Origin of the sequence: Vibrio marinisediminis (assembly GCF_014050145.1) — a bacterium.
Classification (GTDB): domain Bacteria; phylum Pseudomonadota; class Gammaproteobacteria; order Enterobacterales; family Vibrionaceae; genus Vibrio; species Vibrio marinisediminis.
The window spans coordinates 1-52412 of record NZ_JACFYF010000018.1 but is presented as its reverse complement, the minus strand read 5'-3'; the positions used below and the strand labels follow the sequence as shown (position 1 = coordinate 52412).

Annotated in this window: 49 protein-coding genes, 4 tRNA genes and 1 pseudogene; 34 read left to right on the top strand and 20 right to left on the bottom strand. The window is 45.0% G+C overall.

All coding sequences use genetic code 11. The annotated features are described in order from the left end of the window. From H2O73_RS18495 to H2O73_RS18475, 5 genes are all read right to left on the bottom strand, one after another. The coding region (locus tag H2O73_RS18495; protein ID WP_246335966.1) for a GTP-binding protein at positions 1-197 on the bottom strand (197 nt) is incomplete at its 3' end. Positions 198-299: 102 nt separating this feature from the next. Beyond that, a tRNA-Thr gene (locus H2O73_RS18490) sits at positions 300-375 on the bottom strand. 13 nt (positions 376-388) lie between these two features. Continuing rightward, positions 389-463: transfer RNA gene (locus H2O73_RS18485), tRNA-Gly, on the bottom strand. A gap of 34 nt (positions 464-497) precedes the next feature. Next, positions 498-582 (bottom strand) — tRNA-Tyr (locus tag H2O73_RS18480). A gap of 52 nt (positions 583-634) precedes the next feature. Further along, positions 635-710 (bottom strand) — tRNA-Thr (locus H2O73_RS18475). A 209-nt stretch (positions 711-919) separates the two neighbouring features. Here H2O73_RS18475 and coaA point away from each other — a divergent pair. Next, complete coding sequence (gene coaA / locus H2O73_RS18470) at positions 920-1843, top strand: type I pantothenate kinase (RefSeq protein ID WP_182110400.1); 924 nt, start codon at positions 920-922, stop codon at positions 1841-1843. Positions 1844-1916: 73 nt separating this feature from the next. Here the strand turns inward: coaA and H2O73_RS18465 are convergent, their stop codons facing one another. Next, on the bottom strand, positions 1917-2342 hold the full coding sequence (locus H2O73_RS18465; RefSeq protein WP_182110399.1) for a DUF805 domain-containing protein: 426 nt from the start codon (positions 2340-2342) through the stop codon (positions 1917-1919). Between the two features lie 26 nt (positions 2343-2368). Continuing rightward, positions 2369-2716, bottom strand: a complete 348-nt coding sequence (locus H2O73_RS18460) for a 5-carboxymethyl-2-hydroxymuconate Delta-isomerase (RefSeq protein ID WP_182110398.1) — start codon at positions 2714-2716, stop codon at positions 2369-2371. 256 nt (positions 2717-2972) lie between these two features. Between H2O73_RS18460 and tpiA the strand changes: the two genes are divergently transcribed. Continuing rightward, positions 2973-3743, top strand: a complete 771-nt coding sequence (gene tpiA / locus H2O73_RS18455) for a triose-phosphate isomerase (RefSeq protein ID WP_182110397.1) — start codon at positions 2973-2975, stop codon at positions 3741-3743. A gap of 245 nt (positions 3744-3988) precedes the next feature. Then, entirely contained in the window at positions 3989-5338 is a 1350-nt protein-coding gene (locus tag H2O73_RS18450; protein ID WP_182110396.1) for an MATE family efflux transporter, read from the top strand. A 62-nt stretch (positions 5339-5400) separates the two neighbouring features. Here H2O73_RS18450 and rraA read toward each other — a convergent pair whose 3' ends face one another. The 3 genes from rraA to efp all read right to left on the bottom strand — a co-directional run bounded on the left by rraA (position 5401) and on the right by efp (position 7592). Further along, positions 5401-5925, bottom strand: coding sequence for a ribonuclease E activity regulator RraA (gene rraA / locus H2O73_RS18445; protein ID WP_182110403.1), 525 nt, complete (start codon positions 5923-5925; stop codon positions 5401-5403). Between the two features lie 76 nt (positions 5926-6001). Continuing rightward, positions 6002-6919 carry a 1,4-dihydroxy-2-naphthoate polyprenyltransferase gene (locus H2O73_RS18440; protein WP_182110402.1) on the bottom strand — a complete coding sequence of 306 codons (918 nt, stop codon included), beginning with the start codon at positions 6917-6919 and terminating at the stop codon, positions 6002-6004. Positions 6920-7025: 106 nt separating this feature from the next. Continuing rightward, entirely contained in the window at positions 7026-7592 is a 567-nt protein-coding gene (gene efp / locus H2O73_RS18435; RefSeq protein ID WP_182110395.1) for an elongation factor P, read from the bottom strand. Positions 7593-7625: 33 nt separating this feature from the next. On the opposite strand from efp, the gene epmB reads away from it, so the two are divergent. The 4 genes and pseudogenes from epmB to H2O73_RS18415 all read left to right on the top strand — a co-directional run bounded on the left by epmB (position 7626) and on the right by H2O73_RS18415 (position 9859). Continuing rightward, the gene (gene epmB, locus H2O73_RS18430; protein WP_182110394.1) at positions 7626-8648 is read left to right on the top strand and encodes an EF-P beta-lysylation protein EpmB; all 1023 of its coding nucleotides are present in this window, start codon (positions 7626-7628) and stop codon (positions 8646-8648) included. A gap of 81 nt (positions 8649-8729) precedes the next feature. Further along, a pseudogene (locus H2O73_RS23430) lies at positions 8730-8883 on the top strand (type IV pilin protein); the annotation flags it as partial. A gap of 87 nt (positions 8884-8970) precedes the next feature. Next, positions 8971-9234, top strand: coding sequence for a hypothetical protein (locus tag H2O73_RS23425; protein WP_182110392.1), 264 nt, complete (start codon positions 8971-8973; stop codon positions 9232-9234). Positions 9235-9325: 91 nt separating this feature from the next. Beyond that, the gene (locus H2O73_RS18415; protein ID WP_182110391.1) at positions 9326-9859 is read left to right on the top strand and encodes an MgtC/SapB family protein; all 534 of its coding nucleotides are present in this window, start codon (positions 9326-9328) and stop codon (positions 9857-9859) included. 30 nt (positions 9860-9889) lie between these two features. Here the strand turns inward: H2O73_RS18415 and pfkA are convergent, their stop codons facing one another. From pfkA to H2O73_RS18400, 3 genes are all read right to left on the bottom strand, one after another. Continuing rightward, the gene (pfkA, locus tag H2O73_RS18410; protein WP_182110390.1) at positions 9890-10852 is read right to left on the bottom strand and encodes a 6-phosphofructokinase; all 963 of its coding nucleotides are present in this window, start codon (positions 10850-10852) and stop codon (positions 9890-9892) included. A gap of 273 nt (positions 10853-11125) precedes the next feature. After that, the gene (gene fieF / locus H2O73_RS18405; RefSeq protein ID WP_182110389.1) at positions 11126-12034 is read right to left on the bottom strand and encodes a CDF family cation-efflux transporter FieF; all 909 of its coding nucleotides are present in this window, start codon (positions 12032-12034) and stop codon (positions 11126-11128) included. A gap of 95 nt (positions 12035-12129) precedes the next feature. After that, positions 12130-12618, bottom strand: coding sequence for a CpxP family protein (locus H2O73_RS18400; RefSeq protein ID WP_182110388.1), 489 nt, complete (start codon positions 12616-12618; stop codon positions 12130-12132). A 182-nt stretch (positions 12619-12800) separates the two neighbouring features. Here H2O73_RS18400 and H2O73_RS18395 point away from each other — a divergent pair, with 182 nt between their 5' ends. From H2O73_RS18395 to trmL, 3 genes are all read left to right on the top strand, one after another. Next, a complete protein-coding gene (locus H2O73_RS18395) occupies positions 12801-13487 on the top strand; it encodes a response regulator (protein WP_182110401.1) in 687 nt (228 codons plus the stop codon). Next, positions 13487-14863, top strand: a complete 1377-nt coding sequence (gene cpxA, locus H2O73_RS18390; RefSeq protein ID WP_182110387.1) for an envelope stress sensor histidine kinase CpxA — start codon at positions 13487-13489, stop codon at positions 14861-14863. The genes H2O73_RS18395 and cpxA overlap by 1 nt, the downstream gene beginning before the upstream one ends. A gap of 126 nt (positions 14864-14989) precedes the next feature. Continuing rightward, a complete protein-coding gene (gene trmL / locus H2O73_RS18385) occupies positions 14990-15469 on the top strand; it encodes a tRNA (uridine(34)/cytosine(34)/5-carboxymethylaminomethyluridine(34)-2'-O)-methyltransferase TrmL (RefSeq protein WP_182110386.1) in 480 nt (159 codons plus the stop codon). A 56-nt stretch (positions 15470-15525) separates the two neighbouring features. On the opposite strand, the gene H2O73_RS18380 is transcribed toward trmL, so the two are convergent. Continuing rightward, complete coding sequence (locus H2O73_RS18380; protein ID WP_182110385.1) at positions 15526-16047, bottom strand: FxsA family protein; 522 nt, start codon at positions 16045-16047, stop codon at positions 15526-15528. A 144-nt stretch (positions 16048-16191) separates the two neighbouring features. On the opposite strand from H2O73_RS18380, the gene H2O73_RS18375 reads away from it, so the two are divergent. The 9 genes from H2O73_RS18375 (at position 16192) to H2O73_RS18335 (ending at position 27778) form a co-directional block, all read left to right on the top strand. Next, entirely contained in the window at positions 16192-18111 is a 1920-nt protein-coding gene (locus H2O73_RS18375) for a GGDEF domain-containing protein (RefSeq protein WP_182110384.1), read from the top strand. Positions 18112-18338: 227 nt separating this feature from the next. Continuing rightward, positions 18339-19787 carry an aspartate ammonia-lyase gene (gene aspA, locus H2O73_RS18370; RefSeq protein ID WP_182110383.1) on the top strand — a complete coding sequence of 483 codons (1449 nt, stop codon included), beginning with the start codon at positions 18339-18341 and terminating at the stop codon, positions 19785-19787. A 152-nt stretch (positions 19788-19939) separates the two neighbouring features. Then, a complete protein-coding gene (locus tag H2O73_RS18365; protein ID WP_182110382.1) occupies positions 19940-21247 on the top strand; it encodes an anaerobic C4-dicarboxylate transporter in 1308 nt (435 codons plus the stop codon). Positions 21248-21495: 248 nt separating this feature from the next. Then, positions 21496-23268 (top strand): protein-disulfide reductase DsbD, encoded by a 1773-nt coding sequence (locus H2O73_RS18360; RefSeq protein ID WP_182110381.1) that lies wholly within the window; start codon positions 21496-21498, stop codon positions 23266-23268. A 160-nt stretch (positions 23269-23428) separates the two neighbouring features. Beyond that, on the top strand, positions 23429-24064 hold the full coding sequence (locus tag H2O73_RS18355) for a response regulator (protein WP_182110380.1): 636 nt from the start codon (positions 23429-23431) through the stop codon (positions 24062-24064). Positions 24065-24265: 201 nt separating this feature from the next. Then, positions 24266-24892, top strand: a complete 627-nt coding sequence (locus tag H2O73_RS18350; protein ID WP_182110379.1) for a MarC family protein — start codon at positions 24266-24268, stop codon at positions 24890-24892. 217 nt (positions 24893-25109) lie between these two features. Then, positions 25110-25373, top strand: a complete 264-nt coding sequence (locus H2O73_RS18345; protein WP_182110378.1) for a DUF4212 domain-containing protein — start codon at positions 25110-25112, stop codon at positions 25371-25373. Between the two features lie 12 nt (positions 25374-25385). Next, entirely contained in the window at positions 25386-27113 is a 1728-nt protein-coding gene (locus H2O73_RS18340; protein ID WP_182110377.1) for a sodium:solute symporter family protein, read from the top strand. A 182-nt stretch (positions 27114-27295) separates the two neighbouring features. After that, positions 27296-27778, top strand: coding sequence for a hypothetical protein (locus H2O73_RS18335; RefSeq protein WP_182110376.1), 483 nt, complete (start codon positions 27296-27298; stop codon positions 27776-27778). 13 nt (positions 27779-27791) lie between these two features. On the opposite strand, the gene H2O73_RS18330 is transcribed toward H2O73_RS18335, so the two are convergent. After that, positions 27792-31223, bottom strand: coding sequence for a hybrid sensor histidine kinase/response regulator (locus H2O73_RS18330; protein ID WP_182110375.1), 3432 nt, complete (start codon positions 31221-31223; stop codon positions 27792-27794). 108 nt (positions 31224-31331) lie between these two features. Further along, entirely contained in the window at positions 31332-32519 is a 1188-nt protein-coding gene (locus tag H2O73_RS18325; protein WP_182110374.1) for a 3-phenylpropionate MFS transporter, read from the bottom strand. A gap of 190 nt (positions 32520-32709) precedes the next feature. Between H2O73_RS18325 and H2O73_RS18320 the strand changes: the two genes are divergently transcribed. The 10 genes from H2O73_RS18320 to H2O73_RS18275 all read left to right on the top strand — a co-directional run bounded on the left by H2O73_RS18320 (position 32710) and on the right by H2O73_RS18275 (position 43680). Further along, positions 32710-34536, top strand: a complete 1827-nt coding sequence (locus tag H2O73_RS18320; protein ID WP_182110373.1) for a DUF294 nucleotidyltransferase-like domain-containing protein — start codon at positions 32710-32712, stop codon at positions 34534-34536. A 12-nt stretch (positions 34537-34548) separates the two neighbouring features. Then, on the top strand, positions 34549-35181 hold the full coding sequence (locus tag H2O73_RS18315; RefSeq protein ID WP_182110372.1) for a 3'-5' exonuclease: 633 nt from the start codon (positions 34549-34551) through the stop codon (positions 35179-35181). A gap of 235 nt (positions 35182-35416) precedes the next feature. Beyond that, positions 35417-37369, top strand: a complete 1953-nt coding sequence (acs, locus tag H2O73_RS18310; RefSeq protein ID WP_182110371.1) for an acetate--CoA ligase — start codon at positions 35417-35419, stop codon at positions 37367-37369. Positions 37370-37661: 292 nt separating this feature from the next. Continuing rightward, positions 37662-38111 carry a type II 3-dehydroquinate dehydratase gene (gene aroQ, locus H2O73_RS18305; protein WP_182110370.1) on the top strand — a complete coding sequence of 150 codons (450 nt, stop codon included), beginning with the start codon at positions 37662-37664 and terminating at the stop codon, positions 38109-38111. A 59-nt stretch (positions 38112-38170) separates the two neighbouring features. Further along, the gene (gene accB / locus H2O73_RS18300) at positions 38171-38635 is read left to right on the top strand and encodes an acetyl-CoA carboxylase biotin carboxyl carrier protein (protein WP_182110369.1); all 465 of its coding nucleotides are present in this window, start codon (positions 38171-38173) and stop codon (positions 38633-38635) included. Between the two features lie 14 nt (positions 38636-38649). Further along, positions 38650-39993 (top strand): acetyl-CoA carboxylase biotin carboxylase subunit, encoded by a 1344-nt coding sequence (gene accC, locus H2O73_RS18295; protein WP_182110368.1) that lies wholly within the window; start codon positions 38650-38652, stop codon positions 39991-39993. Between the two features lie 108 nt (positions 39994-40101). Further along, positions 40102-40989, top strand: a complete 888-nt coding sequence (gene prmA, locus H2O73_RS18290) for a 50S ribosomal protein L11 methyltransferase (RefSeq protein WP_182110367.1) — start codon at positions 40102-40104, stop codon at positions 40987-40989. Between the two features lie 139 nt (positions 40990-41128). Beyond that, a complete protein-coding gene (gene dusB, locus H2O73_RS18285; protein ID WP_182110366.1) occupies positions 41129-42097 on the top strand; it encodes a tRNA dihydrouridine synthase DusB in 969 nt (322 codons plus the stop codon). A 23-nt stretch (positions 42098-42120) separates the two neighbouring features. Then, positions 42121-42417, top strand: a complete 297-nt coding sequence (gene fis / locus H2O73_RS18280; protein ID WP_000462885.1) for a DNA-binding transcriptional regulator Fis — start codon at positions 42121-42123, stop codon at positions 42415-42417. 276 nt (positions 42418-42693) lie between these two features. Beyond that, on the top strand, positions 42694-43680 hold the full coding sequence (locus tag H2O73_RS18275; RefSeq protein WP_182110365.1) for a GGDEF domain-containing protein: 987 nt from the start codon (positions 42694-42696) through the stop codon (positions 43678-43680). Positions 43681-43696: 16 nt separating this feature from the next. Here the strand turns inward: H2O73_RS18275 and zntR are convergent, their stop codons facing one another. After that, positions 43697-44134: a Zn(2+)-responsive transcriptional regulator gene (gene zntR / locus H2O73_RS18270; RefSeq protein ID WP_182110364.1), complete on the bottom strand. Its 438-nt coding sequence runs from the start codon at positions 44132-44134 to the stop codon at positions 43697-43699. Between the two features lie 261 nt (positions 44135-44395). Here zntR and purH point away from each other — a divergent pair, with 261 nt between their 5' ends. After that, on the top strand, positions 44396-45988 hold the full coding sequence (gene purH, locus H2O73_RS18265; RefSeq protein WP_182110363.1) for a bifunctional phosphoribosylaminoimidazolecarboxamide formyltransferase/IMP cyclohydrolase: 1593 nt from the start codon (positions 44396-44398) through the stop codon (positions 45986-45988). Between the two features lie 255 nt (positions 45989-46243). Beyond that, on the top strand, positions 46244-47533 hold the full coding sequence (purD, locus tag H2O73_RS18260) for a phosphoribosylamine--glycine ligase (RefSeq protein ID WP_182110362.1): 1290 nt from the start codon (positions 46244-46246) through the stop codon (positions 47531-47533). A 40-nt stretch (positions 47534-47573) separates the two neighbouring features. On the opposite strand, the gene H2O73_RS18255 is transcribed toward purD, so the two are convergent. Both H2O73_RS18255 and hupA read right to left on the bottom strand, forming a co-directional pair. Then, positions 47574-48269: a DUF1481 domain-containing protein gene (locus H2O73_RS18255; RefSeq protein ID WP_182110361.1), complete on the bottom strand. Its 696-nt coding sequence runs from the start codon at positions 48267-48269 to the stop codon at positions 47574-47576. A gap of 48 nt (positions 48270-48317) precedes the next feature. Beyond that, positions 48318-48590 (bottom strand): nucleoid-associated protein HU-alpha, encoded by a 273-nt coding sequence (gene hupA / locus H2O73_RS18250; RefSeq protein WP_040989200.1) that lies wholly within the window; start codon positions 48588-48590, stop codon positions 48318-48320. Positions 48591-48942: 352 nt separating this feature from the next. On the opposite strand from hupA, the gene H2O73_RS18245 reads away from it, so the two are divergent. Then, a complete protein-coding gene (locus H2O73_RS18245) occupies positions 48943-50043 on the top strand; it encodes a CNNM domain-containing protein (protein WP_182110360.1) in 1101 nt (366 codons plus the stop codon). A 39-nt stretch (positions 50044-50082) separates the two neighbouring features. Here H2O73_RS18245 and H2O73_RS18240 read toward each other — a convergent pair whose 3' ends face one another. Continuing rightward, positions 50083-50670 (bottom strand): YjaG family protein, encoded by a 588-nt coding sequence (locus H2O73_RS18240; RefSeq protein WP_182110359.1) that lies wholly within the window; start codon positions 50668-50670, stop codon positions 50083-50085. Positions 50671-50742: 72 nt separating this feature from the next. On the opposite strand from H2O73_RS18240, the gene H2O73_RS18235 reads away from it, so the two are divergent. Further along, a complete protein-coding gene (locus H2O73_RS18235) occupies positions 50743-51669 on the top strand; it encodes a D-2-hydroxyacid dehydrogenase (protein WP_182110358.1) in 927 nt (308 codons plus the stop codon). Beyond that, positions 51669-52244 carry a uracil-DNA glycosylase family protein gene (locus H2O73_RS18230; protein ID WP_182110357.1) on the top strand — a complete coding sequence of 192 codons (576 nt, stop codon included), beginning with the start codon at positions 51669-51671 and terminating at the stop codon, positions 52242-52244. The genes H2O73_RS18235 and H2O73_RS18230 overlap by 1 nt, the downstream gene beginning before the upstream one ends. Positions 52245-52412: the final 168 nt, after the last annotated feature.

Here is a 52412-nt window from a genome sequence, read left to right as displayed (position 1 = left end):
GAAGTAGAGATAGTGATACCGCGCTCACGCTCTTCTGGAGCGTTATCGATTGATGCGAAGTCACGAGCAGAACCGCCGTATACTTTAGAAAGTACAGTACAGATAGCAGCTGTTAGAGTTGTTTTACCGTGGTCAACGTGGCCGATAGTACCAACGTTTACGTGCGGTTTTACACGTTCAAATTTTTCTTTAGACATGAGTAGTCCCTCTAGGTACGGATTTAAGTGGCGCAAATGACCACGTAACCAAACTTATTGGTGATAAAGTATATATCAAAAGGAAAATTTTGCTTTGAGAGCTGGTGCTGATACCCAGAGTCGAACTGGGGACCTCATCCTTACCAAGGATGCGCTCTACCGCCTGAGCTATATCAGCAACAAAATGTGATTGGAGCGGGCAGCGGGAATCGAACCCGCATCATCAGCTTGGAAGGCTGAGGTAATAGCCATTATACGATGCCCGCACACGTAACTCTTCGAGCTATTTCCTAAAGAATATGGTGGAGGGGGACGGATTCGAACCATCGAAGGCAGTGCCGGCAGATTTACAGTCTGCTCCCTTTGGCCACTCGGGAACCCCTCCAAATTTTAAATCCACTCTCACTACGGCTTTTTCAAAAAAAAGCGGGAGAGAATGGTGCCGACTACCGGAATCGAACTGGTGACCTACTGATTACAAGTCAGTTGCTCTACCTACTGAGCTAAGTCGGCATAAGTGGAGCGCATTCTATTGAATGATTTTCTCGCTTGCAATAGCAAATTTGAAAAAAGTAAATATTTTACCGAGATTCCACTCGTTTGATGGATTTTCGCACAGTTTTGTAGGTAAAAAATGATTCTTTCTCGCTAGTGATTTGATTTCTTGTACTCTTGATGTATGTTCGCAGTTTTCGTGCGATAAAAACCTAGTTAGGAAAACTATGACGCCATACCTCTCTTTTAATCGGCAACGATGGGCTGAGTTACGTAACTCGGTTCCAATGACTTTATCCGAAGAGGATTTAAAAGAGCTGCAAGGCGTAAACGAAAGCCTAACAATGGAAGAATCGGTAGAAATATATCTTCCGCTGGCGCGACTATTAAACCTTTACATTGCCGCTCGTCAAAGTCGCAACTCGGTATTGCACAACTTTCTTGGCGCCACCAACAGTTCACCACCGTTTATTATCGGCATAGCAGGCAGTGTCGCCGTTGGTAAAAGCACGACCGCACGTTTATTGCAAGCCTTGCTCTCTCGCTGGGAGAACCACCCAAAGGTCGAACTGGTCACAACCGATGGTTTTCTCTACCCAAAGCACGTTCTAAACGAACGAGGAATAATGCACCGGAAAGGCTTTCCTGAGTCTTACGACATCAAGCGTTTGGTTGAATTCGTTTCGGATATCAAGGCGGGCAAACCCCACTTACAAGTACCAGTTTATTCTCACATCACCTATGACATAACTGATGAAGTAAAAATCATCGATCGTCCTGACGTATTGATCATTGAAGGTCTAAATGTTTTGCAAAGTGGCATGGATTACCCTCATGCACCGCACCGAGTATTTGTTTCTGATTTTCTTGATTTCACTCTATATGTCGATGCTGAGACGGAAGTGATCGAAAGTTGGTATGTAGAACGCTTTTTAAAATTTCGTCAGGGTGCATTTACTAAACCAGGCTCCTACTTCAGTCATTACACTCAATTAACTGAGCAGCAAGCGGTCACTAAAGCGAAAGAGATTTGGCGCAGTATCAACGGTATTAACTTGGAAGATAATATTTTGCCTACCAAAGGGCGAGCTCAATTGGTGCTAAAAAAAGGGGCTAATCACCTAGTTGAAGAAATATTACTGCGGAAATAAATGAATCGATGGAAAAGAGCAAGCGGGTCGCTTGCTCTTTTTTTTGAATTTAACGAATTAACCTAAATCACGATCATTTAGGTTCAGGACCATATTGGTTATCACCAGGCTGACCTTTCAAAAAACCACATTCAATCAAAATCCATGCACCACAAGCTAACGCCGCTAGTGACGTCACCATTTGTAAAGTGGTGGTATCGGTTGGAATGCCAGGATCAGCTGCCGGTACTGTCATTCGCCCAATGATCAATGGGATATTAAGTAACAACAACCAATTTGATTTACCTCGATCATGCCAACGCTTCGCGGTGATCGCCAAATCCGGTACCAATACAAAAATAAGAAACACAGGGAAGATCAGGTACCCATAAGCTGGGAATAAGGTATTAATCCCAATACCGAAACCAATGATCATCAAGTAATAAAACAGATTCCAAGTCCAATAGACTTTACGCCCAATTCGCCCTTGAAAGGAAAACAGTAACTCTTTCATCGACATTATTCTTACCTAAAATTACAAAAGATCTAATTAACCACTTTTTGACAACACTCTCGATCCATATCTCGTATGTTGATGGTTAAGCTACGAACATGATTCGCTTGTTGTTGCAAAACCGACATCAATTGACGAGATAATTCTCGCTTTTGTTCCGCCGATCGCCCATCAAGTAACTCAAATGTCACATGGATAAAATCTACACTATCAGCTTCTTCACCGACGAGCCAATCATGATAACGAAGTGATCGGGACTTTAGCGATGGCGCATCAAACAAGCCCGATTGTATCGCGGCGTGGTGTAAATCTTCCAACAATCGTTGTGTATTTACTCGTTCATCGACCGAGTTCGAATACTCCATGATCAAATGTGGCATATCTTTCCCTGCTTGTTAAATCATCAACAAGGCACTAATACCAATTTACCTACCACATTCCGAGTCAGTTGCTATCATTCTGTCGAGGAGATCACTGATACAACTTTGCATGACTTACAAGGCAGCGATTTGTTTTGAGCATCAGTCGAGATTCTATGAAGAAATGATTCGGGTCATGATCTGCGAGATATATTCTGTTATATTCTTACGTAGATTTTTTACATTAATGCTTTAATTTTGATATGGAGATATTCCTATGCGTCGTCCTGTAGTGATGGGTAACTGGAAACTTAACGGTAGCAAAGCAATGGTAACTGAGCTGCTAACTGGTCTTAACGCTGAGCTTGAAGGTATTGAAGGTGTGGACGTAGCAGTAGCTCCACCAGCACTTTACGTTGACCTAGCTGAACGTTTGATCGCTGAAGGCGGCAACAAGATCATCCTAGGTGCACAAAACACTGATCTTAACAACAGCGGTGCTTTCACAGGCGACATGTCTCCAGCAATGCTAAAAGATTTCGGTGCATCTCACATCATCATCGGTCACTCAGAGCGTCGTGAATACCACCACGAATCTGACGAGTTTGTTGCTAAGAAATTCGCTTTCCTAAAAGAAAATGGTCTAACGCCTGTTTTCTGTATCGGTGAATCTGAAGCTCAAAATGAAGCTGGTGAAACTGAAGCCGTTTGTGCACGTCAAATCAACGCAGTAATCGACGCATACGGTGTTGAAGCACTTAACGATGCAATCATCGCTTACGAACCAATTTGGGCAATCGGCACTGGTAAAGCAGCAACAGCTGAAGACGCACAACGCATCCACGCTTCTATCCGTGCTCTAATCGCGGCAAAAGACGCAGCAGTTGCTGAGCAAGTAATCATCCAGTACGGCGGTTCTGTTAAACCAGAAAACGCAGAAGCTTACTTCTCACAACCAGACATCGATGGCGCTCTAGTTGGCGGCGCAGCTCTAGACGCTAAAGGTTTTGCAGCAATCGCGCGCGCAGCAGCGGCAGCAAAAGCATAATTTTCAGTTTAGTTGTCATTGTGGCGCTAGTAATGGTTTAGCCCTCGTTCATTCGATTGCTGGCTAATCGCCACTTCAACTCATTGAAAAACAATTTGATCCAAAGGTCAGCCTAGGCTGACCTTTTTTATTGCTGTCATCTGGATAGAAAAGACCAACAAGCTTTCCTACAAATTGCTCATGAATCCCTGTCACACTGCGTTTTAATCAAGTATTCTACTCTTTTCCTTAAGTTCGACTGTTTTATGCACGATAAACACGGCCTGCTAACAGGCTCCATACCTAAAGTGCTACGGCAAATGACCATTCCCATGACCGTGGGCATGATTGCTATCTTAATGTTTAACCTAGTCGATACTTTCTTTATTTCTTTGCTTGGTACCGAAGCGCTCGCCGCCGTCAGTTATACCTTTCCTGTCACTTTTACCGTCAATTGCATCACCATGGGCATTGGCATGGGGCTTTCGACCAACATTGGTCGGCTACTGGGTCAGCGTCAAGCGCAAGATGCCGCAAGGTTTACCACTCATGGCGTATTGCTTGCCGTTATTTTGGTGACCCTTGCTTCAACCCTTGGCTTGTTTACCATTGAACCGCTATTTCTTGCCCTAGGTGCGGAAGAAAAGCTCATTCCACTGATTGAGCAATATATGGCGATTTGGTATTTCTCCATTCCGCTACTGGTGATCCCCATGGCGGGGAACAGCGCTATTCGTGCTACAGGCGATACAAAAACACCGGCCAAAATAATGATGCTGGCAGGGCTCATTAATGGCATCCTCGATCCACTACTGATCTTTGGCTATGGTCCGTTTCCTGAACTCGGTATTCAAGGCGCTGCTATCGCGAGTGCATTCAGTTGGGCTGGCGCACTGGTTGGTTCGCTATACGTACTGATCAAACGAGAGAAACTACTCGCTTGGCCACACCTGCGCTTTATCATTGACGATTGGAAGATGATCTTAAAAATTGGTACGCCTGCGGCACTGTCAAATGCCATGTCACCACTTTCTGGCGCCCTATTTATGATGATCCTTTCAACACATGGTACGTCAGTCGTGGCGGCATATGGCGCAGCGCAACGCATTGAGTCGATTTTGATCTTAGTTTTAATGTCGCTCACCTCCGCCCTCACCCCATTTATGGCGCAAAATTTTGGTGCAGATAACCCTGAGCGGAGTTTTGCTGGATTGTTCATTAGCATGCGATTCGCCATCGTTTTTCAGTTGGCGGTATTCATCATGATGGTCCCATTAAGCATTCCACTCTCTGCGGTTTTCTCTCAAGAGCAAGCCGTGCAAAACCAGCTTTGGCATTATTTAATCGTGGTGCCATTTAGCTATGGTTTTCAGGGCATAATGATGATGTTGGTATCAGGCTTAAATGCGCTACATCAACCGATGAAAGCATTTCAGTGGAGTGCGATGCGTCTGTTTTTATTCACCCTACCCTTAGCTTGGTTAGGTGGCATCGTCTTTGGTGTTGAAGGGGTATTCTTTGGTATTGCCGCGGGTAATATCTTAGGTGGCATACTCAGCTATCTGTTTGCCATCCGATTGAGACAGCAATATCGGCACACGGCAAACAGTCACTGATGATCCCTATTGGCGAGAAGAACGGTAGCCAATAAAAAAGCCAGCAATCGCTGGCTTTTTTATTATTCGACTTCGTTATCTTCCACGTCGTCCTCTAACTCAAGATCGATGTTGAGAGGCTCTTGAGAAAGAATAACGCCGGTATTATCCGCATAGAGATAATCTTCAGGAATAAAGGTCACACCACCGAAGTTAACAGGAATATCGGTTTCGCCCTCGCCCTTACTGGTTGCGCCAACAGGAATTGAAGCAAGCGCTTGAATGCCAATGCTCATATCTTCCAGCTCATCAACCTCGCGTACGCTACCGTAGACAACAATGCCTTCCCACTCATTTTCTTCAGCGAGCGTGGCGATTTCAGCATCGACTAATGCGCGACGCAATGAACCACCGCCATCAATTAATAACACTCGACCAACGCCATCTTGCTCCAAAATATCGCGGATGATGCCATTGTCCTCAAAACATTTAACTGTCGTGATTTGGCCAGCAAACGATGCACTACCACCAAAATTACTAAACATTGGCTCCACAACATCAACTTGTTCCAAGTAGATATCGCATAATGCTGAAGTATTGTATTCCATAGCATTTTTTCTCATAGCGTTGATCATATCAATCGAGTATATCCGGTCACTTTATCATTGCAATGACAAGCTGTATTTAACTCACCAGAGTTTGAGCTATAACCACTCCAGCAAACAATAAGTTCGTTACCAGTGAACACTTCACGATCACAGGCATCATTGGCGCAATTTGCGCTGGTCTTTCTGCCAGCCAAACCGCCTTACCATGTTTAAAAGTAACCAATAAACTCAGTAAAAATGGCAGCATTACCCACAACGGCGACGGTTGTAGTAGTAAGTATGCAATAAAAGCGAGCACAGCCCCTGCCAATAAAGCAAAGTGGTATTGTTTGGCTCGCTTCTGACCAAGTCGAACCGCAACGGTTCGTTTGCCGCACTGTTCATCATTTTCAATATCACGCATATTGTTGATGTTCAGTACCGCCACGGCCAATAAACCACAACCAATTGCAGGAAGAATCAAGGAGAGATCAACAATACTGGTATGAAGGAAATAGGTTCCAGCTACACCTAGCAAGCCAAAAAAGATAAATACCGAGATATCTCCAAGCCCAGCATAACCGTACGGCTTATTACCCACGGTGTAAGCGATAGCAGCAACAATTGCCAACAAACCAAGCCCAACAAAGGCAAGGATACTCTCCCAGCTGTTTAAAGCGTGCAGAACCAAGGTTAATCCGGCAATCATGGTCAAAATGACGTTGATCACGATGGCTTGCTTCATGGTTTTTTGAGTGACAGCACCCGATTGAATAGCTCTCGTCGGTCCTAAACGTGCTTCGTTATCCGTTCCTTTAACTGCATCGCCATAGTCATTCGCCAGATTCGATAAGATCTGTAATAAGGTTGCCGTGATAAAGGCCAGTACGGAAACCGTAAAGGAAAAGTGGTGACTCGAAAATGCCAAAACACTTCCCGTCAAAATCGAGACGAGTGCCAAAGGCAACGTTTTTGGTCGAGCGGCATCAAGCCATATTTGCAGCGTCTGTTTCATACTCATCAGTGTAGTGAGATATCCAATAATAGGAATTGTGTCATATCAAAGTTAGCAGAAAAATAAAAAAGGCCACCTAAGTGACCTTTTTTATTTTTAGCTCAGATTATTTAACGCGGCTTACGTATTCAGCGGAACGAGTATCTACTCGAATCACTTCACCGATTGCGATGAACAATGGAACACGTACTACTGCACCTGTTGAAAGCGTTGCAGGTTTGCCACCAGTACCTTGAGTATCACCTTTTAGACCTGGATCCGTTTCAATCACTTCTAGTTCAACGAAGTTTGGTGGTGTTACTACGATAGGGTTACCGTTCCAAAGCGTTAACATACAAGTGTTGTTTTCAACTAGCCACTTTGCACTTTCACCAACCGCTTTCTTATCTGCAGCGATTTGATCAAATGTTTCATTGTTCATGAAGTGGTAGAATTCACCGTCGTTGTATAGGTAATCTAGATCGATATCCATTACGTCTGCCACTTCAACAGTGTCACCAGACTTAAATGTTTTCTCTAGAACTTTACCGGAAAGTAGCTTACGGATTCTAACGCGGTTAAATGCCTGACCTTTGCCTGGTTTTACAAACTCGTTTTCGAGAATGACACAAGGCTCGTTATCAAGCATAATTTTAAGACCGCCTTTGAATTCATTCGTGCTAACAGTAGCCATTTTTTCCTCTTACCATTCTTCGAGTTAAATTTAATGCCGCACATCATAACCCGAAATGCCGATTCTGTTGAGCAAAACTGGCTCAAACAGCTAGCGAATGGGATCTCTGACCCAGCTAAACTGCTAGAATTATTGGAGATTGATCCTTCACCATGGCAACACGGATTTGAAGCAAGAACGCTTTTTGCGCAGCGTGTGCCGCAAAGTTTTGTCGATAGAATGGAAAAAGGCAATCCTTTTGATCCGCTTTTACGCCAAGTCTTACCCTTATTCGACGAATTTGCGGTACATGAAGGTTACTCTACGGATCCTTTAGCAGAGCAAGACAACCAAACACCCGGTCTGCTACACAAATACCATAATCGCGCCTTAATGATCGTCAAAGGTGGTTGTGCGGTGAATTGTCGTTATTGCTTTCGTCGTCATTTTCCTTACCAAGACAACAAAGGCAGTAAAAGCGTTTGGCAAACGAGTTTAGAGTATATTCAGGCTCACCCTGAACTGAATGAAGTGATCTTGTCCGGTGGTGATCCGTTGATGGCAAAAGACGATGAGCTAGAGTGGCTGATCGATCATATTGCAGATATCCCTCACATTAAACGTCTGCGTATTCACTCTCGGTTACCTGTGGTGATACCGGCTCGAGTTACCAAGCAACTTTTGTCGATCTTAAGCGGTACTCGCTTGCAAGTCATACTCGTTACGCATATCAACCATGCCAATGAAATCAACGCCGAATTACGCGAAAAAACTCAGCAACTTAAGCAGGCCAACGTCACTCTATTAAATCAAGGTGTATTACTGAAAGGTGTTAACGACAATGCCGAAGCTTTAGTCGCGCTAAGTGAAGCCTTGTTTGATGCCAATATATTACCCTACTACCTCCACGTATTAGACAAAGTACAAGGCGCAGCACACTTCTTTGTCAGTGATGACGATGCCAAAGCATTACTCGCTAGAGTCATCGAACAAGTCTCTGGCTACCTCGTTCCAAAGCTCACCAGAGAGATCGGCGGTCGATTAAGTAAAACACCTCTCGACTTGTATTTGGAGTGAAATTAACACAATACGCACAGTACGCCTCCTCTATATTTGTTACGCTATTTCAAACCCTTAAGCCACTTAATAAGATTGCCAATGAACAACAAACCCTCCGGTTTTACCCTGATTGAATTAGTCATTGTTATCGTTGTACTTGGCATCCTTGCGGTCACGGCAATGCCGCGCTTGATCAATTTACAATCTGATGCCCGCATCGCCGCTCTTAACGGATTGAAGGGCGGTATGCAAAGCGCAGCCGATATGGTTTACCCCATTGCGATAAAAAGAAGGGCTAACCTCGGTCAGCAGTACCACCATCTCTATCGAAGGAGATCCGGTGAGTATTGCTTATGGCTACCCTGCAGCCTTCTCTCGTCAAACGTGGAGCAAACTCATTGAAGCAACATTCGCTGATGCCATTCATAATAGTAACGACCCTGCTGATTGGTACTTTCATAATCCAGGTGGTGGGGACGAAGACAACTCAATTCGTTTCATGCCGAAATCTCGAATAAAACCTAGTGATAACTGCTACTTAATCTACTCAGAGGCAACAGAAACCGACGTGCCTCACTTTGAGTTTGTGACTGGCGGTTGCTGATAATAACGACTAAATTTAACCTAAGAAGACGAATCTTTTTGCTCGCTTGAACGGTCAACTGTAATAGTACTCCTAGATGTTGGAGGTCGACATGCAGGCAACATTCGAACATTTCCTCGACTTAACGCCTTTTAGCTGGGCAGCTCTACTGTGTTGCGCCTTGAACGGACTTTTCATCGGTGTAGAGCGACAAACACGTGGTAAGCCCGTCGGGATCCGTACCTCCATTTTAGTGATTTCCGGTACCTATTTTTTTATGTCGATGGCGATATCACTTTCGTCAGATACTCTTGAGCAAGCTCGAGTTCTTGGGCAAATAATTACCGGGGTAGGCTTCTTGGGCGCAGGCGTGATGATGACGCTAGATGGCAAAATTCATGGTGTCACTTCGGCTGCGATTATCTGGATGTTAGCCGCGCTAGGAATGATGATAGGTCTTGGCTACTTGCAACAATCGGTCATCATCACTCTATTGATGCTATCGGTATTGCTTGGCGTTGACAAAGCTGAACACAGGATCAAAGCACTACGCCGTGGTGTACACAAAAACTTTCATCCCCGAACCACACCTCTACCACCCAGAACGGTTGATGATCCCAAGTCAAAAAAAAACCACCTCAGTTGAGGTGGCTTTATTACATTTGTAACTCGTAGCTTAGAATAGCTCTTCCGCTACTTTGTATAGATCATTGCGAACTGGGCGTTTCATGTTCTCGATAGCGTCGATGATATCGTGGTGAACAAGCTGCTCTTTTTGGATACCAACACAACGGCCACCATGACCTTCCAACAATAGGTGAACGGAGTAGTTACCCATGCGAGAAGCTAGAACACGGTCAAATGCCGTAGGGCGACCACCGCGTTGAATGTGACCAAGAACCGTTGCACGAGTTTCACGACCCGTTGCTGATTCAATCTCTTTCGCTAGTTCGTTTGCATCCATCATTAGCTCAGTCAGCGCGATGATTGCGTGTTTTTTGCCCTTCTCGATACCATCTTGAATGTTACCGATCAGTTTTTCTTTGTCTAGACCCGTTTCAGGCGTAATGATGTACTCACAACCACCCGCGATTGCAGACATAAGCGTTAGGTCACCACAGTGACGACCCATGATTTCAACAATCGAGATACGTTGGTGAGAAGATGATGTGTCACGTAGACGGTCAATTGCATCGATTACAGTATTGAGAGCAGTTAAGTAACCAATGGTGTAATCCGTACCAGCGATATCGTTATCGATTGTGCCTGGTAGACCAATACATGGGTAGCCCATTTCAGTTAGCTTTTTCGCACCCATGTAAGAACCATCACCACCGATAACAACCAGTGCATCAATGTCGTGTTTCTTCAGGTTTTCGATCGCTTGTTCGCGAACTTCTACTTCTCTAAATTCAGGGAAACGTGCAGAGCCTAGGAAAGTACCGCCTTTATTGATCACATCAGACACGCTAGAGCGGTCCAATTTCTCGATGCGACCTTCATAAAGACCAAGGTACCCGTCGTGTACGCCGTACACTTCTAAACCTTCAGATAACGCGGTACGTACTACGCCACGAATGGCTGCGTTCATACCCGGCGCGTCACCACCACTCGTTAAAACACCGATCTTCTTAATCATGCTCACCCTCGATTTTTGGGAATCTTATTTCAAATTTTACGTTAGAGGCTTACAGAAAAAGCCCCCGACAAAATTCTTTTTTCTGTGCAATATGTTACCTTTCCTTGTAAGGAATACTACTTTTATTTGCACGAAATTACGTAAGTTTTCTACTTATGTAAGAGTATTACAGGTTTGTCCGTTAACTTTGTTGATACATATCAGTATCACCTTTATTTGTCGTATCGTTGAAAAGATAGTCAATTAACGCCATCTGTCCAATCTCAATCTTAGCTACCAATCTGCTGACTTTTGTACTCGCTCTGAAGTATGGACGACAGAAAATGGATCTTGGTGGATAAGAATATCGGCATGGGGAAAAGCCGCCAACAAACTTATTTCTACTTGGTCAGAAATTCGATGCGCTTCTATTAATGGCAAATGATCTTCAAGTTCTAAGTGGAGTTGAATAAAACGTACTGGACCAGACATACGGGTTCTTAACTGGTGCACACCCAATACACCTTCCACTTGCAAACAAACCTGTTTAATTTCGACCAGTTCATCTTCTGGTAACTGACGATCAAGCAGAGTTTGCACCGCTTCGTTAACCATCTTAAATGCACTGTAAAGAATATAGATACCAATGCCGATAGCGAATACCGCATCCGCTTGACCAATGCCAACCCAGCTTAAACCTAGCGCCAACATAATTGCTGCATTCATATATAAGTCAGTTTGGTAATGAAGTGAGTCTGCTGCGATAGCTTGACTGCCGGTTTTTCGTACCACGCTTTTTTGAAACTGCACCAAGGCAAACGTCACCACAATAGCGAAGAAGCTGACGTAAACCCCTAACTCTGGTGATTGCAGTTCGTGTGGTCGAAAGAAGCGTTCAATACCGTTGAGGATCAAAAAGACGGCAGAACCAGATATAAACATCGCTTGCGCTAATGCCGCAAGGGATTCGGCCTTACCATGTCCAAAGCGATGTTCTTTATCAGCAGGTTGTAGAGAGAAGCGGATCACTACGAGGTTAACCACGGATGCCGCAATATCGAGTAGCGAGTCAATTAACGACGCCAATAAACTGACTGAACCTGTGATCCACCAAGCCACCAGCTTAACAATCAATAAAAACGTAGCAACGAGTGTTGCTGCCCAAGCTGCGAGTGTCACGAGCTTTCCATAATCTTGTTTCATTGCACTTTATTCATCGTCTATGATGCGGCAATTATAACCAGTGAATACAAAAAGCAACAAGGCAGCGAGTTGCTGCCTTGGGTAAACAAATATTTTTAGTAACGATCTTTGCGCTTCTCAGCACATTTATTCATACGCTCTTTACTTAATTCAACAAACTTCGTTTTCTGCTCTGGCGTTAAAATACTGAGCATTTGATGACGTTTTTCCATCATTTTAACTTTGCGTTCTGTTTGCTGCTCTACCATTTGCTTAGCAAGATTAGTCGCTTCTGCTTGGTCAAAATTATCGGCTAACAGCATCTGCTGTACTTTTTCATGCTGCGCTTGGCGTTTTGCTTGGCGAGCTTCAAAATTCTCTTCGAAGTTCGCTTTCATCTGTTTTTTATTCGCTTCACGCATCTCTTTGAATTGTGTTTTTTGAGCATCTGTCAGCTCTAGCTGTTTCATGATGCCACGGTCCATTCCGCCTTGGCAGTGACCACCACGATGTTCGCCTTTTCCACCAAATGCAAACGCACTCGCTGAAGCAAATGCCATTGGTACAATCGCCGCAGCCAAAACAAGTTTCTTAACAGTTTTCATAATCTTTACCTTTTAAGTATGTTAGTTAGGCTGCGTTTTGCAGCGCTTAAGCATAGATTAGTGACTGGGACGTAAATTGGCGTCTAGAGAGCGTAAAGATACGTAAAGAGCAAAATTTACGCTAATGCTTACTAGGAATTACCAGTAATATAATGAGTGTACGAGTACAACAAGGGCGTAGCATGGCACATATCTTATTGATTGATGACGACATCGAATTAACCAGTTTACTTAAAGAAGTTCTCACCTTTGAGGGGTTCACCGTGTCGGAAGCCAACGATGGTGAAGCGGGACTCGCCGTATTAAACAAAGATATCGATTTGATCTTACTGGATGTGATGATGCCAAAACTCAATGGCATGGAGACACTGAAGCGAATTCGCGACAAGTGGGAAACTCCGGTGCTAATGCTAACCGCAAAGGGGGAAGAGATAGACCGTGTCATTGGCTTAGAGTTAGGTGCTGATGACTATCTACCAAAGCCATTTAGCGATCGGGAACTGCTTGCGCGAATTCGAGCGATTTTACGTCGAACTCAATTCTCTGGTCATAGCAAACCGAGTGACCGCTTGGATTACCAAGATGTGACCGTTTATCCCGGCAAACAAGAAGCATACTGCCAAGGGCAGTTAATTGATCTTACCACCACTGAATTTGCATTGTTGAGCCACTTTATCGCCAACCCAGGGGCAACTATCACCAAAGAAGAACTGAGCCTTGATGTACTGGGCAAGCGCTTAGCCGCTTTTGATCGTGCTATTGATATGCACGTCTCTAATCTACGTAAAAAATTACCTGAACGTGTTGATGGTAAGCCTCGCATTAAAACGTTACGTGGACGTGGCTATCTGCTGGTGGAGGAAGACTAATGCGCTTGCCGCGTTTTACTAGCCTATATGGGCGTATCTTTGCCATTTTTTGGCTCACCATGATGTTGGTGCTGGTTGCGGTACTCGCCCTACCCCACCTTGACCCAAGAAAACCTCATGCCATTCCTGCCGACAATTTAAAAAAAATGCAGAGCTTTGCTCTCCATATTGAACAGCGCTACCAAGGCGAAACTAATTTTAGCCGCCTGTTGCGTCGTATAGAAGCGGATCGTCCTTCATCAAGAGAGCGTAAGCCCCGTTTTTTCCTCACTGATTTAGAAGGCAATATTGTCAGTTTAAAAAAGCAGCGTGATTTTAAAGTACGAGCACTACAAAACCTGATTTCGACTATTGAGTCAGATAACAAACCAAAGCAACGCCTCTATGGGCACTTTATGGTTGCAGGTCCAGTGCCGGTCACATTGGCTGATCAGCCTTTGCATATGTACGTTGCCTTTAAGTGGGATCAACCCTCTGCATTCTTATTGCGAATGTTTGATCGCCCATTCCAACTTTTACTCGCGGTTATGTTAGTTAGCACACCGCTATTGCTCTGGCTAGCTTGGGCATTAAGCCAACCAGCGCGTCGACTTGAACGGGCAGCAAAGCGAGTCGCTAAAGGTGAGTTCATTGTCGATCCTAGCCTTGAAAAAGGCACCGCCGAATTCCGTCAAGCTGGCAGCGCATTCAACCAAATGGTGCAGGACGTCAATCAAATGATCTCCGGTCAACAGCGGCTACTGTCTGACATTTCTCATGAGCTACGTTCGCCACTCACCCGTTTACGCATGGCAACCGCACTGGCAACACGCAAGCAAGGGGAAAGCGCTGAATTGAGTCGAATCGATACCGAAGCGCAGCGCCTAGAGCAAATGATCGCCGAGTTATTAGAGCTGTCTCGCATGCAACTTGATAGCCACACCGATCGCGAACAGCAGCCTTTATCTAGTTTATGGGAAGCGATCTTGATTGATGCTCAGTTTGAAGCAGAGCAAATGGGCAAAGCGCTGCACTATTCTGACATACCTGAACGAAGCATCTCAGGCAAACCTAAACTGCTGATGAGTGCGCTCGACAACATCGTGCGTAATGCCATTCACTACGGAAAAGATCACATTCAAGTCACCATTGAAGCTGAGCATGACCAAGTGGTCATCCACGTCGATGACAACGGCGATGGCGTTCCACAAGAAGAGCTCGAAGCCATTTTTAGACCTTTCTATCGTGTGTCGACAGCAAGGGATCGTGTAAGCGGAGGAACAGGCTTAGGGTTGGCGATTACCCAAAGTGCGGTACGACAACATAGCGGTACCATTGAAGCAACACGTAGCCATTTAGGTGGGTTAAGAGTGACCATCTGTTTGCCATTGATCTAAACATGGGATAGTGGCGGAGTCTGTAGCGCAGTGCTCCTTCGCCGCTAAATCACCTTTAGTAATGCCGTAGAATAAATCATCCTGTTATACTCCAAAGCTATTTTCTCATTGATACAGTTAGATTCCATGTTTGATATCGCTTTATACGAACCGGAAATTGCGCCAAATACTGGCAACATTATTCGACTATGTGCCAACTGCGGCGCAAACTTACACCTAATTGAACCGCTAGGTTTTGATTTAGAAGAGAAAAAAGTACGACGTGCTGGGTTAGATTATCACGATCTAGCGCGCGTAAAACGCCACAAAGATCTGCAAGCATTCTTAGATTACTTACGTGATGAACGTGAAGGCGAACATCGCATCTTTGCCTGCACAACCAAGACCACGGGGCATCATGTTGATGCGAACTTCCAACAGGGCGATGTATTGCTTTTCGGACCTGAGACACGTGGCTTACCCGCTGAATTGATTGAAAGCCTACCGATGGAGCAACGAATTAGAATTCCTATGATGCCCGATGCTCGCAGCTTAAACCTTTCTAATGCAGTTGCGATTATTGCTTATGAAGCATGGCGACAAATGGGATTTGAAGGTGCTTTGTAGCCGAACTTCAATCTGATTTTCTACGAATAGAAAAAGGGGCGCTGCTGCGCCCCTTATTAATTTAGTTTGTTACGATCATTGTCATCGTCATCTTTGCGTTCAAACTCACCTTCAAAGGTATCGCCGTTATCACCTCGTTGATCAAACGGGTTACGCTGAAATGGGTCTTGACCAAAACCGCTTTGATTATGAAAGCTACCGTGGAAACCACCACCGACAGATTGTACAACCATTTTACTCATCAGGTATTTTGCAATCGCAGCACGAGGCGCTGGAAGAAGCACTAACATACCCAGTGCATCGGTCATAAAACCAGGGGTAAGCAGCAACACACCAGCAACAGCAAGCATCACACCTTCAAAAATCTGCTGAGCAGGTAACTCACCTTGTTGTAAGCGATTTTGCACATTCATTAAGGTTTGCAAACCTTGGCTACGCACCAGTGATGCACCGACAAACGCAGTAACCAAAACCAACGCGATGGTTGGCCATAATCCTAGAAACCCGCCCACTTGAATGAATAGGCCAATTTCAATAATCGGAACGAAAATAAACAGTAATAATAAGATAGGAAACACACACCCTCCTTTGTTAAACACACATTAGCGCTAACCATGCTTTGCCACAACTGTTTCCGACAACGAAATGTTAGAATTCGTGACTAGTAAATTGCTTCAGAATGATCTACGGTATATCAGTGTTTAGACGTGTGACACAACAACATGAGAAGACTACTGCGTATTGGTAAAAACATGCTGGTCTTGTGGTTGGGTTTATCACTGATCCCTATACTCTACTATTGGTATGTGAATTCAAAAACACAAGCCGAGATATCTACTCAACTGCAAGCGCAAGGTCTGCAGTTTTTGTCGTATGTGGATGAAAGAGCCAGTACGATATACTCTGAAATAGAACAAACCAGTTATGAGATCGGTCACTCTTCTCTACTGTATGATTTTGCGCGAAAACAAGACCCTCAACTAAAACGCTACTTAGAAAAGCAGTGGTACATCTCTTCACTCAACTCCTCTCGCTTTGACCAACTCCGATTTCTCGATCAGCAAGGCGACGAAGTGATTCGTGTTGATTTTCCTCATGGTAGTGAAAAGCCAGCCGTTGTTTCTAAAGATCAACTGCAAAACAAAACCCATCGAGACTATTTTTTACTGAGTCAAAAACTGACGCCAAACCAAGTTGGTTATGTCGGTATCGATTTGGAGTTCGAGCATACCAAGCCGGTACTGCCTTACAAGCCTGGATTTCGGATTATTTATCCCATAGATAAAACAGAGAACAATGACAAAACACGCCTGGGCTACTTCATCGCCAACTTAGACGTCTTGCAACTTATCCAAGACATCACACAGAATAATCAGCAATTGCCTGTGCATTTTATCAACCAGCAAAGCTATTACGTATTGAGTAATGATCAGTACAAGTTATTTGGCAATCTAATTCATGAACGGCGTCGCTTTCAGCTCGCGCAGCAACACCCTGATTTATGGCAACATATCCAACAACAACCCAGCGCGGGCTCCTACTTAACCGATGATGGGCTGTATATCTATCAACGTGCGAAGTCTCCATTATTTGGTACTATTAAAGACCTAACCATCATCACGCTTTATCCTCAAATCCTACTGGTGCAAAACGCAACGGCTTCAATGAGTTTGATTCTGCTTGAGGTAAGCATTATCTGGCTTGCTTTAGGGATGTTCGCTTGTTTGAGTGCAGTAATGTTCGACACTTACCGGCGCAACGTCATTGAGCATGCCTTTACCAACTTATTGTTAGAAAGTAGCAACGCCATTGTGCTCACCGACAGCCAGTTCCATGTCCTTAGAGTCAATTGCCGTTACATCGAACTTACTGGATACAAACATGAACAACTTTTAGGTGAATCGCTCCATCATTTACAGCAATTGCCTGTCTCATTCGAGAAACTAAACCAGACATTACGCAAACAACACTATTGGAAAGGCAGTCTTGATGTTTGCACTTCAACTCAACAACGAGTGAACTGTGAGGTTGAAATTCGCCCTCTCGCCACCTTACAACCTAGCCCTGTCTACTATGTTCACTCTTTTACTGACATCACCACACACCATCAACGTATCGCTGAACTGCAAACGATGAGTGAGTGTGATAGCGCGACCAAACTATGGAACAAAAGTAAGTTTGAAACTCTGCTAGAAAATCAAGCTCAACTGATTGCTCGCTATCCACAACATCCCCCTTGTTGTCTCGCGATTATTGATATTGATGACTTTAAATCGATCAACGACAGCAGAGGGCATGCTTTTGGCGACAAAGCCATTTTGTATGTGGCAAGTAAGCTTCAGCAAGTGATGCGCGACAGTGATGAGATAGGCAGAATTGGTGGCGATGAGTTCGCGATGATCATTCAACATATCACCCCGGAACTCGCCGTTGAATTAATGATACGCGTGAAGCAGTTAATCTCCAGTTGGTCAGAATACCCGATCACCATTAGCGTTGGGGTCGCTGAACTAGGCAGCAACTGGAAAGTGAGTTTTGAGCAAGCTGATAACGCACTTTATCACGCGAAACACGCGGGAAGAAACTGCGTTATTGCTCATGGTATTAACAATCTCACCTCGATTGAGCATCACTCAATTTAACAACTTCTCAGCGCTTGAATGAACCACATCAAAGGAATGAAATATTTTTCATTTCTTTGGTGAAAATAGTGATCCAGTTACTATTTTTATGAACTAGGTCCAGTATTATGTGCTACATAAAGTCAGGACGGATTTTCGGCCAAGCTTTCTGGCGAATGGATTCTTTAATTACAGAATTGGCAATGACACTAAGCTTAATTTGATAATAATTCTTTAAGGATCCACCTATGGCTACCCTATCAGAAGTTACAACAGCTAACTCAGCCACGCGTATCGAAGAAGATCTACTGGGTCAACGTCACGTTCCGGCAGACGCGTACTACGGCATTCACACGCTACGCGCTATCGAGAACTTCAATATTTCTAACGCAACCATTTCTGACGTACCTGAATTTGTACACGGCATGGTTATGACGAAGAAAGCTGCCGCTTTAGCAAACAAAGAGCTCGGCGCAATTCCAAAAGACGTTGCTGATGTCATCATTCAAGCTTGTAATTTGATCCTTGAAACAGGTAAGTGCATGGATCAATTCCCGTCAGATGTATACCAAGGCGGCGCTGGCACTTCTGTTAACATGAACACCAACGAAGTTATTGCCAACGTTGCTCTAGAACTGATGGGCAAGGAAAAAGGTCAATACCAATTCGTTAACCCTAACGACCATGTAAACAAGAGCCAGTCAACGAACTGTGCTTACCCAACCGGTTTCCGTATCGCGGTTTACAACAGCGTACACAAACTGATGGATGCGATTGAGTACCTAAAAGGCGCATTTGAACTGAAAGCTCAAGAGTTCAAAGGCGTTCTAAAAATGGGTCGCACTCAGCTACAAGACGCGGTTCCTATGACGGTAGGTCAAGAGTTCCACGCTTGGGCGGTAACACTAAACGAAGAGATTCGTGTACTGGATTACACTTCAAAGCTACTGCTTGAAATCAACCTAGGCGCAACCGCAATCGGTACTGGTCTTAACGCCCCTACGGGTTACCAAGCGCTAGCAGTAAAACACCTAGCCGAAGTCACCGGTCTAGAGGTTGTTCCTGCAGAGGATTTGATCGAAGCAACTTCAGACTGTGGTGCTTACGTGATGACACACGGTGCGCTTAAACGTCTAGCGGTGAAACTGTCTAAGATCTGTAATGACTTACGTCTACTTTCTTCTGGTCCTCGTTCTGGTCTGAACGAGCTGAACCTACCTGAGCTTCAAGCGGGTTCTTCTATCATGCCTGCGAAAGTAAACCCGGTAATCCCTGAAGTGGTAAACCAAGTTTGTTTCAAAGTTCTGGGTAACGACACCACTATCTCATTTGCAGCAGAAGGCGGTCAGCTACAGCTTAACGTAATGGAACCTGTCATCGCACAATGTATGTTCGAGTCTATCTCGCTACTGCACAATGCGTGTGTCAATCTGCGCGACAAGTGTATCGATGGCATTACGGTGAACAAAGAGACGTGTGAAAACTACGTATACAACTCAATCGGTATCGTGACTTACCTAAACCCATACATTGGTCACCACGAGGGCGACATTGTCGGTAAAATCTGTGCCGAAACCGGAAAGAGTGTTCGAGAAGTGGTTCTTGACCGCGGATTGTTAACCGCAGAGGAGCTCGATGAAATCCTTTGCGTTGAAAACTTCATGCATCCAACGTATAAAGCCAAGCGTTACGAATAACAAATACAAGAGGGTCCCTAGAGGACCCTTTTTTGACGCCATTATTTGGCATCAAATCTAAAGTAATGGTGGTATCTATGCTTTTCTTGCGTATTTTTTCGCGCAGGTCGCTATCACCATGAAATAAAACCAAAATAAACGAGGGTCTTTTTATGGTAGCAGTCGAACTGTTCGTTGTTCTGCTCTTTATATTTCTAGGAGCTAGAATCGGGGGTATCGGAATTGGGTTTGCTGGTGGTGCTGGGGTTATCGCCCTATCACTGGGTTTAGGCGTACCCACTAGCCAAGCTTATATTCCGGTCGATGTTATTTTAATTATTATGTCAGTGATTACCGCGATTGCCGCAATGCAAGTGGCGGGTGGTATGGACTGGTTAGTACAAGTGGCGGAAAACTTCTTACGCAAAAATCCTAAGCGAATCACATTCTATGCGCCGATTGTTACCTTCCTAATGACGTTGTTGGCAGGTACAGGTCACACCGCATTTTCAACGTTACCCGTCATTGCTGAGGTCGCTAAAGGTCAAGGCGTGCGTCCTTCTCGTCCACTCTCTATCGCTGTTATTGCATCGCAAATTGCAATTACCGCTTCACCTATTTCTGCCGCAGTCGTTGCCTTTGCCGCTATGCTAGCGCCAGTCGGTGTTGACTACTTAACCTTGCTTGCGGTGTGTATTCCTACCACCTTTACCGCTTGTATGATTGGTGCGTTTGTCGCGAACTTCATGGGGCGCGACTTAAAAGATGACCCAATTTACCAGCAACGATTAGAGCAAGGTCTGATTAAGTTAGCCAGTGACGAAAAACGAGAGCTGCTACCAAGCGCAAAAAAAGCCACTTACATCTTTTTAGGTGCGATTGCTTTTGTCGTTTGCTATGCCGCCGCGATTTCGAGCTCTGTTGGTTTAATTGAGAACCCGGCGCTAGGTCGAAATGAAGCAATCATGACCGTTATGCTCGCCGCTGCCGCTGTGATTGTGATGACAACTAAGATTGATGCTAACCAAATTCCGGCAGCCAGCACCTTCCGCTCTGGCATGACCGCCTGTGTTTGCGTACTTGGTGTGGCATGGCTAGGGTCAACATTTGTCAACGCTCACGTTGATGGTATTAAAGAAATCGCAAGTGAACTATTGGCTGATTACCCATGGATGCTTGCTCTCGTGCTGTTTTTTGCCTCAATGTTGCTTTACTCACAAGGCGCAACCACGGTGGCACTTATGCCAGCCGCTTTAGCGATTGGCGTCGCTCCACTAACGGCAGTAGCATCATTTGCAGCGGTTAGTGCGTTGTTTGTATTGCCAACTTACCCAACGCTGCTTGCCGCGGTTGAGATGGACGATACAGGATCAACCCGCATCGGTAAGTACGTATTTAACCATCCTTTCTTTATCCCTGGTGTTGTGACTATTTCATCAGCCGTCGCACTTGGCTTTGCTTTCGGTGGCATGGTGATTTAAAACCATCAATGAGAAAAGGCGCTGCGGCGCCTTTTCTATTTCTATTTTCTTCTCGCCGTCTTCCCTTAAGAGCTATATCGACAGCGACAAACGCTAAAAATAAACCCTCCAATTTGAAACTAATTGGCAGCTTTCCCTGTCTTATCAACTCTCGCAATCGACTAATCTCAGCAAAAATTTAACGATCGCGAGAAAAACGCCTCAAATTGGGTATAAAATACCCTCAAGTTAATTAAAGTGATGTTTGTATGCGCGCAGTTTTTTCGCTCTTTATTCTATGCCTGAGTGTCGTCGCGACACCGGCAATGGCGCTATTTGGTAACAGTTCAAGTGCGCCCAGTTTTGCCAGTGATAACAATCGTTTCGTCCCTGTTGCTGAAGCCTTTCCGTTCAATCATTTTCAGCAGGACAACCGCATTTTCCTCGACTGGCAAGTAAAAGAAGATTACTACCTCTATCAAGAGCGTATTTCGGTTAGCGCAGAAAATGTCACACTAGGTACGCTCACGATGCGAGATGGGCAGCCACACCAAGATGAGTTTTTTGGTGATGTCCATATCTATACCGACCCGCTATTCGTGGAAGTACCTTTAGAGCAATATCAATCAGGCGCTCGCTTAATCGTTCAATACCAAGGCTGTGCGAAAGCAGGTTTTTGCTACCCACCAGAAACCAAAATCATCGAGGTAGAGCCTTTTTCAGCACAACTGGCTTCATCAACGCAGCCAGTTCAACCAGTCACCGCCGCAGTCAATGAAACGCCAATATCCAAAGACAGCAACCTCGCAGGTCAACTCGCGGATAGTTGGTGGACACCATTGATCTTTTTAGCGCTAGGCATCGGTTTAGCCTTTACGCCATGTGTGTTGCCTATGTACCCAATCCTGACCAGCATTGTCTTAGGTAGCGGAAAATTAACGCACCGCCGCGCGTTGGGGTTATCTTTCATCTATGTACAAGGTATGGCACTGACCTACACATTACTGGGTTTAGTCGTCGCTTCTGCTGGTATGCAATTTCAAGCGGCCATGCAGCACCCATATGTACTGATTGCCCTGAGTGTCATGTTCGTCGCTTTAGCTCTGTCGATGTTTGGTGCTTACACTTTGCAACTGCCTTCAAGCGTACAAACTTGGCTCAATGGTCTAAGCAATAAGCACCAAGGTGGCAATAATGCGGGTGTGTTTGCTATGGGCGCGATTTCTGGCTTAGTTTGCTCGCCTTGTACCACTGCACCTTTATCTGGCGCATTACTGTATGTGGCACAAAGTGGCGATTTACTCACCGGTGGTATTGCCCTGTATGCACTGGCGCTGGGGATGGGGATCCCTCTGATGTTAGCGGCAGTATTCGGCAACAAACTGCTGCCAAAAGCAGGTGGATGGATGGATAAGGTAAAAGTGCTGTTTGGCTTTGTTCTTTTAGCAGCACCAATTTTCTTACTTGAACGCATTTTACCGGAAGTCTGGAGTACAGCTCTTTGGTCTGCACTCGGCATCGTCGCGTTTGGTTGGCTTTACCACATCAAAAACAATCTCGATTTTGGCGGTTGGAAACAGAGCACCGTGGGCATTATTGCGGTGTTAGGGCTGTTTGCTTCAGCACAACCTCTACTCAACTACTGGTTTAGCCCAGCACAACAAGTTTCTCAGCACAATATCGAGTTTATTAAAGTCAGCACGGTGGAAGATCTTGAACAGCAGTTATCCTCTGCCAAATTAGCGGGTAAACCAGTCATGCTTGATTACTACGCCGACTGGTGTGTGGCATGCAAAGAGTTCGAGAAATACACTTTCCATACGCCGGAAGTCGAAGCAAAACTGCAAAACTTCATTCTACTTCAAGCTGATGTCACCAAGAACGAGATGAAAGATATTGCCTTATTACAAAAGCTCAATGTCCTAGGTTTGCCTACCATTGAATTTTGGGATAGCACCGGCAAACATGTCGTTAACGCGCGAGTTACCGGTTTCATGGATGCGCCAGCTTTCATTGAGCACTTAGATAACCACCAGCTATAAACGCGTATTTTCAATAATTTAAACGCCTCAGAATCTCTGGGGCGTTTTTATTTCTAAGACAAAAGTCGATTTAGTTCAGACTTTTAGCGTACAAACATTGTTCAATACAGCAAACGGAATAATAATTCCATTAACTAAATTACAATAAGTGCTTAACGTCATGGATTCGACCTACACCATTATTATTGCAGACGACCATCCTCTTTTCCGAAACGCATTGTTTCAGTCGATTCATATGGCGATCAGCGGCGCAAACTTGCTTGAAGCGGATTCACTCGAAGCGTTGTTGGCATTATTAGGAAAAGAATCGGATCCCGACCTTTTGTTACTTGATCTAAAAATGCCCGGTGCAAATGGTATGTCAGGATTGATCCACTTACGGGCAGAATACCCAGACTTACCGATTGTGGTTGTCTCAGCCAGTGAAGAACCCTCCGTTGTCACACAAGTGAAAAGCCATGGTGCATTTGGCTTTATTCCAAAATCGAGCGATATGCGAGAGCTGATTAGCGCCCTCAATCAGGTTCTCAATGGCGAACCATTCTTCCCTGAAGGATCCATCACCAATAATGCCGCTTGTAACGATCTTGCGGAGAAAATTGCCTCTCTCACCCCACAGCAATACAAAGTGCTGGGTATGCTATCTGACGGGCTACTCAACAAACAGATTGCGTATGAACTCAATGTTTCAGAGGCAACGATCAAAGCCCACATGACGGCGATATTTCGTAAACTTGGGGTAAAAAACCGTACTCAAGCCGTGATTTTGCTACAACAACTTGAGACAGATGCTTAATTAACGGTGAGCTAACTTTTAACCGCCTAATGTATGCTAAATTTCTTATGTCGGTGTGACTGCGCACCGCCCCCTCTGTTATTCATCTAGATAAATCACCGCTTCTTACTTGAACTCAAGCAATGGTGGGACTAACAAGTACGACGTCTCAACAGGACGACACTTATCTAGCATGTTCACCGTTAACTCTGGGAGACCAATTTGCTTAGCATCATACTTACCCAATTCGTTGTTCTTTGGGCGGTTATCGACCCCGTTGGAACTGTACCTGTTTATTTATCTCAAACTCAGCACTTATCCGTCAAACAGCGCCGTATTGTGGCACTCAAAGCCGTCGCCATCGCAACGGGTTTGTTATTGTTTTTCTTAATTGCTGGGCAACTACTATTAGAAGCAATGCAAATCCCACTGCCTGCATTCCAAGCTGCCGGTGGACTGGTTCTGTTGTTATTTGCCCTCACCATGATTTTTGGCGAAAGCAAACCTGAACAAGAACAAAAGCTCTCCAAAGAAATGAGCCGCTCAGAACTTGCCGATCTTGCCGTCTACCCGTTGGCAATGCCATCCATCGCCTCCCCTGGGGCGATGATGGCAATTGTTATGCTCACCGACAATCACCGTTATGCCCTATTTGACCAGGCAATTACAGCTGGTGTGATGCTGAGTGTACTGATCATCACCCTGTTGTTTTTATTGCTTGCCAGCCACATCCATAAGGTGATTGGCAACGTTGGAGCCGCGATCATCAGCCGAGTCATGGGCTTGATATTGGCAGCAGTCGCATTGAATAACCTCCTAATGGGGATCCGTGACTTCTATTTTGTGTGATCGATCCACCATTCCTCGTGCTACAGCATTAGACCTTCGGCTTAGTTAACACATCGTTAACATTCAATAATTCCTCCGCATACGCACAAGGCACTGTTTTTTAGGATATTTACCAAAAAACAGTGCCGACTAAAGTTGAAAAGAGATCTTGTCACGTCACTGCTATTGTAAATCGTGAAACATTTTCTTAACAACAAACATGCGTAAGGAGACGGCAATGGCATTTGAAAGTCAGGAACGCGCCAAAGCTTACTGGCAAAAGAACGTAAGACTAATGATTGGACTAATGGTCATTTGGTTTGTCGTATCTTTTGGCTGTGGGATTCTATTTGTTGACCAACTCAATCAATTTCAACTCGGTGGCTACAAGCTGGGTTTCTGGTTTGCTCAACAAGGGTCTATTTACACCTTTCTAGGGATTATTTTCTACTACGCGTGGAAGATGAGACAAATTGACCGCGAATTTGGTGTAGACGAGTAAGGAGCAACTCAGATGGATTTGAAAACAATTACTTACCTAGTTGTAGGGGCGACATTTATCCTCTACATAGGTATCGCAATTTGGGCCCGAGCAGGCTCAACTAAAGAGTTCTATGTTGCTGGCGGCGGCGTAAACCCAATTGCCAATGGTATGGCGACAGCCGCTGACTGGATGTCAGCTGCATCATTTATCTCAATGGCTGGTCTGATTGCCTTCATGGGTTACGGCGGTTCTGTATTCCTAATGGGTTGGACAGGTGGTTATGTACTACTTGCTCTGCTTCTTGCACCTTACCTACGTAAGTTTGGTAAGTTCACAGTGCCAGAGTTTATCGGTGAGCGCTTCTACTCAAAAACAGCGCGTATCGTCGCGGTTGTTTGTTTGATCATTGCATCGACAACTTACGTTATCGGTCAGATGAAAGGCGTGGGTGTTGCATTTGGTCGATTCCTTGAAGTGGACTACTCTACGGGTCTATTGATCGGTATGTGTATCGTATTCATGTACGCAGTAATGGGCGGCATGAAAGGTATTACTTACACGCAGATTGCACAATATTGCGTACTCATTCTTGCTTACACTATTCCAGCAATCTTTATCTCTCTGCAACTGACAGGTCACCCACTACCACAAATTGGCTTAGGGAGCACCATTTCCGGTACCGATGTCTATCTACTCGACCGACTCGACCAAGTGGTGACGGAACTCGGCTTTAGTGAATATACCACCCACGTACGCGGTGATACACTAAACATGTTTGTTTACACTATGTCACTAATGATTGGTACTGCGGGTCTACCACACGTAATCATTCGTTTCTTTACCGTACCTAAAGTACGTGATGCACGTACATCAGCAGGTTACGCGCTACTATTTATCGCAATTCTATACACTACAGCTCCAGCTGTATCTGCGATGGCACGTCTTAACCTAATGGACACCGTTAACCCGGCACCAGGTCAGCACCTTGCTTATGATGAGCGTCCTGACTGGTTCAAAAACTGGGAGAAAACAGGTCTACTTGGCTTTGATGACAAAAATGGCGATGGTCTGATTGAGTACACATCAAACCCAGCAACAAACGAACTGAAAGTTGACCGTGACATCATGGTACTAGCGAACCCTGAGATTGCGAAACTACCAAACTGGGTAATCGCATTGGTTGCCGCTGGTGGTCTAGCAGCCGCACTATCAACCGCTGCTGGTCTATTGTTGGCAATTTCTTCAGCAATATCCCATGACTTGATTAAAGGTGTAATCAATCCAAATATCTCCGAGAAGAAGGAGCTGATGGCAAGCCGAATTGCCATGGCCGTGGCCATCGGGGTCGCGGGTTATCTCGGGCTCAACCCACCGGGCTTTGCCGCCGGTACGGTAGCTCTGGCATTTGGCCTCGCAGGGTCCTCCATCTTCCCTGCATTGATGATGGGTATCTTTAGTAAGAGCATCAACAAAGAAGGCGCTATCGCAGGTATGATTGCGGGTATTACCATCACGCTATTCTACGTATTCCAACACAAAGGCATCCTATTCGTTGCTGATTGGACATACCTAAAGAGCTGGGGTAGCAACTGGTTCTTCGGTATCGAACCAAACGCATTTGGTGCTATTGGCGCACTATTCAACTTCGTAGTCGCATTCGGTGTTTCAAGAGTAACAGCAGAAACGCCACAAGAAGTGAAAGATTTAGTAGAACACGTACGTGTACCAGCAGGTGCTGGCGACGCAGTCGACCACTAAAATCTAACCCAAACCACAAAAGCCCCTTCGGGGGCTTTTTTATTCTTAGCACACTGTTTATCTTAGATTTTGTCCACTGCAATCTGTATAACTAATGGCTTAGCCAAATAACGCCTATTATGAGCTATTAGTTATAAAGATTGGTCTAACAACCCTTTAAGTCGTAGTAGCAAGGAAGCCCTATGTTCAAAAACAAGCACATTATTATTGCCCTTTTGATTGCACCTGTCCTCTCCATTATTGCCTATGTAGGTACCGATATGGCTTTAAGTGAGAAGCCTCATGCAGCGAAAGAAGGGCAAAATTATAAGTTACTCAGTAAATCAAACTGCCGTTATACCAGCGGCTTATGCGATATGGAAAATGGCGAGTTTAAGATAAAGTTTCGCTCTGAAAAGCTAACAGGTAATCAATTAGAGCTTTCTATGACGTCGGTTTTCCCGCTCGAAGCAATCAAACTATCTTTGGTCAATAACCCTGAAGAGAATGGCAAACCGATTGATATGCAGCCAAGTAGCAAAGATGGTAAAAGCTGGCATGTCACACTACCCGCACCAGCCTCTGCCGAAAGCTGGTTACGAGTCGTCGTTCAAGCCGATAGCGTGCTTTATTATGGCGACACGCAAACCGCATTTGTTAAATATGAAACGCTACTGAGCGAGTAAACAAAGCGAAAACCTAGGCGATACGATTGAGTATCGCCCTTAACTTCAAAGGTTTAACCGGCTTAGGTATAAAGCTAAATCCATTCGAATCAATACCATCCAACATGTCTGGCGTACGGTCAGCACTGATGATCACACCAATAAAGCTATCACCTAAACGCAATCGACATTGCTGCAATACCTCTAATCCGGTACGACCATTATCCAATCGGTAATCAGACAAGATCACATCAGGAACCCAATTATCATCGATTGCTTGCATGCTTTCGACAATGTCTGCCGCGCAGCGAACATCGCATCCCCAACGCGCAAGTAACTGTTCCATACCAATAAGAATGTCTGGCTCATTATCCACGCACAGTACGTTAACGTGACTAAGGTTGGAGACAGCTTGTACGGGTGAGACTATCGCTTGAGGTGCCGCTTGTGAGGCGCGTTTTAAACTAATAGAGAATACGCTGCCTTCCCCCGGCCATGAGCGCATTGAGATCTGATGCCCAAGCACATTGGCGATCCCTTTCGAGATTGCTAATCCAAGCCCTAAACCTTGATCAGAGCGGACTTGGCTACCACGGTTAAACTCTTCAAAGATCTCTTGCTGTTTATCTTCATTGATCCCTTCACCGTTATCCCACACTTCAATCCGCACTTCACTACCAACACGACGTACACCAAGCACAACCTTACCTTTCGGGCTATAACGAAACGCATTGGTAAGAAAGTTTTGTACCACTCGACGTAGCAGTTTCGGGTCGGACTCCACCAACAGCTGACTGGATACCATGTTAAATTCAATACCCTGCTGTTTTGCAAGCGCACTAAATTCTGCATTTAAATTTGCCATCACGTCATTGATGGCAAAGCCATAAACATTGACATCAAGCTTGCCTGATTCAAGACGAGAGATATCAAGCAAGTCACCAATCAAATCTTCAGCGGCTTCCAAAGCACTTTCAATATGGTGGGCAAGTTGTTTGGTTTCGCTCTCCTTCGCCACCTCAGACAAAGAGGAGGCAAACAGTCGCGCCGCATTTAAAGGCTGCATTAAGTCATGGCTGACCGCCGCTAAAAAGCGAGATTTTGAACGCGATTCCTGCTCTGAACGTTGTGTGGCACTGACCAATTGCTTGTTCAGTCTCTCCAGCTCTTGAGTACGCACTTGCACCCGCTCTTCTAGCGTCTCATTAGCTTCTTTTAACGCCTGCTCTGCATCGCGAAAGACGGTAATGTCGGTAAAACTCATTACAAAACCACCACCAGGCATCGGGTTACCTTGAACTTCAATGACTCGACCGTCCGCCCTCACTCGCGACGAGGTGTGTCTGGTTCCTTGATCGAGATGATAGATACGTCGGCGCACATGATCTTCTGGGTTACCCGGTCCACACAAGCCTTGTTCTGCGTTGTGACGAATCACATCCGCGATGGGTCGACCGACTTGAATTAATCCCTGAGGAAACTCGAACAGCTCTAAATATCGTTGGTTCCATGCCACCAGCCGCAGCTGTTTATCAACCACCGCAATGCCTTGCCCAATATGCTCAATCGCACCTTGTAACAAACCACGGCTAAAGTCATACAACTCTGAGGCTTCATCAACAATTGTCGCGACCTCTTCAAGTTGCATGTTTCGCCCCTGTAAGGCAGAAGTAAGCACTAACTTAGCAGACGAGGCACCAAAGACCCCTGCCAACACGCGTTCGGTATGGCGAATAAGCCCTGACGGTGCTTGTTGATTCGGCATTAACGTTTGACGCTGCTGCCCCCAATATTGCTTAAAGGCACTGCGCACTCGCTGCCGTCCAACAAATCGCGAGGCAAGCATTTCCAACTCAGCAACGGTGACACGGCTTTGATACAAGCTCATGTTTTCACTTTCAGGCAACGGTGTACCAATAAAAGAAGCCGATTGCAGTCGCTCACTTAAGCTGGCACGGGTCACCATTGAAATCAGCACATAGCAGAGAGTGTTAACACTTAAGCTCAGCACTATGCCCCAGTCAGACGCTCGTAAGCCAACATCACTAAGAATCAATGGTGGCTCAATCAACCACAGCAAAACGTTATTGTCGCTGTTACCTGCCAGCAACCCTGTGGCATTCATTAGTGTGATAAGCCAAACCGTGAAGCCAAATAACAGCCCCACATAGACACCCTTACGATTACCTTGTCGCCAATACATGCCACCAATCAAAGCCGGAGCAAATTGACTGATCGCCGCAAAGGAAAGAAAACCGATCGCAGACAAGGAAGGAATATTACCGAGAACTTGGTAAAACCCCCAAGCACCCAATAAAAGCAGCAAGATCAATGCTCGACGGATCACCAATAACAAGCCTGAAAACTGGCGATGCCCACGACTGCTCAACTTCATTCTGCGCAGCAACAGCGGCATAACAAGATCATTGGAGACCATAATGGCAAGTGCAATAGTTGAGACTATCACCATGCCACTGGCGGCTGATGTACCGCCTAAAAATGCCAATAGCGCCATATCACTGGCACCGACCGCCATCGGCAAGCTGATCACATAAGTATCGGCGCTAACACCAGAGAGTAAGCCTTGCCCCACCCAAGCAATCGGCAGAACAAAAATGCCCATCAGTACCAGATAGAGGGGAAACAACCAACGTGCCGTATGCAGATCTTTAGGTCGTTCGTTTTCAACCACCATGGTGTGGAACTGGCGAGGCAAGCAAAGGATCGCCATCATAGTCAGAATGGTGTGAATGACTAGAGTCGGCCAGTTGGGCGATTGGTAGGTTTGCGCCGCCAGATCCATCAACACGATGTCACTGCGATTAAGCGCGATAAACAGAATGAAACAGCCAACCACCATAAATGCGACAAGTTTGACGATCGATTCAAAGGCAATCGCCATCATCATGCCACGGTGATGCTCGGTATTATCGATATGGCGCGTACCAAACAACATAGTAAAAATCGCTAGTGCCATCACCACAAACCAAGAGACGTCGACTCCGCCTAAGATCCCTTCGGCTTGTAAAACCGGAGCCACGACCTCCAACCCCATGGTAATGCCACGTAACTGCAAAGCGATATAAGGCAAAATCCCAACCACGGCGATTAAGGTGATCACCACGGCTAACCCCTGAGATTTACCATAACGGGCAGCGATAAAGTCAGCAATGGAAGTGATATGCTCGCGTTTAGCGACAATGATTAGCCTAGCGATGATTCGCCAACCTAAAGTGAAAACAATAATGGGGGCAATGTAGATAGGAAGGAACGACCATGGGTTGCTACTAGCTTGTCCAACCGTGCCGTAAAAAGTCCAAGAGGTACAATAGACCGCAATGGATAGACTGTATATCCATGGTCGCCATCGGGCGAGCCAATTGCGCTGCTTATCTCCGTACCATGCGATCCAAAATAATAACCCGAGATACAATATTGATACGGGAATCACCAGCCATCCTTGCATGCGATATCCTTATATAACACTCTGTTTAGCCACCTAAGCGACCAACGGTCGCCTAGGTCTAGTTACTCTATTAAACTAACGGAGTGTATAAATATCAATCAGATGAGGCTAATTCTGTGCTTCAAGCTCCGCTTTATTATTGTGATTTTTATTCGCACGAGATTTTGGCTCCACTCGAACAAATATCGCTAGCGCGCCCATCACTGCCATTGCCCAGAAGACATTCGCCCCCCAATTCTCGTAACCCCAACCGCTGAGCGCGGTCATCAATGCAATAAATGCCCCAAGCGGAATTGCGTTATACAAGGCTTGTAATGCCACCATTCGGTTTTGATCTGAGTCTTGAATGTATTGAATCGCCGCAATATGCGCCACCGCAAAAGTCACACCATGCAACAACTGAATCGCCACTAAAGCCACTAGCGCCGTCGTCGAAGCGGTTATCCCCCAACGTACCATCACGCCAACAGAAGCTACCAAAAATAGTGCGCGTAAACTCCAGCCAACAAATAAGCGCTTACTTAAAGCAAAGACAATGACTTCCGATACCACACCAAGGCTCCATAAGTAACCGATGATCGCTTCCGAATAGCCAGCTTCTTTCCAATAAATTGAGCTAAAACTGTAGTACGCCGCATGACTACCTTGAATCAAAGCCACTAAGGTTAAAAAGCGAATCACACTGTTATCACGTAATAGCTCTGTTAACTTTGGACGAACCATTTGCTGTTGATGATCCGTCACTGGCATTGGGTTAATGCGACGCATCGCAAACACGAGTGACATCAACATCCCTACCAATGCGGTGTACAAAATCATATCGGTGCCGTATAGCGAGACTAAATATCCCACCACAGTAGAGCCGGCGATAAAGGCAATCGAACCCCATAACCGTGTGCGTCCATAGTCGAGCATTTTCAAGCGCGCATAGTGGTTCGCCATTGCATCAGAGATTGGAATGATAGGTCCACAACACAAGTTAAACAGTATTGTAGCGACCGCCATCAGCCAAAAGCTTCCGCCAGTAAAGAAGTAGAAGCCAACAAACAACAAACCGGCAAAACTCAACGCGCGCAATGCTGGCATCAAGTGTTCTACTTTATGAATACGTGGGGTTAAAACGAGATTCGCCACACAACGTGTAGCAAAACCTAAACCGACTAATATACCTATGTCTGATGCCGAAACGCCTTGTTCCTCAAACCACAATGCCCAAAATGGCAGATAGACACCATAGGCGAAAAAGAAACCGATCAAATATTGAGATATCCAGCCATAAGGCGATGGGGTAAACATGGTGACCTCTTAAACTACATATTGAGCTGGCGGTATTATCTACTGAGAACTGATGGATAAAAAGGGAACATTGAGATTAAGACTGTTTCCCCTTTGAGATTTCTTCGCTTTGCTTCGACCAAAGTCGTCTGGCGCGGCTAGGTAAATTTGTCACACTTAAGGAGTAGAGAATGACATTCAAAGGTGTGCCATGCCAGATAAATTCAACATGCAGTCTCCCCCATTTGACAGACTTGATGAAGCGCAGCAAAAAACTCTGCGAGCTTCCCTTGATGTCGCCTACTTCCGTGGACGAGATACCATTTTACGTAACGGAGCAGAAAGCAAACATCTGCATATTTTGATCAAAGGGGTGGTCGAAGAACAGTCATCCGATGGCAAAGAAATCTTCGCTCACTATGCCAATGATGACCTATTTGATGTGCGTTCTATTTTTGAAGGTACGGCTCGCCACAACTATGTTGCGCTTGAAGATACGCTTTCATACCTACTTCCCAAAGAAATCTTTCTCGACCTTTACGAACAAAATGGACAATTTGCGGCGTACTTCGACAATAATCTCTCCAAACGTCAAGCATTAATCGAAGCCGCCCAGCAACAGCAAAACTTAGCCGAATTTATTCTGACAAAGGTCGATAGTGACATCTATCATCCACCTCGAGTTTTACAACATGACCAACCATTGGATGAAGTCACACAGTTTCTAAAAACCAATGCCATTGATTCAGCACTGATTGAGTTGAGCCCAGACGATGCACGCCTGCAAGCGGCACCCAATGAATTGCCTTACGGCATTATTACTCGCACCAATATGCTGCATGCTGTGATGCTAGACCGCTTACCTCTGGATACTCAAGTGGGCGATGTCGCCACCTTCCCTGTCATGCATGTGGATGAAGGTGACTTTCTGTTTAACGCCATGATCAACATGACACGTAACAGGATGAAGCGTTTAATGGTGTGCGACGGAAACCAACCCGTTGGCATGCTGGATATGACACAAATCTTAAGCGCCTTCTCAACCCATTCTCACGTATTAACCTTGAGCATTGCGCGTGCCACCAGCGTAGAAGAACTCGCCATTGCCTCCAATAGGCAGCGCCAGTTAGTCGATAGCTTACTCTGTAACGGTATTCGCACCCGATTTATCATGGAGCTGATCTCAGCTGTAAACGAGCAAATCATCGAAAAAGCATTTGAATTAATCGTGCCACCAGCACTGCACGACCATTGTTGTTTGATCGTACTAGGCTCCGAAGGGCGCGGTGAGCAAATCCTTAAAACAGACCAAGATAATGCGCTGATCATTAGAGACGGTTTGGAGTGGGATCAATGCGCTACGGTAATGAATGAGCTAACCCATACTCTACAACAACTTGGCTATCCGCTTTGCCCTGGCAACGTGATGGTCAACAACCCGAAATGGGTTAAAACACAAACCGAATGGAAGAGAACGCTTAAGCAATGGTCAAAAGCCGTCAATGCTGAACAAGTGATGAATCTAGCCATTATGGCAGACGCCCACGCAGTCGCAGGCAATGAAGACTTACTTACACCAGTAAGTGAACACTTACATAAAATCATGTTTAATAACATGCTCACCTTACAAGACTTCTCAAGACCCGCGTTGCAATTCTCTTTGCCACTGACGCTATTTGGTAATGTAAAAAGTGACAAGCAAGGCTTAGATCTCAAAAGCGGCGGTATCTTCCCTGTGGTGCACGGCATTCGAACCTTAGCGCTTGAATATGGTATTGAAGAGAAAAATACCTTTGAGCGTATCGAAGCATTGCGACGTAAAAAGATATTGGAGCCAGAAACGGCAGATAACCTCAATGAAGCATTAAAGCTGTTTTTCAAATTACGTCTTGGTCAGCAACTTTCCAACCAACATAGCCATAACCGCATCGATATTAAACAGTTAGATCGAAGTGAACGGGATCTACTGCGACATAGCCTTCACGTAGTAAAGAAATTCAAGCAATTCCTTGGCTATCATTATCAGATACGAGATTAATGGAGTACGCAGATGAATTGGCTACAAAGACGCTACTGGTACTACAAACTCAAAGGCTCACCGTTTCAGCATTACTTCGGTGCGCTTTCACAAGGTGAGTATGTCTCTCTCGATTGTGAAACCACCAGCTTAGATCCCAAACGAGCAGAGTTGGTGACGATCGCCGCGACAAAGATCATCGACAACCGAATTATTACCAGTAAACCTTTTGAGGTTCGTTTGCGAGCCCCTCAATCACTCGACTCTGGTTCAGTGCGGATACACAAGATCCGCCATAAAGATCTCGAAGACGGCATTGATGAGAAACAAGCACTGCTTAAGCTGCTCAACTTCATCGGCAATCGACCTTTGGTCGGCTATCACATTCGTTATGACAAGAAAATTCTCGATCTTGCCTGTCGAAAACAACTTGGATTCCCACTGCCCAATCCACTGATTGAAGTGAGCCAGATCTATCATGACAAATTAGAGCAGCACCTACCAAATGCTTACTTCGACTTAAGTTTAGACGCGATATGTAAGCATTTAGACTTACCACTACAAGACAAGCACGACGCTCTACAAGATGCCATTTCTGCCGCATTAGTCTTTGTAAGGCTGACCAAAGGGGACTTGCCAAGTCTAAGTATTCCTTATCAGCGCTGATTAACGGATTTATCAACTCTGTACGCTAAACAGCGCTCGCTTTATCACGGCATCAGCTTATTAATCCTAAAGTCTAATTGTGAAAATAGGCGCTGTGATTGACAGTTATAGCATTGCTAGGTTCAAGGTTTTCAGCTTATCAACATAAAACCTGACTAATAAAAGATGAGACTTTAATCGCCTCGACCCTATTTTCGGCGTTTAGAGAATTGCTCAATTCACAAGGAGAGAAGCAATGAGTGAAGCCCACATTTATCCAGTTAAAGACAATATTAAAGCCACTACCCACGCGGATAATGATACCTATCTAGCCATGTACCAGCAGTCAGTGACGGATCCTGAAGGCTTTTGGAGTGAGCACGGTAAAATTGTTGACTGGATCAAGCCATTCACCCAAGTAAAAAGCACCTCATTCGACACTGGACATGTTGATATCCGTTGGTTCGAAGATGGCACGCTCAACGTTTCTGCAAACTGTATTGACCGCCACTTAGCGACCCGCGGTGATGAAGTCGCGATCATTTGGGAAGGTGATGACCCAGCTGATGATAAGACACTAACGTTCAAAGAGTTGCATCACGAAGTTTGTAAATTCTCAAATGCTCTAAAAGAGCAAGGCGTTCATAAAGGTGATGTCGTTTGTCTTTACATGCCGATGGTACCGGAAGCGGCTATTGCAATGCTGGCATGTACCCGCATTGGTGCCGTTCATACCGTTGTCTTTGGTGGTTTTTCACCAGAAGCGCTATCAGGTCGAATTATCGATTCAGATTCAAAAATTGTCGTCACTGCAGATGAAGGTGTGCGCGGTGGTCGAGCGGTACCACTAAAGAAAAATGTTGATGAAGCACTGACCAACCCTGAAGTGAAATCAATTGAAAAAGTGATGGTGTTTAAGCGCACTGGTGGTGACATCGATTGGCATGAGCATCGCGATGTTTGGTGGCATGAAGCAACAGCAAAAGTTTCTGCTGACTGTCCACCAGAAGAGATGAAAGCCGAAGATCCGCTGTTCATTCTTTATACCTCAGGCTCAACAGGCAAACCAAAAGGCGTTCTGCACACCACCGGTGGTTACCTCGTTTATGCCACCATGACCTTCAAATATGTCTTTGACTACCAACCAGGCGAAACCTTCTGGTGTACTGCCGATGTAGGCTGGATTACGGGTCACACTTACCTAATTTACGGTCCGCTGGCGAACGGGGCTAAAACGATTCTATTTGAAGGTGTGCCTAACTACCCGAAAACCAACCGCATGAGCGAAGTGGTTGATAAGCACCAAGTCAATATTCTTTATACCGCGCCAACCGCAATTCGAGCGCTCATGGCGAAAGGTAATGAAGCGGTTGAGGGCACATCACGAACCAGTCTGCGCGTGATGGGCTCGGTCGGTGAACCAATCAACCCAGAAGCATGGGAGTGGTACTACAAAACTATTGGTAACGAAAAATCACCCATTGTGGATACATGGTGGCAAACAGAAACTGGCGGCATTCTTATCGCCCCTCTTCCTGGTGCTGTCGACCTAAAACCAGGCTCCGCAACGCGTCCATTCTTTGGGGTACAGCCTGCTCTAGTCGATAACATGGGCAATATCATCGAAGAAACGGCAGCGGAAGGTAACCTCGTTATCCTTGATTCTTGGCCTGGGCAAATGCGTACCGTCTATGGTGACCATGAGCGTTTCGAGCAAACTTACTTCTCTACCTTCAAAGGTATGTATTTTACCAGTGATGGTGCTCGCCGAGATGAAGATGGCTACTACTGGATCACCGGTCGTGTTGATGACGTACTAAACGTTTCTGGTCACCGTATGGGTACCGCAGAAATCGAATCAGCACTGGTTGCACATGATAAGATTGCTGAAGCGGCAATTGTTGGTATTCCTCATGATATCAAAGGTCAAGCAATCTACGCATACGTCACACTCAACGACGGTGAGTTCCCATCAGCAGAGCTACACAAAGAAGTGAAAGATTGGGTTCGCAAAGAAATTGGACCAATTGCAACACCAGATATCCTACATTGGACCGACTCTCTGCCGAAGACTCGTTCAGGTAAAATCATGCGCCGTATCCTACGTAAAATTGCTACAGGAGATACCAGCAACCTTGGTGATACGTCAACGCTGGCGGATCCAAGCGTCGTTGATAAGCTGATTGCTGAGAAAGCAGAACTGGCTTAACTTCCGTTCAATAATTAATCAGCCGTCACCTAGTGGCGGCTTTTTTATGCGCAAAGCCGACGATTTGTCATTTATTTTACTTTTCAGTACAGCGTTTATGTTATCTCGGTTACATAACGAAAAGGTGAACATGGGAGATTAGACCAGTAAATTGCTGCTAATTGCGCTGAATTAGCTATAATCGTGGACGATTTGAAAAATATCACTCGATTTACACTAAGAAATCGTGCTGATTTATCGTATATTAGGGAACCGACTCGTTTCACTCACGATAAAGGAAGATAGCCACATAATGTCAGCAAAATTACGGATTCTAGTTCTGAATGGCCCAAACCTTAACTTATTAGGGTTAAGAGAGCCGGCGCATTATGGGTCGAAGACACTCGACCAAATTATCGATGCATTGTCACTACAAGCGGCAAGCGCAGACGTTGAGCTTGAGCATCTCCAATCTAATCGTGAGTATGAACTGATTGAAGCGATTCATGCCGCATACAACCAAGTAGATTTTATTATTATAAATCCTGCTGCTTTCACGCATACCAGTGTAGCACTACGTGACGCATTGCTTGGTGTGGCAATCCCTTTTATTGAAGTGCATTTGTCTAATGTACACGCCCGAGAGCCATTTCGCCATCACTCCTACTTGTCTGATAAAGCACAAGGTGTGATCTGCGGTTTAGGCGCACAAGGCTATGAATTTGCATTGTCTGCAGCGATTAAACATCTACAGGCAAAGTAACCAAACACTCTGCAACCTCGACGGGTTGTCTTACTCACAAGATAAAAGAGAAAGTAAACATGGATATCCGTAAAATTAAAAAGCTGATTGAATTAGTAGAAGAGTCTGGCATCGCTGAGCTAGAGATTTCTGAGGGTGAAGAATCGGTACGCATTAGTCGTCACGGCGCAGCTCCAATGCACGCTGCACCAATTCACTATGCAGCAGCACCTGCACCAGTCGCAGCTCCTGTAGCAGCACCAGCAGTTGCCGTTGCAGCAGAAGTTGAAGCAGCTCCAGCAACACCTGCTGGTCACCAAGTTCTTTCTCCAATGGTTGGTACTTTCTACCGTTCTCCAAGTCCAGAATCAAAATCATTCATCGAAGTTGGTCAAAGCGTTAAAGCGGGTGAAACGCTATGTATCGTAGAAGCGATGAAAATGATGAACCAAATTGAAGCAGACAAATCAGGCGTTGTTACGGCAATCCTAGTTGAAGACGGTCAACCAGTAGAATTCGACCAGCCACTTGTTGTAATCGAATAATCGAGGCTGAAGCTATGCTAGATAAATTAGTCATCGCGAACCGAGGTGAAATTGCACTTCGTATTCTTCGCGCATGTAAAGAGCTCGGCATCAAAACCGTAGCGGTACACTCAACAGCTGACCGCGATCTTAAACACGTATTACTTGCAGATGAGTCGATCTGTATTGGTCCTGCGCGCGGTATTGATAGCTACCTAAACATCCCTCGTATCATTTCAGCAGCAGAAGTAACTGGTGCGGTGGCAATCCACCCAGGTTACGGCTTCTTGTCTGAAAATGCGGATTTTGCAGAACAAGTTGAACGCAGCGGCTTCATCTTTGTTGGACCTAAAGCTGAAACCATTCGCATGATGGGTGACAAAGTGTCAGCAATCAATGCAATGAAAAAAGCAGGCGTACCTTGTGTACCAGGTTCTGACGGTCCTCTTGATAACGACGACGTTAAAAACAAAGCTCACGCAAAACGTATTGGTTACCCAGTCATCATCAAAGCCTCTGGCGGCGGCGGTGGTCGTGGTATGCGTGTCGTGCGCTCTGAAGCAGACCTAGTTCAAGCTATCGCAATGACTCGTGCTGAAGCAAAAGCAGCCTTCAACAACGATGTGGTTTACATGGAAAAATTCCTAGAAAACCCACGTCACGTAGAAGTGCAAGTTATCGCTGATGGTCAAGGCGGCGCAATCCACCTAGGTGAACGTGACTGCTCTATGCAGCGTCGTCACCAGAAAGTGGTGGAAGAAGCTCCAGCTCCTGGTATTACTGAAGAAATGCGTAAGTTCATCGGTGAACGTTGTACTCGTGCGTGTATTGAAATTGGTTATCGTGGCGCAGGTACTTTCGAGTTCCTATATGAAAATGGCGAGTTCTACTTCATTGAAATGAACACCCGTATTCAGGTTGAGCACCCAGTGACTGAAATGGTAACAGGCGTTGACCTAATCAAAGAGCAACTGCGTGTTGCTGCTGGTCAGCCTCTATCGTTCACGCAAGATGACATCAAGATTCGCGGTCATGCGATCGAATGCCGTATCAACGCAGAAGATCCGGAGCGTTTCCTACCATCACCAGGTAAGATTGAACGCTTCCATTCGCCAGGCGGCATGGGCGTGCGTTGGGAATCTCACATCTATGCGGGTTACACAGTGCCACCTCACTACGATTCGATGATCGGTAAACTGATCACATACGGTGAAAACCGTGATGTAGCCATCGCTCGTATGAAAAATGCTCTGGGTGAGATGATCATTGAGGGTATCAAAACCAACATCCCTCTACAGATGTCTATTATGAACGACGAGAATTTCCAGCATGGTGGTGCGAATATCCACTATCTAGAGAAGAAACTTGGTCTGCAATAATTCACTCGCTTAATCGAGTAAAATGCCCACATTGCGTGGGCATTTCTATTTCTGGCTGCTACACTCTGCGCCATTATTCTGATTCACCCACGTTAAGAGTAGATACTCATGCCTTGGATTCAAATCAAACTCAATGCGACCAAAGACAACGCTGAAATGGTCAGCGATATGCTTATGGAAGAGACCGGCGCGCTGTCAGTAACCTTCTTAGATGCGAAAGATACGCCTATCTTCGAACCTCTACCAGGCGAAACTCGCTTATGGGGTGATATCGATATCCTCGCTCTGTATGATGCCGAAGCTGACACCAATTTTATCATCAGCCAAATCCAAGCAAGCGGTATGCTAGCGGAAGGTTTTGCATACAAAGTAGAGCAACTAGAAGATAAAGACTGGGAACGTGAGTGGATGGACAACTTCCACCCGATGAAGTTTGGTGAACGCCTATGGATCTGCCCAAGCTGGCGTGATATTCCTGAGCCAGACGCAGTCAACGTAATGCTTGACCCTGGTCTTGCATTTGGTACGGGTACCCACCCAACCACAGCGCTGTGTCTAGAATGGCTAGAAAGTATCGATCTTTCTGGTAAAACCGTCATCGACTTTGGCTGCGGCTCTGGCATTCTTGCGATCGCGGCGATCAAACTTGGTGCGGAAAAAGTTATCGGGATCGACATTGATCCTCAAGCGCTATTGGCTTCTAAAGACAACGCAGAGCGTAATGGCGTTGCCGACCAGCTCAATGTATACCTGCCACAAGATCAGCCTGAGAACATGATTGCAGACGTTGTGGTTGCCAATATTCTGGCCGCTCCACTACGCGAACTCTCACCAATCATTAAAGGTCTGGTTAAGCCAAATGGCCTACTAGCGATGTCTGGTGTACTTGACACTCAAGCAGAAGATGTTGCCAACTATTACCGTGATGAGCTTCACATCGATCCGATAAAAGCCCAAACAGAATGGTGTCGCATCTCTGGTCGCAAGCAAGGCTAGGTAAGGTTTTTAGCGCTAATTGACTGAAATTCATACAAATTAACAAAACAATTTGTAAATGCTCAAATATTAGTCTTTTCACGCAGTGAAAAAATGCGTAAAATGCGCGCCCTTGCTGGTACAGAACTGTGAAGACGTTTTGAAAATAGGTAATCATCAACTCAAGAACAAACTAATCGTCGCCCCTATGGCGGGTGTAACGGATAGACCTTTTCGTGAGTTGTGTCTCCGCTATGGTGCGGGTATGGCTGTCAGTGAAATGATGTCCTCCAATCCAAAGCTTTGGAAGACAGCTAAATCAAAACAACGCATGGTACACGAAGGCGAATCGGGCATTCGCTCAGTACAGATCGCAGGATCTGATCCCCAGCTAATGGCTGAAGCAGCCCAGTTTAGTGTTGAAAACGGTGCGCAAATCATCGATATCAATATGGGTTGCCCAGCTAAAAAAGTGAATAAGAAGCTAGCCGGTTCTGCACTACTTAAGTATCCAGACATTATTGAAGATGTTCTGAAAGCGGTAGTAGGTGCAGTCAATGTCCCTGTGACATTAAAAACTCGCACTGGCTGGGACCCAGAAAATAAAAACTGTGTCCATATCGCTAAATTAGCCGAAGACTGCGGCATACAAGCTTTAGCTCTACACGGGCGTACCAAAACTTGTATGTACAAAGGTGAGGCAGAATACGACAGCATTAAGGCGGTAAAACAAGCCATCTCAATCCCGGTTATTGCTAACGGTGATATCGATAGCCCTGAGAAGGCGAAATTTGTACTGGATTATACCGGTGCAGACGCTCTGATGATTGGACGCCCTGCCCAAGGTCGTCCTTGGATTTTCCAGGAAATCCTACACTATTTGGAAAACGGCACCGAAATGCCACAACTTCCAATTGCGGAAGTGAAAGGCATTATGCTTGGTCATGTGAACGCTCTACATGATTTTTATGGAGAGTATTTAGGTCCTCGTATCGCGCGCAAGCACGTAGGTTGGTACCTAAAAGAACATGAGCAGGCTAACGAGTTTCGCCGTACCTTCAACGCCATCGATGTTGCTGTAGAGCAACTTGAAGCGTTAGAAGGTTATTTTGATAACGTTGCACCATAATTACGAGAAGAGCTAGACCGAATATGTTCGAACAAAATCTAACTTCAGAAGCATTAACAGTAACGACAGTTACTTCACAAGATCAAATCACGCAAAAGCCACTACGTGATTCTGTTAAAGCATCTCTTAAAAACTATCTTGCTCAATTAAACGGTCAGGAAGTTACAGAACTATACGAGTTAGTTCTAGCTGAAGTTGAACAGCCACTACTAGACACCATCATGCAATACACTCGCGGTAACCAGACTCGCGCAGCAACGATGATGGGCATCAACCGCGGTACTCTTCGTAAGAAACTGAAAAAATACGGCATGAACTAATTTCGATTAGTTGATCAATAATTTAAGAGGTCATGCTAGCAATAGCATGACCTTTTTTCTTGCTAGCATTAATCATACGATTTTGATCAGAACGCCTCAAAGAAAATACCTTTCCACAGCACTTCAAACCTCATTCACTATATGCGCACAAACGCATCAAGTCAGTTAACAATCCCTGTAAAAATAATTAGTTAAAGTGTGAGTAAAGTAAATTGTCTTCTCAAATTATTACGATAGAATGAGAGTTTTCCATTTTTATTAGATTTAAGGCATTCTATGTTTAACAGTCGAGAGCAGTGGTTAGATTTCATTCTAAACGCCTTGCCCGATCATGTCTTTATTTTGGATAAGAATGGTCTATACGTTGACAGTTATGGTGGTCAGTACAACTCCGAAAATTTCGATGCGAAAAGCTACATTGGTCTTTCTTTAGATCAGGTACTTTCTCCAGCCAAAGCTGCGGAACTGCAAGCTTGTATTGATCAAGTCATTGAGCAACGAGAGACGTTGGTGGTGAGGTACAGTTTAAAGCTGCAAGATCATTTACTTCTCTCACTCGAAGAATTGCACAATGCCGACATACCAGAAGAAAGCTGGTTTGAAGCCATTATCAATTATATTGCGCCAATCAATGACGATTCACATAAAGTGATGTGGTCAGTGCGTAACGTCACTCAAACCCACCTTCTTGAGAAAAAACTTAAGAAGCTGTCTGAAACCGATGAGTTGACGGGCGTATTAAACCGCCGAGCATTTCTGCTAGAACTAGAACAAGCTTTTAGCTCCCTACCAGATAAAAACGAGCATTTGGTTTGCTTAATGATCGATATTGACCACTTTAAAGAGATCAATGATATGGTCGGCCACCTATCGGGGGATGAAGTAATAAAGCAAGTTGCTAGTATTTGCCAAAAGCAGATCCGCAATAGTGATCACATTGGTCGATTAGGCGGGGAAGAGTTTGGGGTGGTATTGAGTAACACTAATGCGATTCAAGCATTTGATGTTGCCGAGCGAATCCGTTTATCAATTCGTTCTACTGTGTGTCCAGTCGATGGCCATGACATTTACCCTACGGTGAGTATTGGTATTGCGGAGTTCAATCAGCAAGTCGATTCCGTTAAAGCACTACTGATCAATGCTGATACTGCGATGTACTACTCGAAGCGAATGGGGCGTGATCAAGTGACAATTTATCACGACACTCTACCCGATCTCAAAATCCACTCAGCAGCCAAAACGCGCATTCTCAAAGCGTCTTAATTAATGACCACCAGCATCATTTATGATGGTGACTACAAGATTTAGCGACGTCTTCACTCGCTAATGCGCCTAATATTGAACAGTGGCTAGCATCGTCTTCAATTTCACCACAGCAAGCATCATTGATTTTTTTCAGAGCACTTCGGATGCGGGTCAACTCTTCAATCTTGTCATCAATAACTTTTAGCTTTGCCGTGGTAATAGCTTTAACTTCGGCACAACTATGCTCTGTTGCTTCTAATTTTATCTCTAACAGCTCTTTTATCTCGTCCAAACTCAAGCCCAGATCTTTGGCTCTTAAGATAAATGCCACCTGCTTTTGATTTTCTGCACTGTAAAGGCGATAACCTGAATCACTTCTGCCTGCTGGTTTAATTAATGCATTTTTCTCATAAAATCTAAGCGTATCAGCCGTTACACCACAGCGCTTGGCTAACTCTCCTATCTGAAACATAACTTCTCCTATTAACTGTCTCGTTACTTTAAAACGAGAAAATGGCGCAAAACATAATTATTTTTGCGATGCCAAACGATTGCGCGAGCTTTTTTGTAATAATTTAGTTAGAATGTGCGCCATCAAATTCAGAGCGCTTTAAGCTCTTTGACATGGCAAAAGGTCTTTACCAAAACTGGCCAATATTCTACCTCATGAAGTAGAAACAAGTTCATTTTTGGCAAACATCTTTTAATTCGTGAATTTGAGGAAAATGGAAGCATGAATAACGCTCGCCCTATTCGCCGTGCGCTTATCAGCGTATCAGACAAAACCGGTATTGTTGAGTTTGCTCGAGCTCTAGTGGAGCACGGGGTCGACATTCTGTCTACTGGTGGTACAGCACGCCTGCTGGCTGAACAAGGTATCTCAGTAACCGAAGTATCAGATTACACTGGTTTCCCTGAAATGATGGACGGTCGCGTTAAGACCCTACATCCAAAAGTTCACGGTGGCGTACTTGGGCGTCGCGGTCAAGATGATGGTGTGATGGAAAAACACGGCATCAACCCTATCGATATGGTTGTAGTAAACCTTTACCCATTCGCCGAAACGGTCGCAAAAGAAGGCTGCACACTGGCTGATGCGGTAGAGAACATTGATATCGGTGGTCCGACTATGGTTCGCTCTGCGGCGAAAAACCACAAAGATGTCACTATCGTTGTAAACGCATCTGACTACAACCGCGTTATTACCGAAATGGATCACAACGAAAGATCACTCACGCTTGAGACTCGCTTTGATCTCGCGATTGCTGCATTTGAGCACACAGCAGCTTACGATGGCATGATCGCTAACTACTTCGGCACTATGGTTCCTTCTTACGGTGAGAACAAAGAAGGGGATGAAGAGAGCCAATTCCCACGTACTTTCAACCAGCAGTTTATCAAAAAGCAAGACATGCGCTACGGTGAAAACAGCCACCAAGATGCCGCTTTCTATGTGGAAGAAAATCCTCAAGAAGCTTCTGTCTCCACTGCTCGTCAAATCCAAGGCAAAGCCCTTTCTTACAACAACATTGCTGATACCGATGCCGCTTTAGAATGTGTCAAAGAGTTCAATGAACCTGCATGTGTGATCGTTAAGCACGCCAACCCATGTGGTGTGGCTCTAGGTAAAGATATTCTTGAGGCATACAACCGCGCGTATCAAACAGACCCAACTTCGGCATTTGGTGGCATCATTGCTTTCAACCAAGAACTTGATGCAGAAACTGCAACAGCGATTGTAGAGCGCCAATTCGTTGAGGTGATCATTGCACCTTCAGTTTCAGCAGAGGCGGTAGACATTGTCGCTGCGAAGAAAAACGTGCGCCTACTTGAGTGTGGCGAGTGGTCAACGAAAACCACTGGTTTTGATGTCAAACGCGTTAACGGTGGTCTGCTAGTTCAAGACCGTGACCAAGGCATGGTCACTCTAGATGATTTGAAAGTTGTCTCTAAACGCCAACCAACCGATGAAGAACTAAAGGATGCACTGTTCTGCTGGAAGGTAGCTAAATACGTCAAATCAAACGCGATTGTCTACGCTAAGGGCGATATGACTATCGGTGTCGGCGCCGGTCAAATGAGCCGTGTTTACTCAGCGAAAATTGCGGGTATTAAAGCAGCAGATGAAGGCTTAGAAGTGGCTGGAAGCGTAATGGCTTCCGATGCTTTCTTCCCATTCCGTGATGGTATTGATGCGGCGGCAGAAGCGGGCATTAAATGTGTCATCCAACCGGGTGGTTCGATGCGTGATGACGAAGTTATCGCAGCAGCCGATGAACATGGTATGGCGATGATCTTTACTGGCATGCGTCACTTCCGCCACTAATCCCACTCTTCGTATTGAGCGCTGTGGCTGCGTTAACGGCACTGATTTAAAGAGAACTCAACATATCTCACCTGAGATGTTGGGAAATACATCGAACAATGTGATTAAGTTTTGGTAAGAACTTAAGACAGAATTTTTCATTTTAGAGCAAAGCCATATTGTTAAAATCAAGGAGAGTTCGCGGAGTTTATAAATATAAATGAGCAAACTCGACACTGAGATTAGCAATATGGCGCAGCTATCAAAGGATAAAAAATGAAGGTATTAATTATTGGCTCTGGCGGTCGTGAACATGCACTGGGTTGGAAAGTCGCGCAAAACCCAAACATTGAAACTATTTTCGTTGCCCCGGGTAATGCTGGAACAGCACTTGAACCGAAACTAGAGAATGTCGCTATCGATGTAGAAAACATTGAGGCTCTGGTTGCGTTCGCAAAAGAAAAAGCGATTGAGCTAACAATTGTTGGTCCTGAAGCACCTTTAGTTATCGGTGTGGTTGACGCATTCCAAGCGGCTGGTCTACCTATCTTTGGTCCTACTCAATCGGCTGCGCAACTTGAAGGCTCTAAGGCGTTCACCAAAGATTTCTTAGCGCGTCATCAAATCCCAAGCGGTGCTTATGCCAACTTTACTGACGTTGAGCTGGCACTCGCTTACGTGCGTGAGCAAGGCGCTCCTATCGTCGTTAAAGCCGATGGCCTTGCCGCTGGTAAAGGCGTTATTGTCGCGATGACACTGCAAGAAGCCGAGGATGCGATTAAAGACATGCTGGCAGGCAATGCGTTTGGTGACGCTGGTAGCCGTGTTGTGATTGAAGAGTTCCTAGAAGGTGAAGAAGCAAGCTTCATCGTTATGGTTGATGGCGAGAACGTATTGCCTATGGCAACAAGCCAAGATCATAAACGTGTTGGTGATAAAGACACGGGTCCAAACACGGGAGGTATGGGTGCCTATTCACCTGCTCCTGTGGTTACTGCAGAAATCCATGACCGCATTATGCAAGAAGTTATCTACCCAACCGTTCGCGGTATGGCATCAGAAGGTAACCCTTATACTGGTTTCTTGTATGCTGGCTTAATGATCGATAAAGATGGCACACCAAAAGTGATCGAATACAACTGCCGCTTTGGTGACCCTGAAACACAACCAATTATGATGCGCATGCAATCAGATATGGTTGAACTGTGCTTAGCCGCAATTGATAAAAAGCTAGATCAAGTGGAATCAAAATGGGACCCACGCGCTTCGATTGGCGTCGTTCTAGCAGCAGGTGGCTACCCTGCTGATTACCACAAAGGTGATGTAATATCAGGGCTACCTCAAGTGGAAATCGAAGGTGAGAAAGTTTTCCATGCGGGCACAGATAATGACTCTGGTGACATCGTTACCAATGGTGGACGAGTATTGTGTGCAACGGCCCTTGGGAATACCGTTTCTGAGGCGCAGAAGCGTGCTTACGAGCTTGCTAAACAAATTAGCTGGAATGGTATGTTCTATCGCAATGATATCGGTTACAGAGCGATTGAGCGCGAAAACAAGGCTTAACTCTATTATCAACGTTAAAGGCGCTCTTAGAGCGCCTTTTTTATTCTTCTAGCATTTTCGGTCGTTCAATACAGGCTTGGCTGTCATCCGTTAGCATCAATAGATCGTCAACTATCAAACTGTTTCCACTTTTGTTGCCAACAAAAGCGATATAGCTGTCGATACCAGCTAATCGGTTAACCATAAAACTCGGTAGGTTTTGATTAAATTCCAGCTTTTCAAATTCTTCACCAGTACAGGTTTCAAATTCTTTACCATCCCAGTAACCCTGAATTAAACCTAAACCCGCCTTATCTTGCGCTTTGGTTTTTTCAGCCACATTAACAGCCTCATTCTTAAGCTGTTCCAACATCGCAGGCTTTAATGGCAGAATTTTACCACCTAGACGGTACTGCTGATAAACAGCCTCACCCTGCTGGTTAAAACGCACATGAATCTTGTACGGAACCAAACCATTAGCTGTTTTTAATTGCTCACCTTCACGAATCAGCTCTCGAACATTGCCCTCTTCCCAGCGGTAATTACTTTTATACCACCCATAATCGCCTGCAATGACATAGTCAGCCGCACTGAGTGGAACAGTAAGTCGGTCAGTAAACCAATACAAACTCGTCGCATCACCCATACTCTGACCACCAGAGTGTTGAAGCGTTGTTTCAAGTGTTGAATTAGAAATATCGGCAGAGCAGCCGAAAAGGAAAGAGATGATTAGTGAAGGAAGGAGAATTTTTTTCATAGTTTCAAGCAAACGCCAAGATCAACACTGACCTTGGCGTAAATTAAATTATTTCACTGCGTCTTTAAGTGCTTTACCAGCAACGAAAGCAGGAACATTAGCCGCTGCGATTTGGATCTCAGCACCAGTCTTAGGGTTACGACCAGTACGTGCAGCGCGGTGGTTCACTTTAAATGTACCAAAACCAATTAGTTGAACTTGGTCACCCTCTTTAAGTGCGCCAGTCACGCCTTCAAGAGTTGCTTCAAGAGCAGCTTTAGCTTGTGCTTTTGATAGGTCTGCTTTTTCAGCGATAAAGTCGATTAATTGGGTCTTGTTCATTAGGTTTCCCTTCTCATTATGTTATCGAATTCAACTCACTCTAAAACATAAATGCCCCATCTGGCAAAGGTTTGTAAGCATTCTTTGGCTTCATCGCCTTACTTTTAACCATAATATGAGTAATAACTCACAAATTGTTACTAGCTGAACCATAATCAATACTTGTTTTTCAACCAATTTAACCTTATTTATAACCCGTTCAAGTTACGCGAAGCCTGATATTACGGGGCTTGAACGACTAAATAATACACACACCAATAATGCCCAGGCATAATGAACTTGCTTTCGTTTTGAACAGTGATAGCATTTCGCAGCAAAATTAGGTCGTGGTTATAACTATCATAGGAACAATATGTTGCTGTTAACTATATACGTCAGTGTCGCAATTGGCGTATCTTTTGTCTGTTCAGTTTTAGAAGCGGTCTTACTTAGTATCAGCCCTAGTTATATCGCTCAAATGCGCCATCAAGGGCACCCTGCAGCGGATAAACTTGCGGCTCTAAAGAAAGATATAGACCGTCCATTAGCCTCCATTCTGACATTAAACACCATTGCTCATACCATTGGTGCAGCGACTGCAGGTGCGCAAGCGGCTGTGGTATTTGGTAGTGAATGGCTAGGTGTATTCTCAGGCGTACTAACCTTAGCAATTCTCGTACTGTCAGAAATTGTACCTAAGACGATTGGTGCAACATACTGGCGTCAACTTGCGCCATTCTCTGCCACCACCCTACGTTGGATGGTTTGGCTGCTCACGCCATTTGTATGGTTCTCAGAGCAAATCACCAAGCGCCTAGCTCGTGGTCATGAAGCTCCAAAAATGCGTGATGAGCTATCTGCAATGGCATTACTCGCAAAAGAAAGTGGAGAGTTTGCTGAAGGCGAATCAAAAATTCTAAGTAACTTACTTGGCATTCAAGATGTTCCAGTGACTCAAGTAATGACACCGCGTCCTGTTGTATTCCGTGTTGATGCAGAGATGACGATCAAAGAGTTCTTAACAGAACACCGTGATACTCCATTCTCTCGTCCATTGGTCTACAGCCAAACCAACGATAATATCGTCGGATTTGTGCATCGCTTAGAGCTATTCAAACTTAAACACTCGGGTAGCGGCGAGAAGCAACTTGGAGCGGTAATGCGTCCTGTGCATGTTATTTTGAATAACATGCCATTACCTAAAGCATTCGATCAGATGCTCTCTAAACGCCTGCAATTGGCGCTTGTCGTTGACGAATATGGCACAGTTCAAGGCTTGCTAACCTTAGAAGACATTTTTGAGCACCTTATTGGTGAAGAGATTGTCGACGAAGCTGATAGCACTACAGACATGCAAGAACTCGCATTCGAACGCTGGGAAAAGTGGAAAAAACAGCACGGCGTAATTGAAAGCCGTGATGACGATGAAGAAGATGACAACGAATCTGACTCGGGTAATAAAGACAAGTCATAAAAAACAAAAGGGAGCGTAAGCTCCCTTTTTTAATGCGTTTTAAAGAGCAATACCAATATTGCTTACGCCTTCCTCTTTGAGCTCAATTCGAAGATCTTTAATCAATTCAATATCGCGTTCTTCAGCATCTTTCAAAGGACGGAAAATAGCCCACTGAACGTCCCACTCAGCACATACAGCTTCGTTATCCTTTTGGTTTTCATCAGTAATCTCGACGTCTGTCTGCACTTCTTCTAGTTGTGCAACCGTCATTACTGACTGCTGACTTACTTTTTGCATACTTTCAAAAAGATCATCACGATCAAGCAACCCATGAATAAGCGTCGACAAAGCAACGCATGCGTCAATCGCTGGGTAAACACCGTAGAAGTCGAAATCTTCAGAGCTTGGGATAATTTCTTCCAGCTTCTCAAGTTGACGATCGAAGTTAACCTTCGCAGTCTTGACGGTTAGTTGTTCCCAGATACTATCGAGAATGTCACGATAAGTACGAGCTGAAGCAAACTGAGTGTTTTCACAAAACATCGCGTAGTTTGGATACATACGCTCACACAGACAAGCCATGAAAGTTATCTGTTTCCAAGGTTCTAACTTCTCAAGACGAAGCTGAAGTGGGTTTCTTAGCATATTGGCTCAATTGGTTGCAGAAAAATACAGCGGCAGTTTACTTGATAACCAGCAGGGAAAAAAGCAAAGCCTATGAACATTTTTACGAAAAAACTCTATATCTTAACTGAGCAAAACGAAATCTATCAAAAGCTGATTGAATCCTTAGCGCTGCCAAACTTACAACTGACTGACAATAAACAACACGCCGACTTAGTTTTAGCTTCTCCACCGCTATTGGCTTCACAGCTAGATGATTTTGAAAACTTACAATGGGTTCAATCTGTTTACGCAGGCATCGATGCCTTAATGAAAGATAGCTTACGTCGAGACTATCAGCTAACGAATGTGAAAGGGATTTTTGGTCAGCAAATCGCAGAGTACGTTTTTGGTTTCGCAATAAAACACTATCGGCACTTTGAACAATACAAAGCGCAGCAGAAAGAACAGCATTGGAATCCTTATCAATACAAAACACTCGACACGAAAACAATCACCATCGTAGGGACAGGGACAATAGGTGAACACTTAGCTAAGGTATCAACGGCTTTCGGTGTCAGAGCGATTGGAGTCAACACCAGAGGGATCCCTACACCAGGCTCTCCATTCAACGAGATTTACCATATTGATGAGTTAAGCAGTGCGATTGAAAAATCAGACATTGTCGTCAGTACACTACCAAATACTGCCAACACAATCGGCATATTTAACCGACAAGTTTTATCTGCAGGAAATGGATTTCTGATGTTTAACGTTGGTAGGGGGAACAGTATTGTACAAGATGACCTGATTTCTGCGTTAGATAATGGTTTTATAGAGCATGCTTTTCTTGATGTTTTTGAGCAGGAACCCTTAGAGCCGTCTCACCCTTACTGGGAGCACCCAAAGATCACGATAACCCCTCACATCGCAGCACTGAGTTTCCCTGAGCAAGTTGTCGACATCTTTGCTCGACATTACAAGCATTGGGAACAAGGCTATACACTTCAGGACTGCATTGACTTTGATAAAGGCTACTAATGCTCACAAACGTACTAACACAAATACGCCAATGTCACTTGTGCGAACCAGAACTGCCGTTCGGTGCAAATCCAGTCATACAAGCTCATCAAGATGCCCGTATCCTTATTATCGGGCAAGCACCCGGTCTTAGGGTGCACGAGACAACCGTTCCTTGGAATGACCCTAGTGGAGAACGACTGCGCTCATGGCTACAAATCGATAACGAGGTTTTCTATGACGCGACTAAAATAGCCATTATGCCAATGGGGCTCTGTTATCCAGGCAAAGCAAGCAGTGGCGATCTTCCACCAAGAAAAGAGTGTGCGCCACAATGGCATCAAAAAGTCATTGATCTGCTTCCTAGAATAGAACTCACTCTGCTGATCGGTCAGTATGCCCAGAATTATTACTTACCAAACAAACCGAAAAATCTCACTGATACCGTCAAAGCATGGCAACAATGGGCTCCTCAATATATCCCTCTACCACATCCATCACCGCGCAATACTCTTTGGCTAAAACGTAATCCTTGGTTTGAAGAAAACGTCGTGCCATACATTCGACAACATGTACATTCATACTTAATGGAATGAGGTAGGAGTAAATTAGCGAGTTACACAAACGGGAGTCTCTCAATGGCTTTCTTAGAATAAAACGCGAGTAGCGGGTTTTATTTGAGGACAAAGTAATTTCTTTCAGATGTGAAAAAGCCCTGCTATTTCTAGCAGGGCTTTTCAATAAGTGGCGGAGTGGACGGGACT

Coding starts and splice junctions, on each gene's coding strand:
- coaA (WP_182110400.1), top strand. CDS start 920: ATGACGCCATACCTCTCTTTTAATCGGCAACGATGGGCTGAGTTACGT.
- H2O73_RS18465 (WP_182110399.1), bottom strand. CDS start 2,342: ATGTCGATGAAAGAGTTACTGTTTTCCTTTCAAGGGCGAATTGGGCGT.
- H2O73_RS18460 (WP_182110398.1), bottom strand. CDS start 2,716: ATGCCACATTTGATCATGGAGTATTCGAACTCGGTCGATGAACGAGTA.
- tpiA (WP_182110397.1), top strand. CDS start 2,973: ATGCGTCGTCCTGTAGTGATGGGTAACTGGAAACTTAACGGTAGCAAA.
- H2O73_RS18450 (WP_182110396.1), top strand. CDS start 3,989: ATGCACGATAAACACGGCCTGCTAACAGGCTCCATACCTAAAGTGCTA.
- rraA (WP_182110403.1), bottom strand. CDS start 5,925: ATGGAATACAATACTTCAGCATTATGCGATATCTACTTGGAACAAGTT.
- H2O73_RS18440 (WP_182110402.1), bottom strand. CDS start 6,919: ATGAAACAGACGCTGCAAATATGGCTTGATGCCGCTCGACCAAAAACG.
- efp (WP_182110395.1), bottom strand. CDS start 7,592: ATGGCTACTGTTAGCACGAATGAATTCAAAGGCGGTCTTAAAATTATG.
- epmB (WP_182110394.1), top strand. CDS start 7,626: ATGCCGCACATCATAACCCGAAATGCCGATTCTGTTGAGCAAAACTGG.
- H2O73_RS18415 (WP_182110391.1), top strand. CDS start 9,326: ATGCAGGCAACATTCGAACATTTCCTCGACTTAACGCCTTTTAGCTGG.
- pfkA (WP_182110390.1), bottom strand. CDS start 10,852: ATGATTAAGAAGATCGGTGTTTTAACGAGTGGTGGTGACGCGCCGGGT.
- fieF (WP_182110389.1), bottom strand. CDS start 12,034: ATGAAACAAGATTATGGAAAGCTCGTGACACTCGCAGCTTGGGCAGCA.
- H2O73_RS18400 (WP_182110388.1), bottom strand. CDS start 12,618: ATGAAAACTGTTAAGAAACTTGTTTTGGCTGCGGCGATTGTACCAATG.
- H2O73_RS18395 (WP_182110401.1), top strand. CDS start 12,801: ATGGCACATATCTTATTGATTGATGACGACATCGAATTAACCAGTTTA.
- cpxA (WP_182110387.1), top strand. CDS start 13,487: ATGCGCTTGCCGCGTTTTACTAGCCTATATGGGCGTATCTTTGCCATT.
- trmL (WP_182110386.1), top strand. CDS start 14,990: ATGTTTGATATCGCTTTATACGAACCGGAAATTGCGCCAAATACTGGC.
- H2O73_RS18375 (WP_182110384.1), top strand. CDS start 16,192: ATGAGAAGACTACTGCGTATTGGTAAAAACATGCTGGTCTTGTGGTTG.
- aspA (WP_182110383.1), top strand. CDS start 18,339: ATGGCTACCCTATCAGAAGTTACAACAGCTAACTCAGCCACGCGTATC.
- H2O73_RS18365 (WP_182110382.1), top strand. CDS start 19,940: ATGGTAGCAGTCGAACTGTTCGTTGTTCTGCTCTTTATATTTCTAGGA.
- H2O73_RS18360 (WP_182110381.1), top strand. CDS start 21,496: ATGCGCGCAGTTTTTTCGCTCTTTATTCTATGCCTGAGTGTCGTCGCG.
- H2O73_RS18355 (WP_182110380.1), top strand. CDS start 23,429: ATGGATTCGACCTACACCATTATTATTGCAGACGACCATCCTCTTTTC.
- H2O73_RS18345 (WP_182110378.1), top strand. CDS start 25,110: ATGGCATTTGAAAGTCAGGAACGCGCCAAAGCTTACTGGCAAAAGAAC.
- H2O73_RS18340 (WP_182110377.1), top strand. CDS start 25,386: ATGGATTTGAAAACAATTACTTACCTAGTTGTAGGGGCGACATTTATC.
- H2O73_RS18335 (WP_182110376.1), top strand. CDS start 27,296: ATGTTCAAAAACAAGCACATTATTATTGCCCTTTTGATTGCACCTGTC.
- H2O73_RS18330 (WP_182110375.1), bottom strand. CDS start 31,223: ATGCAAGGATGGCTGGTGATTCCCGTATCAATATTGTATCTCGGGTTA.
- H2O73_RS18325 (WP_182110374.1), bottom strand. CDS start 32,519: ATGTTTACCCCATCGCCTTATGGCTGGATATCTCAATATTTGATCGGT.
- H2O73_RS18320 (WP_182110373.1), top strand. CDS start 32,710: ATGCCAGATAAATTCAACATGCAGTCTCCCCCATTTGACAGACTTGAT.
- H2O73_RS18315 (WP_182110372.1), top strand. CDS start 34,549: ATGAATTGGCTACAAAGACGCTACTGGTACTACAAACTCAAAGGCTCA.
- acs (WP_182110371.1), top strand. CDS start 35,417: ATGAGTGAAGCCCACATTTATCCAGTTAAAGACAATATTAAAGCCACT.
- aroQ (WP_182110370.1), top strand. CDS start 37,662: ATGTCAGCAAAATTACGGATTCTAGTTCTGAATGGCCCAAACCTTAAC.
- accB (WP_182110369.1), top strand. CDS start 38,171: ATGGATATCCGTAAAATTAAAAAGCTGATTGAATTAGTAGAAGAGTCT.
- accC (WP_182110368.1), top strand. CDS start 38,650: ATGCTAGATAAATTAGTCATCGCGAACCGAGGTGAAATTGCACTTCGT.
- prmA (WP_182110367.1), top strand. CDS start 40,102: ATGCCTTGGATTCAAATCAAACTCAATGCGACCAAAGACAACGCTGAA.
- fis (WP_000462885.1), top strand. CDS start 42,121: ATGTTCGAACAAAATCTAACTTCAGAAGCATTAACAGTAACGACAGTT.
- H2O73_RS18275 (WP_182110365.1), top strand. CDS start 42,694: ATGTTTAACAGTCGAGAGCAGTGGTTAGATTTCATTCTAAACGCCTTG.
- zntR (WP_182110364.1), bottom strand. CDS start 44,134: ATGTTTCAGATAGGAGAGTTAGCCAAGCGCTGTGGTGTAACGGCTGAT.
- purH (WP_182110363.1), top strand. CDS start 44,396: ATGAATAACGCTCGCCCTATTCGCCGTGCGCTTATCAGCGTATCAGAC.
- purD (WP_182110362.1), top strand. CDS start 46,244: ATGAAGGTATTAATTATTGGCTCTGGCGGTCGTGAACATGCACTGGGT.
- H2O73_RS18255 (WP_182110361.1), bottom strand. CDS start 48,269: ATGAAAAAAATTCTCCTTCCTTCACTAATCATCTCTTTCCTTTTCGGC.
- hupA (WP_040989200.1), bottom strand. CDS start 48,590: ATGAACAAGACCCAATTAATCGACTTTATCGCTGAAAAAGCAGACCTA.
- H2O73_RS18245 (WP_182110360.1), top strand. CDS start 48,943: ATGTTGCTGTTAACTATATACGTCAGTGTCGCAATTGGCGTATCTTTT.
- H2O73_RS18240 (WP_182110359.1), bottom strand. CDS start 50,670: ATGCTAAGAAACCCACTTCAGCTTCGTCTTGAGAAGTTAGAACCTTGG.
- H2O73_RS18235 (WP_182110358.1), top strand. CDS start 50,743: ATGAACATTTTTACGAAAAAACTCTATATCTTAACTGAGCAAAACGAA.
- H2O73_RS18230 (WP_182110357.1), top strand. CDS start 51,669: ATGCTCACAAACGTACTAACACAAATACGCCAATGTCACTTGTGCGAA.